This window comes from Pseudomonas sp. PS01298, from assembly GCF_029959745.1.
GTDB lineage: Bacteria > Pseudomonadota > Gammaproteobacteria > Pseudomonadales > Pseudomonadaceae > Aquipseudomonas > Aquipseudomonas aylmerensis.
Genome location: NZ_JASCPP010000013.1, coordinates 1 through 57,671, shown reverse-complemented (window position 1 = coordinate 57,671; position 57,671 = coordinate 1). Strand labels below are relative to the sequence as shown.

General features: G+C 62.5%; 46 protein-coding genes, 1 pseudogene and 1 riboswitch (1 of these 48 running past the window's edge). Of the genes and pseudogenes, 38 read left to right on the top strand and 9 right to left on the bottom strand.

The genetic code is table 11. The features are described from left to right. On the bottom strand, nt 1-2,530 hold the 5' portion of the coding sequence (gene aceE, locus QMX97_RS08010) for a pyruvate dehydrogenase (acetyl-transferring), homodimeric type (RefSeq protein WP_065900019.1). 116 nt of this gene lie to the left of the window's left edge; the window shows 2,530 of its 2,646 coding nt (coding positions 1-2,530); its start codon is at nt 2,528-2,530; the stop codon falls past the left edge of the window. A gap of 383 nt (nt 2,531-2,913) precedes the next feature. Here aceE and glnE point away from each other — a divergent pair, with 383 nt between their 5' ends. From glnE to QMX97_RS07950, 12 genes and pseudogenes are all read left to right on the top strand, one after another. Next, complete coding sequence (glnE, locus tag QMX97_RS08005; RefSeq protein ID WP_065900021.1) at nt 2,914-5,853, top strand: bifunctional [glutamate--ammonia ligase]-adenylyl-L-tyrosine phosphorylase/[glutamate--ammonia-ligase] adenylyltransferase; 2,940 nt, start codon at nt 2,914-2,916, stop codon at nt 5,851-5,853. A gap of 188 nt (nt 5,854-6,041) precedes the next feature. Beyond that, a complete protein-coding gene (gene waaF, locus QMX97_RS08000; protein WP_065900023.1) occupies nt 6,042-7,076 on the top strand; it encodes a lipopolysaccharide heptosyltransferase II in 1,035 nt (344 codons plus the stop codon). Between the two features lies 1 nt (nt 7,077). Continuing rightward, nucleotides 7,078-8,139 carry a lipopolysaccharide heptosyltransferase I gene (waaC, locus tag QMX97_RS07995; protein WP_065900026.1) on the top strand — a complete coding sequence of 354 codons (1,062 nt, stop codon included), beginning with the start codon at nt 7,078-7,080 and terminating at the stop codon, nt 8,137-8,139. Continuing rightward, entirely contained in the window at nt 8,139-9,263 is a 1,125-nt protein-coding gene (locus QMX97_RS07990) for a glycosyltransferase family 4 protein (RefSeq protein WP_065900028.1), read from the top strand. Before waaC ends, QMX97_RS07990 begins: the two co-directional genes overlap by 1 nt. Beyond that, on the top strand, nt 9,260-10,066 hold the full coding sequence (gene rfaP / locus QMX97_RS07985) for a lipopolysaccharide core heptose(I) kinase RfaP (RefSeq protein ID WP_065900029.1): 807 nt from the start codon (nt 9,260-9,262) through the stop codon (nt 10,064-10,066). Before QMX97_RS07990 ends, rfaP begins: the two co-directional genes overlap by 4 nt. Then, nucleotides 10,066-10,800: a lipopolysaccharide kinase InaA family protein gene (locus tag QMX97_RS07980; RefSeq protein WP_065900030.1), complete on the top strand. Its 735-nt coding sequence runs from the start codon at nt 10,066-10,068 to the stop codon at nt 10,798-10,800. Before rfaP ends, QMX97_RS07980 begins: the two co-directional genes overlap by 1 nt. After that, nucleotides 10,797-11,549, top strand: coding sequence for a lipopolysaccharide kinase InaA family protein (locus QMX97_RS07975; protein WP_282396678.1), 753 nt, complete (start codon nt 10,797-10,799; stop codon nt 11,547-11,549). The genes QMX97_RS07980 and QMX97_RS07975 overlap by 4 nt, the downstream gene beginning before the upstream one ends. Beyond that, a complete protein-coding gene (locus QMX97_RS07970; RefSeq protein WP_282396677.1) occupies nt 11,549-12,985 on the top strand; it encodes a lipopolysaccharide kinase InaA family protein in 1,437 nt (478 codons plus the stop codon). The genes QMX97_RS07975 and QMX97_RS07970 overlap by 1 nt, the downstream gene beginning before the upstream one ends. 587 nt (nt 12,986-13,572) lie before the next feature. Continuing rightward, on the top strand, nt 13,573-14,553 hold the full coding sequence (locus tag QMX97_RS07965; RefSeq protein ID WP_282396676.1) for a sugar ABC transporter substrate-binding protein: 981 nt from the start codon (nt 13,573-13,575) through the stop codon (nt 14,551-14,553). Beyond that, nucleotides 14,553-16,075 (top strand): annotated as a pseudogene (locus QMX97_RS07960) (sugar ABC transporter ATP-binding protein). Before QMX97_RS07965 ends, QMX97_RS07960 begins: the two are co-directional and overlap by 1 nt. Next, nucleotides 16,068-17,054 (top strand): ABC transporter permease, encoded by a 987-nt coding sequence (locus QMX97_RS07955; protein ID WP_213550348.1) that lies wholly within the window; start codon nt 16,068-16,070, stop codon nt 17,052-17,054. The pseudogene QMX97_RS07960 and the gene QMX97_RS07955 overlap by 8 nt, the downstream one beginning before the upstream one ends. Beyond that, nucleotides 17,051-17,977, top strand: coding sequence for an ABC transporter permease (locus QMX97_RS07950; RefSeq protein ID WP_282396675.1), 927 nt, complete (start codon nt 17,051-17,053; stop codon nt 17,975-17,977). The genes QMX97_RS07955 and QMX97_RS07950 overlap by 4 nt, the downstream gene beginning before the upstream one ends. Before the next feature lie 151 nt (nt 17,978-18,128). Here QMX97_RS07950 and QMX97_RS07945 read toward each other — a convergent pair whose 3' ends face one another. Continuing rightward, nucleotides 18,129-20,213 (bottom strand): TonB-dependent receptor, encoded by a 2,085-nt coding sequence (locus tag QMX97_RS07945; RefSeq protein ID WP_282396674.1) that lies wholly within the window; start codon nt 20,211-20,213, stop codon nt 18,129-18,131. A gap of 196 nt (nt 20,214-20,409) precedes the next feature. Between QMX97_RS07945 and QMX97_RS07940 the strand changes: the two genes are divergently transcribed. The 8 genes from QMX97_RS07940 to QMX97_RS07905 all read left to right on the top strand — a co-directional run bounded on the left by QMX97_RS07940 (nt 20,410) and on the right by QMX97_RS07905 (nt 28,983). Further along, nucleotides 20,410-20,766 carry a YceK/YidQ family lipoprotein gene (locus QMX97_RS07940; RefSeq protein ID WP_282396673.1) on the top strand — a complete coding sequence of 119 codons (357 nt, stop codon included), beginning with the start codon at nt 20,410-20,412 and terminating at the stop codon, nt 20,764-20,766. A gap of 142 nt (nt 20,767-20,908) precedes the next feature. Next, complete coding sequence (locus QMX97_RS07935; RefSeq protein WP_065900046.1) at nt 20,909-22,666, top strand: carbamoyltransferase; 1,758 nt, start codon at nt 20,909-20,911, stop codon at nt 22,664-22,666. Further along, nucleotides 22,650-23,780 carry a glycosyltransferase gene (locus tag QMX97_RS07930; protein WP_065900047.1) on the top strand — a complete coding sequence of 377 codons (1,131 nt, stop codon included), beginning with the start codon at nt 22,650-22,652 and terminating at the stop codon, nt 23,778-23,780. The genes QMX97_RS07935 and QMX97_RS07930 overlap by 17 nt, the downstream gene beginning before the upstream one ends. Beyond that, nucleotides 23,780-24,676: an antimicrobial resistance protein Mig-14 gene (locus tag QMX97_RS07925; protein ID WP_282396672.1), complete on the top strand. Its 897-nt coding sequence runs from the start codon at nt 23,780-23,782 to the stop codon at nt 24,674-24,676. Before QMX97_RS07930 ends, QMX97_RS07925 begins: the two co-directional genes overlap by 1 nt. Beyond that, a complete protein-coding gene (locus QMX97_RS07920; protein ID WP_282396671.1) occupies nt 24,673-26,070 on the top strand; it encodes a PIG-L family deacetylase in 1,398 nt (465 codons plus the stop codon). Before QMX97_RS07925 ends, QMX97_RS07920 begins: the two co-directional genes overlap by 4 nt. Before the next feature lie 11 nt (nt 26,071-26,081). Then, complete coding sequence (locus QMX97_RS07915; protein ID WP_201143414.1) at nt 26,082-27,038, top strand: glycosyltransferase; 957 nt, start codon at nt 26,082-26,084, stop codon at nt 27,036-27,038. A 51-nt stretch (nt 27,039-27,089) separates the two neighbouring features. After that, entirely contained in the window at nt 27,090-27,854 is a 765-nt protein-coding gene (locus QMX97_RS07910; protein ID WP_282396670.1) for a glycosyltransferase family 2 protein, read from the top strand. A 43-nt stretch (nt 27,855-27,897) separates the two neighbouring features. Then, nucleotides 27,898-28,983, top strand: coding sequence for a glycosyltransferase (locus QMX97_RS07905; protein ID WP_282396669.1), 1,086 nt, complete (start codon nt 27,898-27,900; stop codon nt 28,981-28,983). Here the strand turns inward: QMX97_RS07905 and QMX97_RS07900 are convergent. Beyond that, nucleotides 28,972-29,538, bottom strand: a complete 567-nt coding sequence (locus QMX97_RS07900) for a toluene tolerance protein (RefSeq protein ID WP_177343918.1) — start codon at nt 29,536-29,538, stop codon at nt 28,972-28,974. The genes QMX97_RS07905 and QMX97_RS07900 overlap by 12 nt on opposite strands. Nucleotides 29,539-29,687: 149 nt before the next feature. On the opposite strand from QMX97_RS07900, the gene QMX97_RS07895 reads away from it, so the two are divergent. The 6 genes from QMX97_RS07895 (at nt 29,688) to QMX97_RS07870 (ending at nt 36,598) form a co-directional block, all read left to right on the top strand. Next, complete coding sequence (locus QMX97_RS07895) at nt 29,688-30,866, top strand: O-antigen ligase family protein (RefSeq protein WP_282396668.1); 1,179 nt, start codon at nt 29,688-29,690, stop codon at nt 30,864-30,866. Nucleotides 30,867-30,875: 9 nt separating this feature from the next. Next, the gene (msbA, locus tag QMX97_RS07890) at nt 30,876-32,684 is read left to right on the top strand and encodes a lipid A export permease/ATP-binding protein MsbA (RefSeq protein WP_065900061.1); all 1,809 of its coding nucleotides are present in this window, start codon (nt 30,876-30,878) and stop codon (nt 32,682-32,684) included. Nucleotides 32,685-32,836: 152 nt separating this feature from the next. Continuing rightward, nucleotides 32,837-33,541, top strand: coding sequence for a sulfotransferase family 2 domain-containing protein (locus QMX97_RS07885; RefSeq protein ID WP_065900063.1), 705 nt, complete (start codon nt 32,837-32,839; stop codon nt 33,539-33,541). Beyond that, nucleotides 33,534-34,142, top strand: coding sequence for an adenylyl-sulfate kinase (gene cysC / locus QMX97_RS07880; protein WP_282396667.1), 609 nt, complete (start codon nt 33,534-33,536; stop codon nt 34,140-34,142). Before QMX97_RS07885 ends, cysC begins: the two co-directional genes overlap by 8 nt. A gap of 103 nt (nt 34,143-34,245) precedes the next feature. After that, nucleotides 34,246-35,670, top strand: a complete 1,425-nt coding sequence (gene hldE / locus QMX97_RS07875) for a bifunctional D-glycero-beta-D-manno-heptose-7-phosphate kinase/D-glycero-beta-D-manno-heptose 1-phosphate adenylyltransferase HldE (protein ID WP_065900067.1) — start codon at nt 34,246-34,248, stop codon at nt 35,668-35,670. After that, on the top strand, nt 35,663-36,598 hold the full coding sequence (locus QMX97_RS07870; protein WP_201143418.1) for an NAD-dependent epimerase/dehydratase family protein: 936 nt from the start codon (nt 35,663-35,665) through the stop codon (nt 36,596-36,598). The genes hldE and QMX97_RS07870 overlap by 8 nt, the downstream gene beginning before the upstream one ends. 108 nt (nt 36,599-36,706) lie before the next feature. Here the strand turns inward: QMX97_RS07870 and QMX97_RS07865 are convergent, their stop codons facing one another. The 4 genes from QMX97_RS07865 to QMX97_RS07850 all read right to left on the bottom strand — a co-directional run bounded on the left by QMX97_RS07865 (nt 36,707) and on the right by QMX97_RS07850 (nt 40,094). Beyond that, on the bottom strand, nt 36,707-37,666 hold the full coding sequence (locus QMX97_RS07865; protein ID WP_282396666.1) for a metal ABC transporter ATPase: 960 nt from the start codon (nt 37,664-37,666) through the stop codon (nt 36,707-36,709). Nucleotides 37,667-37,707: 41 nt separating this feature from the next. Further along, nucleotides 37,708-38,520, bottom strand: a complete 813-nt coding sequence (locus QMX97_RS07860; RefSeq protein ID WP_065900070.1) for an aldo/keto reductase — start codon at nt 38,518-38,520, stop codon at nt 37,708-37,710. Continuing rightward, nucleotides 38,517-39,692, bottom strand: coding sequence for an FAD-dependent oxidoreductase (locus QMX97_RS07855; RefSeq protein WP_065900072.1), 1,176 nt, complete (start codon nt 39,690-39,692; stop codon nt 38,517-38,519). Before QMX97_RS07855 ends, QMX97_RS07860 begins: the two co-directional genes overlap by 4 nt. A gap of 66 nt (nt 39,693-39,758) precedes the next feature. Further along, nucleotides 39,759-40,094 (bottom strand): multidrug efflux SMR transporter, encoded by a 336-nt coding sequence (locus tag QMX97_RS07850; protein ID WP_065900074.1) that lies wholly within the window; start codon nt 40,092-40,094, stop codon nt 39,759-39,761. A gap of 121 nt (nt 40,095-40,215) precedes the next feature. Here QMX97_RS07850 and QMX97_RS07845 point away from each other — a divergent pair, with 121 nt between their 5' ends. Both QMX97_RS07845 and waaA read left to right on the top strand, forming a co-directional pair. After that, nucleotides 40,216-41,106 (top strand): LysR family transcriptional regulator, encoded by an 891-nt coding sequence (locus QMX97_RS07845; RefSeq protein ID WP_065900076.1) that lies wholly within the window; start codon nt 40,216-40,218, stop codon nt 41,104-41,106. 23 nt (nt 41,107-41,129) lie between these two features. Then, on the top strand, nt 41,130-42,407 hold the full coding sequence (waaA, locus tag QMX97_RS07840; RefSeq protein WP_282396665.1) for a lipid IV(A) 3-deoxy-D-manno-octulosonic acid transferase: 1,278 nt from the start codon (nt 41,130-41,132) through the stop codon (nt 42,405-42,407). A 59-nt stretch (nt 42,408-42,466) separates the two neighbouring features. Here the strand turns inward: waaA and QMX97_RS07835 are convergent, their stop codons facing one another. Next, nucleotides 42,467-43,906: a TolC family outer membrane protein gene (locus QMX97_RS07835; RefSeq protein WP_065900078.1), complete on the bottom strand. Its 1,440-nt coding sequence runs from the start codon at nt 43,904-43,906 to the stop codon at nt 42,467-42,469. Between the two features lie 196 nt (nt 43,907-44,102). After that, a riboswitch (TPP riboswitch) is annotated at nt 44,103-44,208 on the top strand. Between the two features lie 148 nt (nt 44,209-44,356). Between QMX97_RS07835 and thiC the strand changes: the two genes are divergently transcribed. Further along, the gene (gene thiC / locus QMX97_RS07830) at nt 44,357-46,261 is read left to right on the top strand and encodes a phosphomethylpyrimidine synthase ThiC (protein ID WP_065900079.1); all 1,905 of its coding nucleotides are present in this window, start codon (nt 44,357-44,359) and stop codon (nt 46,259-46,261) included. A gap of 165 nt (nt 46,262-46,426) precedes the next feature. Continuing rightward, entirely contained in the window at nt 46,427-47,716 is a 1,290-nt protein-coding gene (gene cytX, locus QMX97_RS07825; protein ID WP_201143420.1) for a putative hydroxymethylpyrimidine transporter CytX, read from the top strand. Here the strand turns inward: cytX and QMX97_RS07820 are convergent. Then, a complete protein-coding gene (locus QMX97_RS07820) occupies nt 47,685-48,431 on the bottom strand; it encodes an RsiV family protein (RefSeq protein ID WP_065900081.1) in 747 nt (248 codons plus the stop codon). The genes cytX and QMX97_RS07820 overlap by 32 nt on opposite strands. Nucleotides 48,432-48,624: 193 nt before the next feature. On the opposite strand from QMX97_RS07820, the gene QMX97_RS07815 reads away from it, so the two are divergent. The 8 genes from QMX97_RS07815 (at nt 48,625) to QMX97_RS07780 (ending at nt 57,510) form a co-directional block, all read left to right on the top strand. Next, complete coding sequence (locus tag QMX97_RS07815) at nt 48,625-49,242, top strand: NUDIX domain-containing protein (protein WP_065900083.1); 618 nt, start codon at nt 48,625-48,627, stop codon at nt 49,240-49,242. Next, nucleotides 49,233-49,682 (top strand): DUF1249 domain-containing protein, encoded by a 450-nt coding sequence (locus tag QMX97_RS07810; RefSeq protein ID WP_282396664.1) that lies wholly within the window; start codon nt 49,233-49,235, stop codon nt 49,680-49,682. The genes QMX97_RS07815 and QMX97_RS07810 overlap by 10 nt, the downstream gene beginning before the upstream one ends. Nucleotides 49,683-49,780: 98 nt before the next feature. After that, nucleotides 49,781-50,596, top strand: a complete 816-nt coding sequence (gene cpdA / locus QMX97_RS07805) for a 3',5'-cyclic-AMP phosphodiesterase (RefSeq protein WP_282396663.1) — start codon at nt 49,781-49,783, stop codon at nt 50,594-50,596. A 135-nt stretch (nt 50,597-50,731) separates the two neighbouring features. Beyond that, the gene (locus tag QMX97_RS07800) at nt 50,732-51,340 is read left to right on the top strand and encodes a YqiA/YcfP family alpha/beta fold hydrolase (RefSeq protein ID WP_065900087.1); all 609 of its coding nucleotides are present in this window, start codon (nt 50,732-50,734) and stop codon (nt 51,338-51,340) included. 44 nt (nt 51,341-51,384) lie between these two features. Further along, nucleotides 51,385-53,292, top strand: a complete 1,908-nt coding sequence (gene parE, locus QMX97_RS07795; RefSeq protein ID WP_282396662.1) for a DNA topoisomerase IV subunit B — start codon at nt 51,385-51,387, stop codon at nt 53,290-53,292. Then, nucleotides 53,292-54,287 carry an esterase-like activity of phytase family protein gene (locus QMX97_RS07790; RefSeq protein ID WP_120447487.1) on the top strand — a complete coding sequence of 332 codons (996 nt, stop codon included), beginning with the start codon at nt 53,292-53,294 and terminating at the stop codon, nt 54,285-54,287. Before parE ends, QMX97_RS07790 begins: the two co-directional genes overlap by 1 nt. A gap of 73 nt (nt 54,288-54,360) precedes the next feature. Next, nucleotides 54,361-56,625: a DNA topoisomerase IV subunit A gene (gene parC / locus QMX97_RS07785; RefSeq protein WP_106805323.1), complete on the top strand. Its 2,265-nt coding sequence runs from the start codon at nt 54,361-54,363 to the stop codon at nt 56,623-56,625. A 177-nt stretch (nt 56,626-56,802) separates the two neighbouring features. Beyond that, on the top strand, nt 56,803-57,510 hold the full coding sequence (locus QMX97_RS07780) for an ABC-type transport auxiliary lipoprotein family protein (RefSeq protein WP_282396661.1): 708 nt from the start codon (nt 56,803-56,805) through the stop codon (nt 57,508-57,510). Nucleotides 57,511-57,671 lie beyond the last annotated feature (161 nt).

Below are 57,671 nucleotides of genomic sequence, written 5' to 3'. Positions count from 1 at the left end.
CCACGAAGTGACGGTCGACTTCGAAGAAGTGACGCAGCTTCTTGCGGCTGTCACTGCGGCCGAAACCGTCGGTGCCCAGGACTTTGAATTCCTTGGACGGGACCCACTGGCGAATTTGTTCAGCAAACAGTTTCATGTAGTCGGTCGAAGCGATCACCGGGCCTTTACGGCCGGTCAGGCACTCTTCCACGAAGGTGCGCTGTGGCTTCTGGCCAGGGTGCAGGCGGTTATGACGCTCTACGGCCAGGCCATCGCGACGCAGTTCGTTGAAGCTGGTAACGCTCCAGACGTCAGCGCCGACGTTGAACTCGTCACGCAAGATCTTAGCCGCTTCACGCACTTCACGCAGGATGGTGCCGGAGCCCATCAGCTGCACGTGGTGCGCCGCTTCTTTGGTGTCTTCTTCGAGCAGGTACATGCCCTTGATGATGCCTTCCTCGACACCGGCCGGCATGGCTGGCTGCTGGTAGGACTCGTTCATCACGGTGATGTAGTAGAAAACGTCCTGCTGCTCTTCGGTCATCTTCTTCATGCCGTCCTGGATGATCACCGCCAGCTCATAGCCGTAGGTTGGATCAAAGGTGCGGCAGTTCGGGATGGTGGCAGCCAGGATGTGGCTGTGACCGTCTTCGTGTTGCAGGCCTTCGCCGTTCAGCGTGGTACGGCCGGCGGTGCCGCCGATCAGGAAGCCACGGGTACGGCTGTCGCCTGCTGCCCAAGCCAGGTCGCCGATACGCTGGAAACCGAACATCGAGTAGAAGATGTAGAACGGCAGCATCGGCTGGTTGTGGCTGGAGTACGAAGTACCGGCAGCGATGAAGGAGCTCATGGCGCCCGCTTCGTTGATGCCTTCTTCGAGGATCTGGCCCTTCTTGTCTTCCTTGTAGAACATCACCTGGTCTTTATCGACTGGCTCGTAGAGCTGGCCGACGGAGGAGTAGATGCCCAACTGACGGAACATGCCTTCCATACCGAAGGTACGGGCTTCGTCCGGGATGATCGGGACGATGCGCGAACCGATTTCCTTGTCCTTGACCAGCTGCGCGAGGATCCGCACGAAGGCCATGGTGGTGGAGATTTCACGGTCGCCCGAGCCGTCCAGGATAGCCTTGAGGGTATCGAGTGGCGGTGTAGGGATGTCGAAGGACTTGGCGCGACGCTGTGGCACGAAACCGCCCAGTGCGGCACGGCGCTCGCTCAGGTAACGGGCTTCGGCGCTGTTCGGCTCCGGCTTGAAGAACGGCAGGTTCTCCAGCTCTTCGTCCTTGACCGGGATGTCGAAACGATCGCGGAACAACTTCAGGCTGTCGACATCGACTTTCTTGGTGTTGTGCGCAGTATTTTTCGCTTCGCCGGCACCGGTGCCGTAACCCTTGATGGTCTTGGCCAGGATGACGGTCGGTTGTTCTTTGTGGTTGACCGCTTCGTGGTACGCCGCGTAGACCTTGTACGGGTCGTGGCCGCCACGGTTGAGTTTCCAGATCTCGTCGTCGGACAGGTCGGCAACCATCGCCTTGAGTTCAGGCGTGTTGAAGAAGTGTTCACGTACGAACGCGCCGTCTTTGGCTTTGTAGTTCTGGTACTCGCCGTCGATGACTTCGTCCATCCGGCGTTGCAGGATACCGTCGACGTCCTTGGCCAGCAGTGGGTCCCAGAAACGGCCCCAGATGACTTTGGTCACGTTCCACTGAGCACCGCGGAACACACCTTCGAGTTCCTGGATGATCTTGCCGTTGCCGCGAACCGGGCCGTCGAGGCGCTGCAGGTTGCAGTTGATGACGAAGATCAGGTTGTCCAGCTTCTCGCGGCCAGCCAGGGAGATGGCGCCCAGGGATTCCGGCTCGTCGCACTCGCCGTCGCCCAGGAAGCACCAGACTTTCTGCTTGCCTTCCGGGATGAAGCCGCGCGCTTCCAGGTACTTCATGAAGCGTGCCTGGTAGATCGCCTGGATCGGGCCAAGGCCCATGGATACAGTCGGGAACTGCCAGAAATCAGGCATCAGCCAAGGGTGCGGGTACGACGACAGGCCGTTACCGTCCACTTCCTGGCGGAAGTTGTTCATGTGTTCTTCGGTGATGCGGCCTTCCATGAACGCACGGGCGTAGACGCCTGGCGAGGTGTGGCCCTGGAAGTAGATCAGGTCGCCGCCGTGTTCGTCGGTCGGGGCCTGGAAGAAGTAGTTGAAGCCGATGTCGTACAGGGTTGCGCTGGAAGCGAAGCTGGAGATGTGACCGCCCAGGTCAGAATCTTTCAAGTTCGTGCGCATTACCATCGCCATGGCGTTCCAACGTACCAGCGAGCGAATGCGGCGTTCCATGAACAGGTCGCCAGGCATGCGTGCTTCGTGGGTAACGGGGATGGTGTTGCGGTACGGCGTGGTGATGGCGTAGGGCAGTTGCGAGCCGCTGCGGGTCGCGAGTTCGCCCATACGGGTCATCAGGTAGTGAGCACGGTCTTCGCCTTCTTTGTCGAGAACCGATTCCAGGGCGTCCAGCCATTCCTGGGTTTCGACGGGATCGAGGTCTTGCATGGCTTGCTCCAGGGCGGAAAGGCTACCAGAATCGGTTGCCTGAAGTTTGCGACTGGCCTTGTGGGCAGACGACATAAATTCTTGGATGGCCGAAGGTTGCTTCGGCGTCCTGTAGTTTTACTACAAATCGTCGGCCATTTCAGCCTTTCGAATGTATATACGAGTAGTAAAACTACACAAGACTGAGCGGATTGCTCGGTCTGGCTGGTGAGCATAATCGTTATTGTTGATCTTTTGCGAACAAGAAAAGGTAGAAGTTTAATGTTGCCTGCCAAAATTAATGATTTTTCAGCTATTTCTAACTTTTGTTCGACAGTCCTTCATCGAGCGTGGTTCTTGCGTTCACAGCTACAAGCCATTTACGCGCCGATCAAGGATAGACCATGAGCCTGCCAACACTGGCCGAATTACCCGCCATTCTCTTGCCTTACGCCAGCCGGGCCGAGCAGTCATTTCGTGACGCAGTGGCCGCGCTGGACGACGATCATGGCCTTTCTGCGTGGACGCCGCAACGGTGGGCCGACTTCGCCCGCGTGTGCGCCGCCAGTGATTTCGTGATTGAACAGAGTGTTCGTGACCCTTTGATGTTGCTCGAACTGGTGGCCTGGGGCGAGTTGGACCGCGGCTTTGCACCGGGGGAGCTGTGCGGCCAGATCGCCGGCGCCGTGCAACAGGCCGAAACAGAAGATGAGCTGGGCCGCGTGCTGCGCCGCCAGCGCACGCGCCAGCAAGTGCGCATCATCTGGCGCGACCTGACCCGCCAGGCGGACCTGGTGCAAACCTGCCGCGACCTCTCCGACATGGCCGACGCCAGCATCGACCAGGCCTACCAGTGGCTGTACCAGCGCCATTGCGTGCAGTTCGGCACGCCGACTGGCCGGCGCAGCGGCGAAGCCCAGCACATGGTGATCCTCGGCATGGGCAAGCTCGGTGCGGTGGAGCTGAACCTGTCGTCGGATATCGACCTGATCTTCGCCTACCCCGAGGGCGGGGAGACGGTGGGCGTCAAGCGTTCCCTGGATAATCAGGAATTCTTCATCCGCCTTGGTCAAAAATTGATCAAGGCCCTCGATCCGATGACCGTCGACGGCTTTGTGTTCCGTGTCGACATGCGCCTGCGCCCCTACGGCTCGGCTGGCGCGCTGGTGCTCAGCTTCAACGCGCTGGAGCAGTACTACCAGGACCAGGGTCGCGACTGGGAACGCTACGCCATGATCAAGGCGCGTGTGGTCGCCGGCGACCAGGTCGCCGGTGCGCAGTTGCTCGATATGCTGCGCCCCTTCGTGTACCGCCGTTACCTGGACTTTTCAGCCATCGAAGCGCTGCGCACCATGAAGCAGCTGATCCAGCAGGAAGTGCGGCGCAAGGGCATGGCCGAAAACATCAAGCTGGGCTCGGGTGGCATCCGCGAGGTGGAGTTCATCGCCCAGGCCTTCCAGTTGATCCACGGTGGTCGCGACCTCAGCCTGCAGCAGCGGCCGCTGCTCAAAGTGCTCGGCACCCTCGAAGGCCAGGGCTACCTGCCGCCGGCGGTGATCGCCGAGTTGCGCAACGGCTATGAATTCCTGCGCTACACCGAGCACGCGATCCAAGCGATTGCCGATCGCCAGACGCAAATGCTCCCGGACAGCCCGGAGGACCAGGCGCGCATTGCCTTTATGCTCGGTTTCGCCGACTGGTCCGCGTTCCATGAGCGCCTGATGTACTGGCGTGGCCGGGTGGATTGGCATTTCCGCCAGGTCATCGCGGATCCGGATGAAGAGGAAGGCGAAGAGGGCGAACTGGTCGTGGGCGGAGAGTGGTTGCCGCTGTGGGAAGAGTCCCAGGACGAAGAGGCTGCGTGTCGTCAGCTCGCGGAAGGCGGCTTCACTGATGCGCCCAAGGCCCTCAAGGCCCTGGCCGGCCTGCGCAGCAGCCCGCAATTGCGCGCCATGCAGCGCCTCGGTCGCGAGCGATTGGACGCGTTTATCCCGCGCCTGCTGGCCCAGGCCGTCGAACACGCCAACCCGGACCTGGTGCTCGAACGTGTATTGCCGCTGGTGGAGGCCGTCGCGCGGCGCTCTGCCTATCTGGTGCTGCTCACGGAAAACCCCGACGCCCTGCGCCGCCTGCTGACCCTGTGCGCCGCCAGCCCGTGGATTGCCGAGCAGATCACGCGTTTCCCGCTGCTGCTCGACGAGTTGCTCAACGAAGGCCGCCTGTTCAAGCCACCATTGGCGCCGGAACTTGCCGCCGAGTTGCGCGAGCGGCTCACGCGCATCCCCGAGGATGACCTGGAGCAGCAGATGGAGGCCTTGCGGCACTTCAAGCTGGCTCACCGCCTGCGCGTGGCGGCCTCGGAAATCGCCGGCAGCCTGCCGTTGATGAAAGTCAGCGACTACTTGACCTGGCTCGCCGAAGCCATCCTCGAACAGGTGCTGGCCCTGGCCTGGCGCCAGACCGTGGCGCGCCACGGCTCGCCGCAACGGCTGGACGGCACCTTGTGCGATCCCGGGTTCATCATTGTCGGTTATGGGAAAGTCGGCGGCATCGAACTGGGGCATGGTTCGGACCTGGACCTGGTGTTTATCCACGATGGCGACCCGCAGGCCGAGACCGACGGCGCCAAGCCGATTGATGGCGCGCAGTTCTTCACGCGCCTGGGCCAGCGGATCATCCATCTGCTGACCACCCAGACCAACTCCGGCCAGCTGTATGAAGTGGACATGCGCCTGCGACCTTCGGGCGCGTCCGGGCTGTTGGTCAGTTCGCTCGGCGCGTTTGATCGCTATCAACAAAATGAAGCCTGGACCTGGGAGCATCAGGCCCTGATCCGCGCGCGCGTGCTGGTCGGCAGCCAGGATGTGGGCCAGGCGTTCGAGCAGGTCCGGGCCAAGGTACTGGGGCGTGAGCGCGATCTGGCGAAGCTGCGCCAGGAGGTCAGCGAGATGCGCGCCAAGATGCGTGACAACCTGGGCACCAAGGGCACGGCGGCCGGCACCGGCGCCAATGCCTTCGAAGCCACGGCGCTGTTCGACCTCAAGCAGGACGCCGGAGGTATCGTCGATATTGAATTTATGGTGCAATACGCGGCTTTGGCGTGGTCTGCGCAGCATCCATCGTTGCTGCGCTATACCGACAATATCCGCATTCTGGAAGGCCTGGAGCAGGTGGGGTTGATGCCCGCCGCCGATGCTCATCTGCTGCGCGAGGTGTATAAAGCCTACCGCTCCGCCGCGCACCGCCAGGCCCTGCAGAATGAGGCTGGTACGGTAGCCGGGGATCAGTTCGCCGACGAACGGCGCCAGGTGATGCGAATCTGGCAGGAACTGGGGTTAAGCTGAAGCTCGAATAAAGGTGGGAGCGGGCTTGCTTGCGAAAGCGCTATTTCAGTCACTCGATGGGGCGGCTGACAGATCGCTTTTGCGAGCAAGCCCGCTCCCGCACAAAGCTGTTACCGGGCCAACCGTGACCTACAGTAATTTTCGAGGCGGGGAGGCATAAGCCTCCCCGCATCGTTTGTGGAAACTACATGAATATTCTGATCGTTGGGCCCAGTTGGGTCGGTGACATGGTGATGGCACAGACACTGTTCCAGTGCCTGCGCCAGCGCTATCCGGACTGCCAGATCGACGTGCTTGCCCCTGAGTGGAGCCGGCCGATCCTCGAGCGCATGCCCGAAGTGCGCAAGGCCTTGAGCTTTCCGCTCGGCCACGGTGCCCTGGAACTGGCGACCCGCCGGCGTATCGGCAAATCCCTGGCCGGCCAGTACGACCAGGCGATCCTGCTGCCCAACTCGATGAAGTCGGCGCTGGTGCCGTTTTTCGCCGGTATCCCCAAGCGCACCGGCTGGCGTGGCGAGTTTCGCTACGGCCTGCTCAATGACGTGCGCAAGCTCGACAAGGCGCGTTACCCGCTGATGATCGAGCGTTTCATGGCGTTGGCCTACGCCCCCGGCGCCGAACTGCCGACGCCGTACCCGCGCCCGAGCCTGCAAATCGATCCAGTCACCCGCGATGCAGCGCTGGCCAAGTTCGGCCTGCAACTCGATCGCCCGGTGCTGGCGCTGTGCCCGGGTGCCGAGTTTGGCGAGTCCAAGCGCTGGCCGTCGGAGCATTACGCCAAAGTCGCCGAGACCAAGATCCGCGAAGGTTGGCAGGTGTGGCTGTTTGGATCGAAAAAGGATCACCCGGTCGGCGAGGACATTCGCCAGCGCCTGATTCCCGGCCTGCGCGAAGAAGCCGTGAACCTCAGTGGCGATACGTCACTGGCCGAGGCCATCGACTTGCTGTCCTGCGCCGACTCGGTGGTGTCCAACGACTCCGGCCTGATGCACGTGGCGGCTGCGCTGAATCGCCCGCTGGTGGCGGTCTATGGCTCCACCTCGCCGGGCTTCACTCCGCCGTTGGCCGATCAGGTCGAAGTGGTGCGCCTGGGACTCGATTGCAGCCCCTGTTTTGATCGCACCTGCCGTTTCGGCCATTACAACTGCATGCGCCAGTTGCTGCCGCAGCCGGTGAACGAAGCCTTGCAGCGGTTGCAGGGCTCTGCGGTCGAGGTCCGATAGTTTGCGCGTACTGGTAATCAAGACCTCATCCCTGGGCGACGTGATCCACGCGTTGCCGGCACTTACCGACGCCGCGCGGGCGATCCCGGGCATTCAATTCGACTGGGTGGTGGAAGAAGGCTTTGCCGAAATCCCCACCTGGCACCCGGCGGTGGACAAGGTGATCCCGGTGGCGATCCGCCGCTGGCGCAAGAACCTTTGGCAGACCTTCAAGAGTGGCGAGTGGCGACGCTTCAAGCAGCGCATTCAGTCGACCAAATATGATCTGGTAATCGATGCCCAGGGCCTGCTCAAAAGTGCCTGGTTGACCCGTTACGTGCGGGCCCCGGTGGCGGGTTTTGACCAGCAGTCGGCCCGTGAGCCAATCGCTGCGCGCTTCTATTCGCGCCGCCTGGCCGTGGCCCGTGGGCAGCATGCGGTGGAGCGTTTGCGCCAGCTGTTTGCCGTGGCCCTCGGTTATGACTTGCCCAAAGGCCTGGGCGACTATGGCCTGAGCGTCGACAAGTTGCTCGGCCTGCCGCCGAAAAAGCCCTTCGTGCTGCTGCTGCACGGCACCACCTGGGACACCAAGCACTGGCCCGAAGCCTACTGGCGCGAGCTGGCCGAACGCATGGGCCGCCTGGGGGTGGACGTGAAATTGCCGTGGGGCAACCCGGTCGAAAAGGCTCGGGCCGAGCGCCTGGCCCAGGGCCTGCCGAATGCCGAGGTCCTGCCCAAGTTGAACCTCGCCGGTGTCGCCCGCGTATTGGCCGGTGCCCGCGCCTGTGTGGCGGTGGACACCGGCCTGGGCCACCTGGCGGCGGCGCTGGATGTGCCGACCATTTCCCTGTTCGGCCCGACCAACCCCGGCCTGACCGGCGCCTACGGCAAGGGCCAGATTCACCTGGCCAGCGATTGGTCGTGTGCGCCGTGCCTGCAAAAAAACTGTACCTATCAACCGACGGCGGATGACCTGCGTCGGTTCGACATCAAGCGTGAGTCGCCCCTGTGCTTCACGCGCCTGAACCCTGAGCGTGTGGCGAGCCGGCTGAGCACGTTGTTACTGGCTGAGGAACTGCACTGATGCAACTGGCTTTTGTTCTGTACAAATACTTCCCCTTCGGCGGCCTGCAGCGCGACTTCATGCGCATCGCCCTGGAGTGCCAGCAGCGCGGCCATCAGATTCGTGTCTACACGCTGATCTGGGAAGGTGACATCCCGCCGGGCTTCGAAGTGCTGGTGGCGCCGGTCAAGGCGTTCTTCAACCATCGGCGCAACGAGAAGCTCAGCGCCTGGATGGCCGAGGACCTGGCCAAGCGCCCGGTCGACCGCCTGATCGGATTCAACAAGATGCCTGGCCTGGACGTGTACTACGCCGCCGATGGCTGCTTCGAAGACAAGGCGCAAAACCTGCGCCATTCGCTGTACCGCAATTTTGGTCGCTATCGCCACTTTGCCGAGTACGAGCGCGCGGTGTTCGCCAAGGATGCCAAGACCGAGATCCTGATGATCTCCGAAGTGCAGCAGCCGTTGTTCATCAAGCATTACGACACGCCGCTGCAACGCTTCCACCTGCTGCCGCCAGGCATTGCCCAGGACCGTCGCGCGCCGCCGAATGCGGCCGAGATTCGCCAGGGTTTCCGCCAGGAATTCAACCTGGCCGACGACGATTTGCTGCTGGTGCAAATCGGCTCCGGCTTCAAGACCAAAGGCGTCGATCGCAGCTTGAAAGCCGTGGCCGCGCTGCCGACGGAACTGAAAAAACGCACGCGCCTGTTTGTAATCGGCCAGGACGACCCCAAGGTATTCCAGCTGCAAAGCGCGACCCTGGGCCTGGGCGACAATGTGCAGTTCCTCAAGGGCCGCAGTGATATCCCGCGTTTCCTGCTGGGCGCCGATGTGTTGATCCACCCGGCGTACAACGAAAACACCGGCACCGTATTGCTCGAAGCCCTGGTGGCCGGGTTGCCGGTGCTGGTCTCGGCCGTGTGTGGTTACGCCCACTACATCGCCGAAGCCGACAGTGGCCTGGTGCTGGATGAGCCGTTCGAACAGAGCCAGCTCAACCAGTACCTGGCTCGCATGCTCACCGACACTGCACAGCGCGCGGCCTGGGGCCGCAATGGGTTGGCCTTCGCCGAGACGGCCGACCTCTACAGCATGCCGCAGCACGCTGCGGATGTGATTCTGGCGGAGCCAAAACGATGAAGTTGATTCTTGCCGAACCGTTCAAGACTTTATGGGCCGGGCGCGATGCCTTCGCCGAAGTCGAGCAACTGCAAGGCCAGGTATTCCGTGAACTGGCGGCACGTCGCACCTTGCGCACAGAGGTGGAGGGCCGTCCGTATTTCGTCAAAATCCACCGGGGTATCGGCTGGGGTGAAATCTTCAAGAACCTGATCACCGCCAAGCTGCCGGTGCTCGGCGCCGGCCTTGAGTGGGCGGCGATTCATCGCTTGCAGGAACTCGGCGTGCCGACCATGACCGGCGTGGCCTTCGGTGAAAAGGGCAGCAACCCGGCGGACCAGCACTCGTTCATCATCACCGAAGAACTGGCGCCGACCCTCAGCCTCGAAGACCTCAGCATCAACTGGGTCGCCGAACCGCCTGCCCCCGCGCTGCGCCATGCGCTCACACACGAACTGGCACGCATGGTGGGCGACATGCACCGTGGTGGCGTCAATCACCGTGACTGCTACCTCTGCCACTTCTTGCTGGACACTTCCAGGCCCATCGACGCGAACAACATCAAGCTCTCGGTGATCGACCTGCACCGCGCCCAGTTGCGTGCCCATCTGCCGCTGCGCTGGCGCGACAAGGACTTGTCCGCGCTGTACTACTCGGCGCTGGACATCGGCCTGACGCGCCGCGACAAACTGCGCTTCCTCAAGGGCTACTTCCGCCAGCCGCTGCGCCAGATCCTGGCGGAGCAATCGGCATCGTTGAGCCTGATGCAGCGTAAGGCCGACAAGCTGTACGCGCGCAAGCAACGTTATGGGGATGCGATCTGATGGCGGGTTGGAACCTGGAACCTGCCTACGCCCACCTGGCGGATGATTTTGGAAGCCTCGACGCGGTGTTCGCCCTGCAAGGCGAACGCCTGACCCGCGATCCCTTGTCGGAAGTGATCCGCGTGGAGCGCGGCGGGGTCAATTACTACGTCAAGCGCTACACCGGCGCCGGCAAGGGGTTGCGGCGCTACCTGGGCAAGCCGCGCGTGAAGTCCGAATGGCAAAACCTCAAGCGCTTCGCCAAGTGGGGTATCCCCACCGCCGACGTGGTCGCCTGGGGCCTGGCGCGCAAGGGCCTGGCCTACGACCGTGGGGCGATGATCACCCGCGAATTACCGAGGACCGAAGACCTCTCGGTGCTGGCCGAGCGTAACGATGCGCGCCTGCGCGACCCCAAATGGGTCGACGCGGTCAGCCGCCAGCTCGCCGAATACACGCGAACCATGCACGACCATCGGTTTACCCATAACGATTTGAAGTGGCGCAACCTGCTGATCGACGACCAGTCGACCCTGTACCTGATCGACTGCCCCAATGGCGATTTCTGGCGCGGCTTCTGGCTCAAGTACCGCATCACCAAGGACCTGGCGTGCCTGGACAAGGTGGCCAAGTATCACCTGTCAGCCACCCAGCGCCTGCGTTTCTACATGCAGTACCGTCAGCGCCGGCACCTGAGTGCATCGGACAAACAGCGTATTCGCCACGTGGTGAAGTTTTTCGAGGGACGCGAATGAGTGATTTCCTGGCGGCCGAAGACCGCGCCCTGTTGGAGCGCCACGGCCTCGCGACATTCGACGCGCTGTGGGCCAAGCAACTGGACGCGGTGGACGAGCCGAACACCAGCCGTGGCGGCTGGAGCAGTGTGTTTCGCCTGGAGCTGGACGGCCACGGCTATTACCTCAAGCGCCAGAGCAACTACCTCACGCGCAGCTTGCACCGCCCGTTGGGCGAGCCCAGTTTCTCGCGCGAATTTCGCAATATCAGCCGCTACCGCAAGCTCGGTATCCCGGCGTTGCAGGCGGCATTCTATGGCGAGCGCAAGGTCGCCGGCGAGCACCGCGCGATGCTGCTGACCCGCGCCCTGGACGGCTGGAATGACCTGGACTCGCTGCTGGAGCAGTGGGCGCACCTGAGCGACGCCCAGCATCACGCGATCCTGTTGGCCTGCGGCCTGTTGGCGCGCCGGCTGCACAGCGTTGGCCAGGTGCATGGCTGTTTCTACCCCAAGCATATTTTCCTGCAGGCCACCGGTGACGGTTACGCCGCGCAGTTGATCGACCTGGAGAAAACCCGCCCGCTGCTGTTCGGCTGGCGTGACCGGGTCAAGGACCTGGAGCCGTTGTTGCGCCGTGCGCCGCAATGGTCGGATGCGCAGGTGCGCCAGTTGCTGGCGGCCTACCTCGATCAGCCTGAGGGCAGTACATTGGTCGGCACCTGGCTGCAGCGCCTGACGAAACGGCGTAGCCACAAGGAGAACCGCTGATGCGTCTGTCCGAGCTGAAAAACGCCGGCCGCACACCGAGCCTGCCCCTCACTCTGGATCTCGCCGATGCCGCAGGCGCCGGTCAGTTGCAACTGCTGAGCCTGTTGCGGGTGTTGCCGGGCGAGCGCTACGTGGGCGCGGCGGTGTGGCGCGGGCGTCCGGTGCTGGCCAAGTTGTTGGTGGGCAGCAAGGCGGCGCGGCATTTTCAGCGTGAGCTGCGCGGCGTGCGGCTGCTCGCCGAGCAAGGCCTGACCACCCCGTTGCTGCTCGCCGATGGCTTGCAGGAAGGCGAGGGCGGTTGGCTGCTGTTCGAATTTATCGAGGGCGCCGAGAGCCTGGCTGATGCCTGGCACGCCGTCGAAGGCCTGCCGCCGTTGGCCGACGAGCAGACAGCGGTGCTGGCCGAGGCGCTGGGTGCGGTCGCGCAGATGCACGCCAAAGGGCTGTGGCAGGAAGACCTGCACCTGGACAACCTGCTGCGCCAGGACGGCAAGCTGTACCTGATCGATGGCGCCGGGATTCGCGTCGAAGAAGCCGGTAAGCCGCTGTCACGTAACCGTGTGCTGGAAAACCTCGGGGTATTTTTCGCCCAGTTGCCAAAAAATCTCGAGCCGTTTACCGAAGAACTGCTGGTGTACTACCTGCTGGGCAACAGCGAGCACGCCCTGCCGCTGGAAGCCTTGGAGAAACAGGTGCGCAAGGTCAGTGCCTGGCGCCTGAAAGACTTTCTGCACAAGGTCGGCCGCGAATGCACGCTGTTCAGCGTGGTGCGAGGGGCCTTTGCCTTGCGCGCGATTCGTCGCGAGGAAGAGCCGGCGATGCTCGCGGTGCTGGAGCAGGCGGATGCATTGCTCGACCAGGGCCACCTGTACAAGACCGGCGGTGCCGCCAGCGTGGCCAAGGTCGAGGTGGCCGGTCGGCCGCTGGTGATCAAGCGCTACAACATCAAGGGTTTTGCCCACTGGCTCAAGCGCTTCTGGCGCCCCAGTCGCGCCTGGCATTCCTGGCGCGAAGGCAACCGCCTGGCCTTCCTCGGCATCGCCACGCCCAAGCCGCTGGCCGTGCTGGAAAAGCGTTTTCTCTGGCTGCGCAGCCGCGCGTACCTGGTCACCGAATACCTATCGGGTCCGGACATCATCGAACGCTTCGCGCCGTACGTTGAAAACGGCGAGGCGCCGGAAAACGAACTGCAGGCGCTGGATCAGCTGTTCGCCGAGCTGATCCGCGAACGCATCAGCCATGGTGACTTCAAGGGCCATAACCTGTTCTGGGACAAGGACCGCTGGTCGCTGATCGACCTCGACGCCATGTGCCAACACAGCTCAATCGCGAGCTTCACCCCGGCGTATGCCAGGGACCGCGCGCGGTTCATGCGCAACTGGCCGCAGAGCAGCGCGTTGTACCAACTGATCGATCAGCGACTGCCCAAACTGTAGGAGCCGGCTTGCCGGCGATGGTGGCCCGCCAAATCCATGTCGGATTACGGGCACACCGAGCGTAGGGGCGAGAGCGCTTTGGTTGCTTTCGCGCTTTTCGAAAGTGACCCGCTGCAAGAGCGGAACCCGTAGCCGCGGTTGCCGCAGAAAGGGATAGGTACTCAGTCTGATCCAACATCCTGGTCGACTGTCAGGTCGCCTTCGCGGGCAAGCCCGCTCCCACATTCGCATGGGGGGGCAGATAAAATTCGTTTCAGGCAATTCCGCATTCCAGCAAGCGAAAAGCCCCGATGAAACTCACCGAGGCTAGAGCGCCGACCGGGATCCCCCAGTCCCTTTGCGCCAGGTTCTATGCTTGCGATTCCAGCGTGTCAACGCAGGCGCTTTAGTCGAAATGCGCAAGCTAGGGTGCGAACACTCAGTGACAGGTGTTGCGTGGGCAACAGCGATTGGGCAGTTGTGTTCAAGAACGACATCACGCTTTCGCTTTGGGTTTTTATCTTGCTGATTTAACTCATTAAAAATCCTGGCACGGGCTCTGCAATAGCACCTGGTGAACCCTTTCACCGTTTGCAGCGGAGCCCTGTATGCCTTCCAGCCTTTCCTCGCTTTCCCGTTTGATCTGCCTTGGCGCCGTCCTGCTGCTGAGTGGCGTGGCTCATGCTGCAGAAGGTGATGATGCCGTGCCGTCCCTGGCCGGCAAGCGCATTGCGGTGAGCATGACCGGCACCAGTCACTATTTCGATATCAAGGCGTTCCAGGCGCAGGTCGATGAGATCAAGCGCCTGGGCGGTACACCGATCACCCTGGATGCCGGGCGTAACGACAAAAACCTGGTGACCCAGCTGCAGACCGTGGTCACCCAGAAGCCGGATGCGGTGATCCAGACCCTCGGTACCCTCAGCGTGATCGACCCCTGGCTCAAGCGCATCAGCAAGGCCGGCATCCCGCTGTTCACCATCGATGCGCCCTCGCAATACAGCCTCAACAACACCACCTCGGACAACGTCGCCACCGGCAAGGCGCTGGCCGATCAGTTGATCAAGGACGCTGGCGGCAAGGGCAAGATCCTGGTGTTCAATGGTTTCTACGGCGTGCCGGTGTGCGCGATCCGTTATGACCAGTTGAAGCTGGCGCTCAAGGATTACCCACAGCTGGAGATTATCCAGCCGGAACTGCGCGATGTGATCCCCAATACCGTGCAGGACGCCTACTCCCAAGTGTCGGCATTGCTCAACAAATACCCGGCGGGCAGCGTCTCGGCGATCTGGTCGGCGTGGGACATCCCGCAACTGGGCGCGAGCAAGGCATTGATCGATGCCAAGCGCACCGAGATCAAGACCTACGGCGTCGATGGCACCCCCGAAGTGCTGGCGCTGCTCGGCCAGGCGAAATCGCCGGTGGGCGCGGTGGTGGCGCAGCAGCCGGCGCTGATCGGCAAGACCGCCGTGCAGAACGTGGCGCGTTACCTGGCCGGCCAACGTGACCTGCCCAAGGAAACCCATGTGCCCACGCTGCTGACCACCGCCGCCAACCTGGCGCAGGTCCAGCAATTGCGGGGTGACTGATGGCGGCATTGCACCTGCAGCACTTGCGCAAACGCTTCGGTGCCACCCAGGCGCTGGAGGATGCGAGCCTGAAGGTCGAGCGTGGCAGCATTCACGGGCTGGTGGGCGAGAACGGCGCGGGCAAGTCGACCTTGATCAAGATCCTTGCCGGCCTTCACAAGGCTGATGCGGGACAGGTCAGTATCGACGGCCAATCCTATGCCTCCTTGTCGCCGCGCCAGGTGGATGCGCTGGGCGTGCAGTTCATCCATCAGGAGCGCCTGTTGCCGGCGAGTTTCACTGTCGGCGAGGCGCTGTTTTTCGGCCATGAATTGCGTCGCGGACCGTTCGTGGATCGGCGCCGACAGCAGCGTGAAGCCGAGCGCTTGCTGGCCGAATATTTTGATCTGCAACTGCCGGCAGGCGCCTTGGTCGGCGAGCTGAACAGCGCCGAGCGCCAAGTGCTGCAAATTACCCGGGCATTGATCCGCCAGCCGAAAATCCTCGTATTCGACGAGCCCAGCGTGGCGTTGGTCAAGCGTGAAGTCGACCAACTGCTGCGCATCGTCAAGCGCCTGCGTGACCGGGGTTGTCGATTCTGTACATCTCCCATTACCTGCAGGAAATCGACAGCCTGTGCGATGAAGTCACGGTGTTGCGCAATGGCCGCGACGTGGCGGTGGTGCAGCCACGACACACCTCCAGCGCCGAGATTGCGCGGCTGATGGTCAACCGCGAGGTGCAGGAGATGTACCCCAAGGCCAAGGTCGAATTGGGCCCGCCGTTGTTGCAGGTGCGCGGGCTGAGCCTGGCGCGGCGTTATCGGCAGATTGACCTGCAGGTGCGCCGCGGAGAAATCCTCGGCCTGACCGGGCTGGTCGGCTCAGGTGCCAAAGAGTTGTTCAAGACCTTGTTCGGCGTGGAGCGCGCCGACAGCGGCAGCGTGCACCTGGACGGGCGCCTGTTGCGCCTGCGCTCGCCGGGCCAGGCGATTGCCGCGGGCATCGCCCTGGTGCCGGAAGAGCGGCGGAGCCAGGGCATTTCGCCGCTGCTGTCGGTGCTGGAAAACCTCACGCTGGCGGGGCTGGGAAGGTTCAGTCGCTGGGGGCTGTTGAGCCGGCGCCAGGAGCACGCGGAGAGCGTGCGCTTGATCGATGAACTGGCGATCAAGGCGCCCGGCCCTCACGCGGCGGTCAGTCAACTGAGCGGCGGCAACCAGCAAAAAGTCGCGTTGGGCAAATGGCTGAGTCGGCGCTCGGCCGTGTACCTGCTGGATGAGCCCTGCGTGGGTGTGGATGTGGGCGCCAAAGTGGAGATCTATCGCTTGATCGGACGCCTGGTGGAAGCGGGCGCGGCGGTGCTGGTGCTGTCTTCGGACTTGCCGGAGTTGCTCGGGATCAGTGATCGAATTGTGGTGCTGCATCGCGGCGAGATCGCCGGTGAATTCCATGCCGGCGAGGCTGACAGCGATCAGTTGCTGGCCTGTGCGACGGGGGCCGTGCCCGCTGCAGCGCTGCCGGCGCGGGAGGTCGAACATGCTTGATGTCGCGACGCCCCGGTTCTCGCAACGCGTGTGGGTGCTGGTGCTGCGCCGGGGTTCGGTGGGGGTGTTCCTGGCGATCCTGGTGGGGTTTGCCGTGGCCGCACCGAATTTTCTGTCGGTGGGTAACCTGGCCAATGTGTTCAGCCAGTCGGCGATCCTCGGCGTGCTGGCCTTCGGGCTGACCTGCGTGATTATCGGCGGCGGCTCGAATGTGGTGGCCGGCGGGCTCGACCTGTCGTTGGCGGCCAATCTCGGGCTGTGCGCGGCGGTGTTCAGCCGGCTCAACAATGCCGGCCTGGAGCTTTGGCTCAGCGTGCTGTTGACCCTGGGCTGTGGCCTGGCGGTCGGCGTGCTGAACGGCCTGGCGGTGGTGCTGCTGCGCTTGCCACCGTTGCTGGCGACGCTGGCGAGCATGAACGTACTGGCCGGGTTGGAGCTGGTGCTGACGGAAAACACCGTGGTCTCTACCGACTCGCCGCTGCTCGACCTGCTCAGCGGCGGCACCTGGCTGGCGGTGCCGGCACTGGCGTGGGTGCTGCTGGTGACGGCGGGCGTGCTGACCTTGCTGATCCAGCATTCGGCCTACGGGCTGCGCCTGCATGCGGTCGGCGAATACCCACAGGCGGCGCAGGCAGCCGGGATCCGGGTGCCGGCCTACGTGCTCTCGAGCTACCTGCTGTCGGGGTTGTGCGCCGCGGTGGCCGCGCTGTGTTCGGCGGCATTTTTCAGCGGCAGTACCACCGGTTCCGGCGACATGTTGCTGTCGGTGGTGGCGATCGCTTTTCTTGGCGTGGTGTTTTCCAGGCGACTGGTGGCGAGTATCCCGGGCACCTTGCTCGCTGCGCTGTTGATCGGTTTTCTGATCAATGGCTTCCAGTTGCTCAACGTGTCGAGCTTCTGGGTCAATGGCGTGCAAGGCGTGTTGATCTTGCTGGTGGTCGCCGCCTCCAGCGCCTTGAACCGAGGAGCCCACCCATGAACCTGCGCGCCTTGTTGCCGCTGACCTTGCCGCTGGTGTTTGCGCTGATCGTCGCGGTGTTCGCCGTGCAGGCGCCAGGGTTCCTGAGCGCCGGCAACCTGCACAGCCTGCTGCTGAACAACTTCGTGTTGCTGGCGATTGTCGCCATCGGCATGACTTACGCCGTTGCCGCCGGCGGTATCGACCTGTCGGTGGGCACCGCGCTGGATTTCGCCAGTTTCAGCTTCGTCGTGCTGCTCAATGGTGGGCATGGCTGGGTGGTAGCTGCCACGGGGGCGCTGGTCGCTGCGTTGCTGGTCGGGGTGTTCAATGCCGGCTTGATCGCCGGGCTGCGCATCAGCCCTTTCCTGGCGACCCTGGGGACGTTGTTTATCGGCACCAGCGCCCAGCAGTTGCTGTCGGACGGCGGTCAGCCGATCTATATCGCCCAGGACGTGAAGCCTGAACTGACCGGCCTGACCCCGCTGCTGATCGTCCTTGGGCTGGCACTGTTCTACGGCCTGGCACTTGCGCGCGGGCGCCTGGGTCGTGAGTTGTTGGCCCAGGGCACCCAGCCGCTGCTGGCGTATTATTCGGGGTTGTCGGTGCGGCGCATCGTGACCGTCGTGGCGCTGGCCACCGCGTTGGCCTGCGGGGTGGCGGGGGTGTTGCTCAGCTCGACGGTCAGCGCCTACGTGCCGCTGTCCGGCAATGCGTTTTTGCTCAATGCGATTGGCGCGGTGTTCATCGGCACGACGTTGAGCCGACAGGGTCGGGCAAATATCCCCGGCACCTTGCTGGGGGTGCTGTTTATCAACGTGATCGCCAACGGCCTGCTGCTGATCGGCTGGAATTTCTACTGGCAGCAGGTGGCGACCGGCGTGCTGATTTTTGTGGTGCTGACCTTCAGCTTTGCCAGTCGCCGTGTGCTGGAGCGCAACTAGCCGGGTTTATTCAGCCTTGACCCGGATGATGCGGGGTTTGTAGGTGCCGTTTTCCACACGTGACGCGATGCGCTTCATGGGCATTGCTTGCTGAAAGAGGCGTGCAAACGCTTTTGGCTCAGCGGCAGGCTGCTTGAGTTCGGTGGGCGCATCAGAACTGGTACTGCGCGCCGGCTCCCGCATACCAGGAGCGTCCGGGCGCTGCTTCGTAGTAGCGGCCGTTGCCGTCGCCGACGATCACCGAGCCGACGTACTGGCGGTCGAGCAGGTTATCCAGGCGCAGGGTCTGGTGGAAGGTCCAGTGCTCGACTTTCTGCTCGAAACGGGCGCGCCAGTTGAACACGCTGTAGCCGGGTGCGACGTGTTGCTGGTTGGTGTCTTCGACGTAGACCTTGCTGCGGTACATGCCTTCGATGGCGGTGCTGACCCAGTCCCGTGGCTTCCAGTTCAGTTCGGCGAACAGGGTGGTTTGCGGCACGCCGGGGAGGTAGTTGCCTTTGTCGACGGGCTTGCCGCCGCCGATGAAGTCGCTGTCATAGGTGGCTTGCAGGCGGGTGTAGGCGAGGCTGGTGCTCCAGTGTTCGGCCAACCGGCTCTCGATGCCCAGTTCGAAACCGCGCCGCAGGGTGCGGCCGGCGTTCTGGTAGCTGGTGCGCCCGCCCAGGGACTGGTCGACTACCAGTTCGTCCTCGGTGGTGATCTGGAACACCGCCGCGTTGATCCGCGTGTCGTTCAGCTGGGCCTTCAGGCCCACTTCATATTGGGTACTTTCGGACGGTTTCAGGCCGAAGTTGAAGCCCTCGACATTACCTGGCGCGTAGGCCAATTCTGCCTGGGTAGGGGTTTCGAAACCTTTGCCTGCACTGACGTAGCCGTGCAACTCGGGCGTGAACGCGTACATCACGCTCATCGACGGGGTGTTTTTCTGGTAGGTCTTGCTGCCGCTGGCGTCGCCATTGCTCAGGAATTGATCGTCGACGTCCAACTGCATGCTGCTGTGGCGGATGCCGGCTTGCAGGGTCCAGCGGTCGAGGGCCCAGTTGGCCTGGAGGTAGGGATCGAGGCTGCGCGCCGTGTCGATTTCATCGCGGCGTAGCTGGCCCTTTACGCCAAGGGTGGTGCCGCTGTAGTTCTGGTAGCCGTGGCGGCTGTCTTCGCTCTGGTCGAAGTCCAAGCCGGTGATGATCGTCAGCTCACCCGGCGCGCTGTCGATGGGCTGCATCCAGCGTACGCTGCCGCCGTAGAACTTGCGGTCGAATTGCACCACGCCGCCGCCGCGTTCGTTGGGCGGGGTGCCTTTGGGGATCGATAGGTACTGAATCACACTCCTGCGCCCCGTATACGCATTCACCTGTAACGTCGCATCGCCGATGTAGCGCTCGTAATTCATCCCCAATTGCTGATGATCGATGCTTTTGCGCGTGTTGTACTGCAACGCGGCGGGGTCCACGGAGCGAGGGTCTGCCTTATACGCCTGCCATTTCTGCCCCAGCGGGTCCTGCGTCCCGTTCTGCTCCAGGCTGCTGTAGATCAGCGCCAGCTTGCTGTCGTCATCGGGCTGGAAATTGAGCTTGGCGAAGGTCTGGTCGCGGCGCGCGCTGCTGTGGTCGCGATAGCCGTTGGTGTCCATGCGCGAGGCGTCGAGGACGAAGCCCGCACCATTGGCGGCGCCTTCGGCGCTCAAGTGGTTTTTGTTCAGGCCGTCGCTGCCCACCAGGGTTTCGGCGCCGATGCGCGGCGGGCCTTCACCGTCGCGGGAAAACATCTGGATCACGCCGCCGGCGTTGCTGCCATACAGCGTGGCGGCAGGCCCGCGCAGCACTTCGATGCGTTCGGCGGTGTCGAGATTGAAGGTTGCGGCCTGGCCCTGGCCGTCCGGGGTGCTGGCGGGAATGCCGTCGGCAAGCAGCTTGATGCCACGCACGCCGAACGCCGAGCGCGCGCCGAAGCCGCGGGAAGAAATCTGCAGGTCCTGCGCATAGTTCTGGCGGTTTTGCACCACCAGGCCTGGCACGCGGGACAGGGCTTCAGAGGCATTGATGCCCAATTGCCCGTCGCTGATCTGCTCGCGGCTGATGCCGTCCACCGAGTACGGCAGGTCGAACGTCGGGCTGGCGCTGCGTGAGCCGGTGACGACGCTGGGGTCGAGGATCAGGGCGGTGTCGTCTGCACGGGCGGTGTCGCACAGGGCGAGCAGGCCGGGCAGCAACAGGGTGAAGCGAGTGAGCGGGGTCATGGTTCAGCCGGAATCCGTGGCGCTTAGGGTGTAAACGCGCAAAAGGGCGCGAGTTTAGTGACTCGGGCGATTTATTTCATTTAGGAATCGGCCTACGGAACCCGTCGGCGCGTTGGCGCTGGGCGCACACACGGCCCGATGTTAGCGTGGTCAGCCCCGCCCATGACAATGGCCGATGGGTCAAAAGGAGTTGTACGTGAGGAGTACGTCGATAGTCGCGTGCCTGGCAGCAGTGCTGGCGCTGGCCGGTTGCGGGACGATCAATACCGTGTTCCGCCCGGACGCCGTGGCCAGCCAGAACCTCAAGGATTCGCGCAGCCACTGCGAGAGCGTGCCGCGCATCTATAGCGGGGTGATCTACGGGTTTTGTTCGCTCAATGGCGAGCCCAGGCCTGAAAAAAGCCTCAAGGACCAAAGCGTGTCCGACGCCGCCGGCAATGCCTTCCCGGTCATCGCCATCGAATTCGCCGCCTCCGGCGTACTGGACACGTTGGTACTGCCCTATACGATCTACCGCCAGAACAAGGACGGCAGCATCGAGATCTTCCGCTAGTCCCTCTTGCCGCTCGCCGCTAACAGCTTCCCACTGCTTTTGAGCTATAATCCCGCCCTTTAGCTGTTTCCTGCCCAGGTGGGAAGCACACTTTTTTCAGGCGCAACCCGCCTGCATGCAGACTAAAAGAGGCTAGACCCCTGTGGCATTGACGATTCTTGGCCTGTCCGGCGCCCTTAGCCATGATCCTTCCGCAGCCTTGTATATCGACGGCAAGCTGATCGCGGCCGCCGAAGAAGAGCGCTTCGTACGCGACAAACATGCAAAGAACCGCATGCCCTACGAATCGGCGAAGTTCTGCCTGGAACAGGCCGGCATCAAGCCTTCCGACGTTGATGTGGTGGCGATCCCGTTCGCCCCGATCAGCCTGTTCGGCGAGGCGCGCTGGCACTACGCCAAGCGTTACTGGTATGCCCCGGATCGCGCGCTCGACGCGATCCTGATGGGCAACCGTCGCTACAAGCGCTATCGCAACAAGATCGTCTGGTGCCTGGAGCAACTGGGCTTCGATCCGAAGAAAATCAAGATCGAACCGGTTGAACACCACCTGGCCCACGCTTCCAGCGCCTACCACTGCTCGGGCTTCCAGGAGAAGACCGCGATCCTCGGGATCGATGGCAAGGGCGAGTACGCCACCACCTTCTTCGGCTACGGCGAAAACGGCAAGATCCACAAGATCAAGGAATTCTACGATCCGGACTCTCTCGGCGGCCTGTACGGCGCGATCACCGAGTTCCTTGGTTTCGAGATGCTCGACGGCGAGTTCAAGGTCATGGGCATGGCGCCATATGGCGACGCCAGCAAGTACGATTTCTCGCGCCTGGCCTCCTTCGAGAACGGCGAGCTGGTGATCAACACCGACTACGCCAACGTCATCGGCCTGCGCCGCTATAAAGAGAAGGGCAAGGGCTTCTACTTCTCGCCGAAACTGATCGAGTGGCTGGGTCCCAAGCGCGAAGGCGACATCGCCGACGAGCCGTACATCCACTACGCCGCCAGCATGCAGGCACTCTTCGAGAAGCTGGCCCTGCAGATGATCGACCACTACCTGGGCGACATCCTCAAAGACACCGGCAAGCTGGCTTTCGCCGGCGGCTGTGCGCTGAACGTCAAGCTGAACCAGAAGATCATTGCCCGTGACGACGTCAAGGAGCTGTTCGTGCAGCCGGCGTCGGGCGATGCCGGCACTGCCGTCGGTGCGGCGGCCTACGTGTCCCACGCCCGTGGTGTACCGGTGGAGAAGATGGAACACGTCTACCTCGGCCCGTCCTACAGCAACGAAGACGTGATCGCTGCGTGCGCCAGGCACGAGAGCAAGCCGAACTGGCGCAAGATCGAGAACATGCCGCAGCGCATCGCCAAGATCATGGTCGACGGCAACCCGGTGGCCTGGTTCCAGGGCCGCATGGAGTTTGGCCCGCGTGCCCTCGGTGGTCGTTCGATCATCGGCTGCCCAAGCGCCACCGGCGTGGCGGACCGCATCAACCACCAGATCAAGTTCCGCGAGCGCTGGAGGCCTTTCTGCCCGTCGATGCTCGACACCGTGGCTCCGCAGATGATCAAGGTCGATCACCCTGCGCCGTTCATGACCTTCACCTTTGAAGTGGCGGAAGAGTGGAAGACCCGCGTGCCGGAAGTGGTCCATGAAGATGGCACCTCCCGCGCCCAGGTGCTCAAGCGCGAGTACAACCCGCGCTACTACGACATGATGAAAGAGCTGGAAGTATTGACCGGTAACGGCGTATCGCTGAACACCTCGCTCAACCGTCGTGGCGAAGCGATGATCTGCTCGCCGACCGACGCGTTGAACATGTTCTTCGGCTCGGACCTGCAGTACCTGATCATGGAAGACATCCTGGTCGTCAAAGACGGCGTGGACCCTTATGACGCGCTCGGCTGAACGCCACGTCCTGCAGTTCTGCCACGGCTATGACGGGCCGTTCCTGGACTGCGCCCGGCAGTACGCCAGTCTGTTCGCAGGCTCTGGCTACAAGGTGACCACGGTGTTCCTCACCGGGGTCGCCGATCCCGAGGTGGCCGCCGGGTGTGCCAGCGATGAAGTGTTGTTCATGGAGTTCAGCTCCAAGGCCGTGCGCGGCCTGAAGCTGGCGGCCATTGCGCAGTTGCGCAAGATTGCCGCCTCGCGCAGTTTCAGTTTCTGTATTGCCCACCGTTTCAAGCCGATCTACGTGGCCTTGCTGGCGACGCGGCTGCCGGTGATTGGCGTGCATCACGCCTTTGGTGACTACCAGCGTCGCAGCCGCAAGCTGTTTGCCGGGTTTTTCCGCAAGCGCCTGAGCCTGCTCGGGGTGTCCGATGCCGTGCGTGACGACATGCGCCGCTGCCTGCCAGCCTGGCCTGCCGCACGTATCCAGACTTTGTACAACCGTATCGATGTCGACGCCTTGCAGGCTATTCAGGTGCCGGTGCATGAGGCCCGTGATGCGCTGGGGTTGTCGCCGGACGAATGGGTGATCGGCAATGTCGGTCGCCTGCACCCGGACAAGGACCAGGCCACGCTGCTCAAGGGCTTTGCCCTGGCACTGGCGCACTTGCCCGGCGAAAGCCGCCTGGCGATCCTCGGCAGCGGGCGCCTGGAGCAAGACCTCAAGGAACTCGCCCGGGAACTGGGGATTGCCGACAAGGTGCTGTTCCTCGGCCAGGTGCCGGATGCGCGCCGGTATTTCCGCGCATTCGATGTGTTTGCGCTGAGTTCCGATCATGAACCCTTCGGGATGGTACTGCTGGAGGCCATGGCGGCCGGCGTACCGTTGCTGGCCACGGCCTGTGGCGGGGCGAAGGAAGTGGTCGAGGGGGTCGGGATCCTGTTTCCCTTCGGCGATGCCGAACACCTCGCGCAGGGGCTGCGGCACCTGGCGGCGATGGATCAACACCAGCAACGGCAGTGCGCCGAGATGATGCTGGAGCGTCTGCGCGAGCGTTTTTCGGATCAGGCGGTACGCGCTACCTTCTGGCAACTGCCGCACGTTATTGAACTGACCGCGGGGGCCTGATGCTCAATCGATTCCAAGGCTGGCGCGAGCGGGGCTGGTCCGTCGTCGACGCGCCCGTCTACAGCGACGCCTGGCAGCGTTTTGGCGGCAGTGTCGCCACTCATCCGCAGGTGATCGAACGCCTGGCCGGCCTGGCTGACATCCCGGTGCGCTATTTGGCCTGGGAGCAGGGCGGCAAAATGCAGGCGTGCATCGCCACGTGGGGGCGCGACCTGGCCTTGTCCAAGGACGTGCTCAAGCAGCGCGGCAAAAAGGGCCTGTTCGACCTCGGCAACGCCGAGCTGATCCTGCCTGCCGCGCCTGACACCCAGGCCCCCTTGCGCCACCGCGCGCGCTACCTGTCGGCGCTGAACGAAGGCCGCTTTAGTGGGCTCAAGCCACAGGCCGAGCAATTGGCCATGGCCCGCACGCCCGAGGAACTGTCGAAGAAATTTCGCTACAACCAGCGCCGCGAGCTGCGCCTGCTGGAAGAGGCCGGTGGTGTCGTGCGGCCGGTGAGCGAGTTTTCCAGCCAGGAACTGGCCGCGATCTACTGCGATTTGTTTCTGCGGCGCTGGGGCTTTGCCGCCACGGGTGCCGAGCGCATGGCCGAGGTGATCGAGCTGCTGCGCGAATGGCTGATCGGCTCGGTGATTTTCCTCAACGACGCGCCAATTGCGGTCCAGCTGGTGTACCGGGTCGAGTCGCCCGAGTGGATCAGCGTGGAGTACGTCAACGGCGGTGTCGATCCGCAAACCCGCGCTTTCAGCCCGGGCAGTGTGCTCAGTTTCCTCAACACCCAGAGTGCCTGGGAGCACGCCCGTGAAGCCGGCAAGCCGCTGCGGTTTTCGTTCGGGCGGGCCGACCGGGAATACAAGGATCGTTGGTGCAACCCCGTGCCGGTGCTGACCGTATGAGCCGCAAACAGCAATTGCTCAAGCGCCATCGGCGCAACAAACGCATCGGCGTGCTGATCGGCCTGATGCTGCTGGTGGCGATCGGCGTCGGCGTCGCCTGGTGGCTGCCGCTGGTACTGGGCGTGCTGGCCTGGGCGGCTCATGAAGCCTGGTTTGCCGACCATTTGTTCTATGCGCCCAACGAAGATTACCAGTACCGTTTTTCGGCGGATGCCGAGGTGGCGGGAGTTAGTTTCGAAGGTGGCCGGCTGCGGGTGGATGGGCCGCTGGAAGCTGATGCGACGCTGGTGTTGGCCATCAAGCTCAAGAGCGGCTGGCTGGGGCGTTTTCTCGACCCGGCGATTGAGATTTACGGCGCTGACAGCGTCGACCGGCAAACCTTCGAACGCGGTGTGAATGGCCTGCGTTATCTGAATCTGAGTGGTTTGGCCCCGGCCCTGATGGCCGGTGAGCTGCGCCTGCGCGGGCGCTTTTGCACGCTGCAGGGCGCCCCCCGCCTGTGGGCCTGGGCTACGCCGGACTACTCGGCGCAACGCGTGATGGTCATCGCGCCGCATGCCGACGATGCCGAGCTGGCCGCCTTCGGGCTGTACAGCCAGGCCGAGAACCCATGGATCGTGACCCTCACAGCGGGTGAAATCGAAGCCGAGCACTATCAGCAGATGGGCCTGGACCCGGCTGAAGCTGCACGGATCAAGGGGCGTTTGCGCGCCTGGGACAGCATCGCCGTGCCGCGTTGGGCCGGTGTGCCAGAGGCGCATTGCGTGCAGTTGGGCTATTTCTGCCTGCAATTGCCGGCGATGCGCGCCACGCCCGATCAGCCTGTCGCTTCGCGCGAGGCCGAACTGGACGATATCCGCCTGTTTCGCCAGTTCAACGCGTTCCCGCTGCCGGCGGACCACGACGGCTTGCCGACCTGGAATAATTTGCTGGCTGATCTGCGCCAGTTGCTGCTGACCGCACGTCCGCAAGTGATCGTGCTGCCTCACCCTGTCCTCGACCCGCACCCGGATCACATCTGCGCGCAGCAAGCGGTGCTCGAGGTCCTGCAAGGCCTGGAGTGGCAGCCGACCACCGTGCTGGGCTACGCCAATCACCTGCACGATAACGACCGCTGGCCCATGGGTGACGCGGGTGCCGGGATTGCACTGCCGCCGCTGTTCGATGACGCGCTGCAGTTGTGGCCGTGCAGCCTGTCGCTGTCGCTGGCGCAGCAGCGCGACAAGGCCATGGCACTGGGCATGATGCATGACCTGCAGCCCGCGCCGCCGTTCAAGCGCCGGGTGCGACGCTGGTTGCAACGTGTGTTGGCGGGCCGTGCGCGGTCGCCGTATGGTGAGAACGAATTTTTCCGCAAGGCCGTACGACGGCATGAGTTGTTCTGGCGTTTGTGAAAGGGAAAGTCATGAAAGTTTTGTTTCTGGTGCAGAAAGAGCAGCGCGCTATCCTCGACCGTCTTTACGAGGGCGTGGCCGAGCACTGCGAGTGTGATATCCGTTGGCTGAGCAGCGATGAGCAGCGCAACCTGCGTGGTTATTTCCGCCGCGAAGTCGATGTGACCCGTTACGATCGCATCGTGTTCTTCCTGCGCTTCAAGCAGGAAATCCGCCAGGCCGGGTTTATCCGCACGATCCCCAACCTGGTGATCCTTGAGCACGACGCCTACCAGAACTACATTCCCTGCAAATATACCGGCAAGTTCAGCGCCCACTACCGCCGCCTGCCGTGGGCGCGGGTGATCAGTTCCGGGCATATGGTCACTGAGCGCCTGCGCGCGGAAGGCTTTGACGCCGTGTTCGTGCCAAAGGGCTATGATCAGGCGCTGTTGCAGGCGCAAGGGCGCGAACGCGACATCGAGCTGGCGTTTGTCGGCAGTACCAACAGTGTGGCCTACAGCGGCCGCAAGGCATTGCTGGATGAACTGGCGCGGGTTGAACCTTTGGTGGTGACGCGCACCAAATCTGGTGAGGAATACTGCGCGACCCTCAACCGCATTCGTTTTTTCGTCAGTGCCGACGTCGGCATGGGCGAGTACATGATCAAGAATTTCGAGGCCATGGCCTGCGGTTGTGTACTGCTTGCATTTGATCAGGGCGCCGAGGAAAACCAGGCGCTTGGTTTCAAGGACATGGTCAATGTGGTGTTCTACAAGGACATCCCGCAGTTGCAGGAAAAACTCGCCGTCTTGCGGGCCGACCCGCAGCTGGCGGCAGACATTGCGCGCAACGGGCAGGACCTGGCTGTCAGTCAGTTCAGTTTCGCCCGGATTGGCCAGCGCATTGTCGAAGTGCTCCAGCCACCCCTGCGGCCACGTGCGCCGCTGAGCTTACTGGAGAGGTTGCGTCTGACACTGGGCGTTTGAGAGTGGCCAAATAGCCATAAATGATGGCTATATGATACTATCGAGGCTTGAATGCAATTCTCCGATCAAAGCGACATAACGCTTGTAGTGACCAGTTGCGGTCGCTTCGATTTGTTGAGGCGCACGCTGGAGAGCTTCGATCTGTTCAATACGGCGGCAATACGTGAAGTCTTCATCACCGAAGACTCCGGTGATGAAGCCGTACGCCAGGCAATTCCTGAACATTGGCGCAGTCGTTGCACATTCTTGATCAATCGTCCGAAGCTTGGGCAGTTGGCATCCATCGACCTGGCCTACGCGTCGGTCAAGACCCCCTACATATTCCATTGCGAAGATGATTGGGCGTTTTATCGACCCGGGTTTGTCGAGGATTCCAAGGTAGTACTGGAGCAGCGCCCGGACATTCTTCAAGTCTGGTTGCGCAACTATGTTTACGACTTGCAGGTGCACAGCCCCTATATCCACCTGGGGTCGCGCGAAGTGATTGGCGGGGTGCCGTGTTATCCCCTGGTGTCCGATAAGCCCGAGTGGCAAGGATTTTCGCTGAACCCGGGCCTGCGGCGACTCAATGAGTACCAGTTGTGCGCACCCTTTGCAGGGTTCGAAGGCGAGAAGGGGCTTTCCAGGCGTTATGCAGAATTGAATCTGCCGGCGGTTACCCTCGAGGGCGATGCGGTCCTGCACACCGGTTTCGGTTTGCACGTGGCAACGGCGGGAGAGCGCTCGACCAAGGCGAAGCGCAAGCGGCGAGAGCGGATCAAGCTGGCTCTCATGCTGATACTGGGTGTCGGTATCGGTTGGTTGATCAATAGTTAAGTGCAACAAGCCACCACAACGCCGCATAAGGTCTTTTTTTTCGATGAGTATCCTCAACATCATGTGGGCCGGTGGCTCTGCATTTGCCTCAGTGCAGAAGGTTCATCAACAGATTTTGTCGCACGCGCTCAGCCGTGCACCGATTGACACCTGGCTGCTTCAAGGCAGTGCGGACGGCGGTGAACCGGCCCGCGAGTGGAAGCTTTCCTCCGCCCGGCTCAAGGGGCGGCATGTGTGGAAGCTCATGATGCCCTGGATGCGCGCGCGCTTTGAGAAGGCCCTGCCCGACGGGGTAGAGGTGGTGCTGCTGGATGGGATTGGCGTGGCCCGGGTGATATTGCCTGTGCTCAAGCGTCTGCCGCAGGTGCGTGCAGTCGTGGTGTTTCATGGCGCCACGCGCCTGCGACGGGCTGACCAGCAACTGTTCGAGCAATTCCCGGCCACGCAATTGACGCTGGCGGCGGTGTCGCAAACCCTGGCGGACTCACTTGAGCGCTATCTGCAGCGGCCGGTGGCGGTGTTGCGCAGTGCTTTTGACCCGGTTGCTTTCCGCGCTGCCGCGCTTTCCCGGGAAGAGGCGCGGTCGCGCCTGGGCCTGCCGTTGGAAGACGCGCCGGTGCTGGGTGCGGTAGGCCGGCTGGTGGACGGCAAAGGCTTTGGCTGTTTGCTGGAGGCATTTGCCAACGTGTCGGCCACGCTGCCTGGCGGGCGCCTGGTGATTCTCGGCGAGGGCCCGGCCCGGCCTGCCCTCGAAGCCCGTATCGAGCAGCTTGGCTTGCAGGGCAAAGTGTCACTGCCAGGACATCTGCCTGACGCGGCGACGCTTTACCGTGCGTTCGACTGGGTGGCTATTCCCTCCACCCAGGAAGGCCTCGGGTTGATCCTGCAAGAGGCGGTGATGGCCGGCGTGCCGGTGTTGACCAGCGAGCTGGCGGTGTTCCGCGAGCAGGTGGCGGATGCCGGCTGGTATGCACCTTCGGAAGATGCAGAGGCCTGGGCCGGCCTGATGGCGCGGGCATTCGCGGCCTCTGCCACGGCGGTGGTCGAGGCTCAGTCGCAGGCGTTGGCGCCGGAGCAAGCCTGGAAAGACTTCAGTGAAACCTCCCGGCGGCTGTTCTCATGCCGCTAGCAGCGCTTGCTCCAGTGCATGCATTGGAAAGCAATCGTTCAGCTTCTCGCGTGCAATATAGCGCGCGAAGTGCTGCAAGTTGCGTCGTGCGAGTTCCGGGTTCAGCGGGGCGCGCAAGAAGCGCATGTCGGCCACGTCGATAAGCCCCATTTCATTCTCCGGCGTCACCACGATATTGCCCAGGTGCAGGGAGCGGAAGTAAATGCCGGCAGCGTGCAGGCGGCGGATCAGTGCCACCAGCGGATCGAGATTCGATTGCCAGTCAAAACCTTCTTTATTGGAAATCTGCCGCAGTGTTTCCCCTGGCAACGGGCGATACAGCACGGCGGTCATGCCGGGCGCGGCCAGTTGGAAGTACGCCAGCACAGTCAAGGTCGGGATGCCGCGCTGCTGCAATTGCGCCACGTTGTCGATGAAACGCTTGGAGTACGGACGAAACAGTGCAGATGAAAACAAGCGTTTACGACGAAACAGTTTAAGGATATTTCCGTCAGACAGCAGGTAGACTTTGGGCCCGTAGCTGTCCTTCTCCAGGACTCTGGCGCCTTCAATCATCGTGTTTAAATCGGCTTGGGCAAGCCTTGAACATTGCATCGTTGGAAAGCCTTGTGGGGAGTCGCGGGCACAGTGATCGGTAATAATGCCGAAAGTTTTGGGTTTTAACCATGCCGGGTTGGCAGGTTGAACGTATTCAGGAGCGGGTGATGCAAGCAAGTCGTTGGGCGCAGGTATGGATGATTTTCGGGTTGCTTTGGTTTCTGCTGGCGATTGCCTTTGCGCCAACCAACAAGATTTACCAACAAGGATTGACGCTGTTTCTCTGGTTGCCGGCCATGGTGTTCGCCTGGTCGGCGCGTGAGCGTCTCAAGGAGGTCTGGCGCGAGCAGCGCTGGATGTGCCTGATGATCGCGGCGCTGGCCATCTGGGGCGCGATCAGCCTGACGTGGACCAATGCCGAGGACCCTTCGCGCGAGGCCAAGCGCCTGCTGTATATCGGCGTGTTCCTGCTGTTTTTCCCGGTGCTGGCCTGGGGTCAGAGCGATCACATCATTCGCGTGATGCAGTGGGGCGGTTTCGGGCTGGCGGTGTCGTCGCTGGTGGCGATCATCAAGTTTTATGGGGTCGAGCATAACGCCTGGTCTGCCCGCCTCGAAGGGCTGGGGCAATTGGCTCACCCGATCCTGGGTGCCTACGTGATCGGCCTGGCGGCGATCTGGTTGCTGCATTGGCTGCCGCGTGGCCGCTGGATGCAAGTGGCGTGGGTGCTGTCCATCGGATTGCTGGGGCTCTTCGTGGTGTTGAGCCAGAGCCGTGGCGCGGCATTGGCGCTGTTGCTGACCGTGGTCGCCATGCCGGCCTGGTGCCGGGACCGACGGAGCACCGTGATTGCTATCGCTGCGGTCGTGGCGGCGGTCGCGGTGTTCTTCGCCATGGAGTCGCTGATGCTGGCCCGTGGTGTTTCCTATCGGCCGCAGATCTTCATGGCCTCTTTGCACATGATCGGCGAGCATCCGTGGACCGGCCTGGGCCTGGGTGGGGACTACAAGGTCTTTGCCGATAATCTCTATTTCGATCACGCCCACAACCTGTTCACGCATGTCACCATCGAACTGGGCCTGCCGGGCCTGCTGCTCTGGTGCGGGCTGTGGTTCGGCGTGTTGTGGCAAGCCTGGAAGGCCCGCGACACGCTCTACGGCAAGGGCATCATCGGCATGTGGGTGTTTTCGTTCCTGGCCATGCAGTTCGATGCTGCGAGCCTGACGGGCACGCCCCGCGCCGAGTGGTTCATCTCGTGGCTGCCGATTGCGCTGGCCAGTGTATTGGTCTGGGCTCGGGCCAAACCCGACGCTTGTGATAAAGTTCGCGTCCTACCCAATCAGTGAGCTCGACACATGAGTGACGCACCGCCCAAAGCGGACCAGGAATCCAGCCTGAAAATTTATTTCAGGCTGCTGGGCTATGTGAAACCGTACCTGGGCATGTTCCTGCTGAGTATCGTGGGCTTCGTGATCTTTGCGTCCACCCAGCCCATGCTCGCCGGGATCCTCAAGTACTTCGTGGATGGCCTGAGCAACCCCGACGTGGTGTTCCTGCCCAAGATCCCGTTGTTCAAGGACTTGAAGCTGCTGATGGCCGTGCCGCTGCTGATCATTCTGATCGCGGCGTGGCAGGGCCTCGGCTCGTTCCTGGGCAACTACTACCTGGCCAAGGTTTCCCTGGGGCTGGTGCATGACTTGCGCGTCCAGCTGTTCAACAAGCTGCTGGTGCTGCCCAACCGTTATTTCGACACGCACAACTCCGGGCACCTGATTTCGCGCATCACCTTCAACGTGACCATGGTCACCGGGGCTGCCACGGATGCGATCAAAGTCGTGATCCGCGAAGGCCTGACGGTGGTGTTCCTGTTCGGTTACCTGCTGTGGATGAACTGGAAGCTGACCCTGGTGATGCTGGCGATCCTGCCGCTGATTGCCGTCATGGTCGGCAGCACCAGCAAGAAATTCCGCAAGCAGAGCAAGAAGATCCAGGTGGCGATGGGCGACGTGACGCACGTGGCCTCCGAAACCATCCAGGGCTACCGCGTGGTGCGCAGCTTCGGTGGCGAAAGCTACGAGGAGCGCCGCTTTGCCGCCGCCAGCCAGGGCAACACCGACAAGCAACTGCGCATGAACAAGACCGGCGCGGTCTATACGCCGATGCTGCAATTGGTGATCTACACCGCCATGGCTGCGCTGATGTTCCTGGTCCTGTTGCTGCGCGGTGACGCCACGGCAGGTGACCTGGTGGCCTACATTACCGCCGCGGGCCTGCTGCCCAAGCCGATCCGCCAGCTGTCGGAAGTCAGCTCGACGATCCAGAAAGGCGTGGCAGGTGCCGAGAGCATCTTCGAGCAACTGGATGAAGTGCCTGAAGTCGACAGCGGCACCGTGGAGCGTGACCGCGTCAGCGGTCGCCTGGACGTGCGCAACCTGAGCTTTACGTACCCCGGTACCGATCGCGAAGTGCTGAAGAACATCAGCTTCAGTGCCGCGCCGGGGCAGATGATTGCACTGGTCGGGCGCTCGGGCAGTGGCAAGTCGACCCTGGCGAGCCTGATCCCGCGCTTCTACCATCACGAGACCGGCGAGATCCTGCTGGACGAGGTGGAGATCGAAGATTACCGCCTGCGCAACCTGCGCCGACATGTTGCCCAGGTGACCCAGCACGTCACGCTGTTCAACGACACCGTGGCCAATAACATTGCCTACGGCGACCTGGCGGATGCGCCGCGCGAAGACATTGAAAAAGCAGCGGCGGATGCCTACGCCATGGACTTCATCTCCGAGTTGCCGAAAGGCCTGGACACCGAAGTCGGGGAAAACGGCGTGTTGCTTTCCGGTGGCCAGCGTCAACGCCTGGCAATCGCTCGGGCCCTGCTGAAAAACGCCCCGTTGCTGATTCTGGATGAAGCGACATCGGCGCTGGATACCGAGTCGGAGCGCCATATCCAGGCGGCGCTGGACAAGGTCATGAAAGGCCGCACCACCCTGGTCATCGCGCACCGCTTGTCCACCATCGAGAAAGCCGACCTGATTCTGGTGATGGACCACGGTGAAATTGTCGAGCGTGGTACGCATGTCGAACTGCTGGCCATGGGCGGCTATTACTCGCGCCTGCACGCCATGGGCCTGGACGAGCCGGCGACGGCGAACATCACCTGACACACCGGGGCGCGCAATGCGCCCCGTTTTTTGTATCAAGCCCCATACACGCTTGACCAAAGCCAAATAATTCGCTGCCTATCGTTTGTTATGTTGGCCTTCTCGATTCGAATGACGAACGAGAGGGCTAACCTTCTTGCGTGGGTAATGGAATGTTGCAACGTCTGTTGTGGAAACTGCTTCCCAAGCCCCAGCGGGCGTTTCTGCTGGGGCGTTTGTCGGTGGTGGATCGCCAGGCAGTGAACAAATCCCTGTCGGCGGTGACCGTCCTTCCCCCTGCCTTCGAGCGACACAACTGCGTGTTTATCCACGTGCCCAAATGCGCCGGCAGCAGCGTCTGTTCGGCGCTGCTGGATGGGCGCTGGCCGGGGCATTTGCCGTATTACTGGTACCAGCAGCAATTTCCCGAGCACTGCGAGCGCAGTTTCAAGTTCGCCTTCGTGCGTGACCCGTTGGAGCGCGCCTACTCGGCCTATACCTATTTGCGCAGCAATCACATGGGCGCGCGTGATCTGCAGGCCCAGGCGCTGGTGTCCAGCTACCGCGACTTCGACCATTTCATTGCCGGCTGGCTGCACCCGGACAACCTGCGTCGCCAACTGCATTTCGCGCCCCAGACCGACTTCCTGGTCGATCACATGGGGCAAATGGCGATGGACTTTCTCGGGCGCCAGGAGTCACTGGAGCAAGACTTCCAGCACCTGTGCGAACACCTCGGCGTGGCGACCTCGCTGCCCCATCTGAATGTTTCACTCGGGCGGCGCAGCGAGCCGGTCAGGGAGTTCTGTTCCTTGCGCACGCGCCGCCTGGTCCGGCGCGCCTATCAACGTGATTACGAGGTCCTGGGTTATGAATAGCCAGTCGCTGTCCCATGGTTCTGCATCGATCCGCCCCTTTGCCTTGTCGCTGTCGGTGGCCGCACGGGCGGCGCTCAAGCACCAGCAGCCTTGTTGCGTATGGCTGACCGGGTTGTCCGGCTCGGGCAAGTCGACCCTGGCGAATGCTTTGGAGGTCCAACTCAACGAGCAGGGACGACACACCTTTGTGCTCGATGGCGATAATTTGCGCACTGGCCTGTGCAACGACCTGGGCATGAGTGATGCGGCCCGCAAGGAAAACATCCGGCGCATCGGTGAAGTGGCGCGGTTGATGGTGGACGCGGGGTTGATCGTGATCGTCTCGGCGATATCGCCGTTCAGCGCCGACCGGGCCGCTGCCAAGGCACTGTTCGGGCAGGGGCAGTTTTTTGAGGTGTATATCAGCACGCCATTCGCTGTGTGCGCGCGGCGCGATCCCAAAGGCCTCTACCGCGCGGCGCTGGAAGGGCGGATCAAGGCGTTCACCGGCCTGGACAGCCCTTATGAAGCGCCGCGTGCCGCCGACTGCGAAATCAATACCGATGAGGTCGAGTTGGCTGACGCCGTGGAGCAGGTTCTCGCGGCCTTGTTCAAAAAATGATCAGTTTTCGCGCATGATGCATTGCCGATAAAGCTCTCGAACTAGGCGGCGCTCACCCTGTGCTAATATCGCGCCCCTGTTCATTTTGTATGTGGGTTGCTCCATGAAGTTGTCCATGCCGCGATTCGATCAAGCCCCTGTCTTGGTGGTCGGCGATGTCATGCTCGACCGTTACTGGCATGGCGGTACCTCACGGATTTCCCCTGAGGCGCCGGTACCGGTAGTCAAGGTCGAGCAAATCGAAGACCGCCCGGGTGGCGCTGCCAACGTTGCCCTTAACATTGCCGCGCTCGGCGCCCCGGCCTCCCTGGTGGGTGTGACCGGCGACGACGAAGCCGCCGACAGCCTGGCCAACAGCCTGCGCGGTGCCGGCGTGCGCGCGCAGTTCCAGCGCATTGCCCACCAGCCGACCATCGTCAAGCTGCGGGTCATGAGCCGGCACCAGCAATTGCTGCGTATCGATTTCGAAGAACCCTTCGCCACCGACGCCCTGGCCTTGAGTGGCCAGGTCGACGAGTTGCTCGAAGGCATCAAGGTGCTGGTGTTGTCCGACTACGGCAAAGGTGCGTTGAAGAACCACCAGATGCTGATCCAGGCCGCCAAGGCGCGCAATATCCCGGTACTGGCTGATCCCAAGGGCAAGGACTTCTCGATTTATCGCGGAGCCAGCCTGATCACGCCGAACCTCAGCGAGTTCGAAGCCATCGTCGGCGGTTGCGTCGATGAGCACGACCTCGTGACCAAGGGCGCGGCGCTGATGGCTGATCTCGACCTCGGCGCCTTGCTGGTGACCCGTGGCGAGCACGGCATGACCTTGCTGCGTCCTGGCCACCCGGCGATGCACCTGCCGGCGCGGGCCCGTGAAGTGTTCGACGTCACCGGCGCCGGTGACACCGTGATTTCCACCCTGGCCGCCTCCATCGCCGCCGGCGAAGAGCTGCCCCACGCGGTGGCACTTGCCAACCTGGCGGCGGGCATCGTGGTCGGCAAGCTGGGTACGGCTGCCATCAGCGCGCCCGAGCTGCGCCGCGCGATCCAGCGTTCCGAAGGTTCCGAACGTGGCGTGCTGACCATCGAGCAATTGCTGCTGGCAATTGACGATGCACGTGCCCACAACGAAAGCATTGTGTTCACCAACGGTTGCTTCGACATCCTCCACGCTGGCCATGTGACCTACCTGGAGCAGGCTCGCGCCCAGGGTGATCGCCTGATTGTCGCGGTCAACGATGACGCGTCGGTCAGCCGCCTCAAGGGCCCGGGCCGTCCGATCAACAGTGTCGACCGACGCATGGCGGTATTGGCCGGCCTGGGCGCGGTGGACTGGGTGATCAGCTTCCCTGAAGGCACCCCGGAAAACCTGCTGGCCCAGGTCAAGCCGGACGTGCTGGTCAAGGGCGGCGATTACTCCGTCGACCAGGTTGTGGGCGCCGATATCGTCAGTGCCTACGGCGGCAAGGTCAAAGTGCTTGGCTTGGTTGAGAACAGCTCGACCACGGCCATTGTCGAGAAGATCCGCAACAATGAGTAACGCTGATAAGCGGGTCCTGATCACCGGCGGCGCCGGTTTCATTGGCTCGCATCTGGTCGATGCGCTGCTTGCCAAAGGCTATGCAGTGCGGGTGCTGGATGACCTGTCCACCGGCAAGCGCAGCAACCTGCCGCTGGACAACCCGCGCGTCGAGCTGCTGGAAGGCGACGTCGCCGATGCTGCGCTGGTGGCGCGTGCCGCCATCGGCACCACGGCGGTGGTGCACCTGGCCGCGGTAGCGTCGGTGCAGGCTTCGGTGGATGACCCGGTCAGCACGCACCAGAGCAATTTTGTCGGCAGCCTGAATGTCTGCGAAGCGATGCGCCAGGCGGGCGTGAAGCGTGTGGTCTTCGCTTCCAGCGCGGCGGTGTATGGCAACAACGGCGAGGGTGCTTCGATCGACGAAGAGACCACCAAGGCGCCGTTGACGCCCTATGCGTCCGACAAGTTGGCCGGCGAGCATTACTTTGATTTCTACCGTCGCCAGCATGGCCTGGAGCCGGTGATTTTCCGCTTCTTCAATATCTTCGGGCCGCGCCAGGACCCATCGTCGCCGTACTCCGGCGTCATCAGTATCTTCAGCGAGCGTGTCCAGCAGGGCTTGCCGATAGCCGTGTTCGGCGATGGCGAGCAAACCCGCGATTTCATGTACGTGGAAGACCTGGTGGACGTGCTGGTGCAGGCCATCGAAGCCCCGGGCGCGCCCTTGGGTGCGATCAACGTGGGCTGGAATCGCACCACCACCCTCAAGCAAGTGCTGCAGGCGCTGGAAGAAGCGGTGGGCAAGCTGCCTGTCGTGACTTACGGGCCGGCGCGATCAGGCGACATTCGGCATTCGCGGGCAAATAACCAGCGCTTGCTGGCCAGTTTCAAACTGCCCGAGCCGACCCCGTTGAAGGTTGGGTTGGAGCGCTTGCTCCACGGCTGAATGCACTCAATGTGGGCGCAGGCAAGCCGGCGATGCGGGCGCCTGGGTACATCATATGACCCGAGGTGATGCCATCGCAGGCAAGCCGGCGCCTACATTGGGTTTGCGTTAGCCCTTGGCTTTTTTCTTTGGCACGATCTTGCGCAGCACGCGCCGTGCCAGGCGCTTCAATTTCGACTCCTTCTCCGGCTCCGCCAGGCCCTGCTGCCTGAGCCAATCCTTCCAGCGAATCCGTTCCTCGCGCACCAGCCAGCCTTCCTGCTGGGCGAAGCTTTCGGCCAGGTACAAACCACGGGTGCTGGCGGGGTACAGCTGATCTTTCTTGACGGTGTAGAGCTCGGCGAGCGGCTGGCCGTCCTTTAAAGGCATCAGGTACAAATCCGGGCGCTGGCGGTCCAGGCGTGCCACCAGTTGGTCGCCTTCGAGGCGCTCATCCACATGGAACAGGCTCAGGGACTTGGCTTCTTTGGGCACTTCCAGGCGCAAGTCGTAAATCAACTGCAGCGACGCGGTCGGCAAGTGCACATAGGCCCGTGGCCGCTCGATCAGTTGGGTTGTCGCACACCGCACCGGGCGCGCGGCGCCGGACAGGGGGCTCAAGCGAAACGGCAGCGCCTCGCGATAATGCAGCGCGGCAGAGTAGGGCGCCGGCAGCCAGGTGTCGTTGAAGCGCCCGCTGAGCCAGCCTTCGGGTGTTTCCAGCAGGCACTCTTCGGCAATTTCCTGGATGGCGGTGTGCAGCGGCAGGTTCAGTTCATGGGCGGGGACATAGCCGGAGATCAGCTTGAGCACGACGTCGCCCCGGTCCTGGCGGCGCTGGCGCACCAGCACCCAGTAATCCTTGTTTTGCCAGTGCAGGGTCAGGCGCACCGACACGCCGAGGTTGGCCAGCTCAAGGGCGAAACGCTCTGCGTCCGGAACGTCTGCCGGCTTGCGGCGTTGCAGGGTCTGGGCAAAGTTGAGCGGCATGCCCACGCTCTGGTAGCTCAGGCCTTCGGGTGTGGCTTCGACGTGCAGCGGCAGTGTTTTGAAGTTGCTGGGGTTTTTTCTTATGAGCGTTCGCGGCATGTCGGCTCCTTCTTGCGACGGGGTCGGCCGCGTCGGCGGCATCAGAGTTGACGAATGACTTGGGCAGCGGTCGCCACGTTATGGGCCAGGTGCAGCGGATTGATGGTCCCGACAATAGCACTGGCGACGCCCGTTTGCGCAAACAACAACGTGAAACTCGCCCGAATTGGATCCACTCCAGGTTCCAGGCACACGTGGCCGCTGGCCAGGGCTTTTTTCACCAGGATGCCTTTGCCATGGGCCGCCGCATAATCAATGACGGCTTTCTCGGCCTGTTCGTTCAGATTGTAGGTGACCATCGCGCAGTCACCTTGCTCCAGAGCCTTTACGCCGCCTTCGACGGTTTTGCCGGAGAACCCGAAACCGCGGATCTTGCCTTCTTTTTTCAACGCCGCCAGGGTCTGGTAGACCTCGCAGTCATTGAGGATATGCAGGTCATTGCCGTCGGAATGCACCAGCACCAGGTCGATAAAATCCGTTTCAAGTCTTTTCAAGCTGCGCTCGATCGACATCCGGGTATGGGCGGCGCTGAAGTCGTGATGGGACACGCCCTCGGCAAACTCTTCACCGACCTTGCTGACGATCACCCAGTCCTTGCGCTGGCCGCGCAGCAGCGGACCCAGGCGTTCTTCGCTGCGTCCGTAGGCCGGCGCGGTATCGATGAGGTTGATGCCCAGCTGGCGGGCCTGGCGCAGCAGCATCCGCGCTGCGTCATCATCGGGAATCGTGAACCCGCTGGGGTACTTCACCCCTTGATCGCGGCCGAGCTTGACGGTGCCCAGGCCCAGTGGCGAAACCAACAGGCCGGTGCTGCCCAGAGGGCGATGCAGGTCGTGCAGGGTCGGCAGGCTCATGGCAACAGTTGCTCCCAGGCGGGTACGCCGATGGCGGGTTTAGGCAGCTCAGGCAGGGGTTCGGAGGCGCTTGGGTGGATGCCGTCGCGTTCGAGGCTGTTGATCACCCGATCGGCGAAGTCCGGCGCCAGCGCCAGCTTGGTCGGCCACCCCACCAGCAGGCGGCCCTGTTCGGCGACGAAGGCATTGTCGGGGCGTGTGAGGCCTGATTGCAGCGGCTCGGCACGGTCGACACGCAGGGTCGCCCAGCGGGTCTGGTGCATGTCGATCCATGGCAGCAATTGCGCGAGTTCTTTTTGCGCAGTGGCGATCTGCTCTTCAGGTGTGCGCGCCACTCCATCGGCTTCGGCAATATCGCCGCCCATGTACCACACCCAGTTGCCGTCGGCAGCGGGGTGAGTGGTGACGGTGATGCGCGGCTTGGTGCCGCCGCCTAGGCAGTGGGCATACAGCGGCTTCAAGCCGGGGCCTTTGGCGATGATCATGTGCAGTGGACGTGTTTGCATGGCCGGCTGGCTCAGGCCGAGGGCGGCCAGCAGGTCGGCAGTGCCTTTGCCTGCGCTCAGCACGATGCGCTGGGCGCGGATCTCGCGGCCATCGACCTTCAGGCCCACCAGGGTGTCGCCTTCCAGCAATGGCTCGATGTGTTGCCCGGCGAGCAAGCCGTCACCGGCCAGTTGCGCCAGGCGTTCGATCAGGCTCGGTACGTCGATGACCAACTCGGCCAGGCGATAGACCTTGCCCTTGAAGCGGCGGTCCTGCAGGGCTGGCGGCAGCTCATCACCCTTGACCTGGTCGACACGGCCGCGCACGGCCTTGCTGGCGAAGAAGCTGGTGAGGTTGCCGGCGATCGTGCCGGGGGACCACAGATAATGCGCTTCGGACAGCAGGCGCACGCCGGACAGGTCCAGCTCACCGCTGCCGGCCAAGGCCTCGCGCCAGCGGCGCGGCATATCGGCAATCGCTTCGGATGCGCCGGTGAGGGCGCCGTGCAGGGCGTATTTAGCCCCGCCGTGGATGATTCCCTGGGACTTCACGCTTTGTCCGCCACCCAAGGTGGCGCTTTCCACCAGCACCGTGGAAAACCCCTGGCGGCGCAGGCGCGCATTCAGCCAGAGGCCGGCAACTCCGGCGCCGACAATCAGCACGTCGGTGGAAATAACGGATGGCATGGGCGACCTCAGTGTTCAAGACAAGAGGCGCAGTATACAGGGATCGAAATGCAGCGATGATGGGTGTCAGTGCCCGGCGGTTTTCGAGAACAGCTGAATCACCACCACGCCCAGCACAATCAGGCCCATCCCCAGCATGGCCGGAACGTCGAGCTTCTGCCCGTAGATAAACAGCGCCGCGACACTGACCATCACGATGCCCATGCCTGCCCACACCGCATACGCCACGCCCACCGGCACGGTGCGCACCACCAAAGTCAGCATCCAGAATGCGATGCCGTAGCCGACGATCACCAGTGCCAGCGGCAGGGGGGTGCTCCAACCCTTGACGGCTTTCATGGAGACGGTCGCGATCACTTCCGAGCAGATGGCAATAGCCAGGTAGAGGTAGGCGGCATTCATGGGGTATTCCTCGGAGATGAGTTCTGATGTGTAGGAGTCCGGCTTCTACAGTGCTGGCATTCTAGACGCCTGGCAGATGGGGTAAAGTCATTACCTATCCGAAAAAAAGATGGGTTGAGCCATGAGCGTGCAGTGGAATCTGGAGCAGATGCGCCTGTTTGTCAGTGTCGCCGAACAGCGCTCGTTTTCGGCCGTGGCGCGCGACCAGCGCAAGGCGCAATCGGCGGTGAGCAATGCGATTGCCTTGCTGGAGGCGGACCTGGGCCTGAGCCTGTTTGAGCGTAGCAGTGGCCGTCAGCCACGCCTGACCGAGGCGGGCAGTGTGTTGCTGGAGGAAGCGCGTGAAGTCTTGCGCCAGTGTGAGCGGCTCAACGGCCGTGCGCTGTCGTTGACCCGCGGGGAAGAAGCCTGCCTGCGCCTGGCCCAGGACGAAGCCATGTTGTTTCAGCCGATACTCGATAGCCTCGAGGCGCTGGCGGGGCAGTACCCGCTGCTGGAGGTGCAACTGTCCAGCGCCGCCCAGGGCGATGTGGCGCGCAAGTTGGTAGAGCGCAAGGCCGACCTGGGCCTGTTGTTCTATCACGACCAGATCCCCGAGGCGCTGGAGCGGCGCGTGGTCGGCAGTGTGGAAATGGTCACCGTGTGCGGCGTGAACCACCCGCTGGCTGCGGAAAACTACGTGACATGCCAGCGCCTGGCGCAGTTTCGCCAGTTGCTGATGTCGACCCAGACCAGCGTCTACCCCGGCAGCGAAGCCGCCAGCCCGCTGGTGTGGCGCGCCGACAGCTTCTACGTATTGGCCGAGTGGCTGATGAGTGGCCTGGGCTGGGCCTGGCTGCCCCGACATATCGTGCAATACCCGACCTACCAGCAGCAGATGGTGGAACTGCACAGCGAATGGACGCCGCCGGCGCTGGTGGTGGAGCTGGTATGGCGTCGCGATGAGCACCTGGGGCCCGCTGCGCGCTTCCTTGCCGAACGTTTTGCCGAGCGCTTGCAGGCGATCGACTGAAAAAGCCGATAAACTCCGCCGCCATGAATAGAACTCTCTACAGCTGTCTGTTTTACCTGGCGCTGCCATTGGTGGCTTTACGTCTGTGGCTGCGTGCGCGCAAGGCGCCTGCCTATGCCAAGCGCATCGGCGAGCGGTTTTCCTATGGCTTGCCGGTGCTGCAGCCGGGCGGAATCTGGGTGCATGCCGTGTCGGTGGGCGAAAGTATTGCCGCCGCGCCGATGGTGCGCGGGCTGCTGGCGCGTTATCCGACCCTGCCGATCACCGTCACCTGCATGACGCCGACCGGTTCCGAGCGTATCCAGGCGCTGTTCGCCAATGAGCGGCGTGTGCAGCACTGCTACCTGCCCTATGACTTGCCGTGCGCGGCCAAGCGTTTCCTTGACCGGGTGCAGCCGAAGCTGGCGGTGATCATGGAAACCGAGCTGTGGCCCAATCATATTCATGCCTGCGCCCAGCGCGGGATCCCGGTGGCGTTGGCCAATGCGCGGTTGTCGGCACGTTCGGCCAAGGGCTATGCAAAGTTCGCCAAGCTGACGGCGCCGATGCTGTCGCAAATGAGCTTGTTTGCGGTCCAGACCGAGACCGAGGCCCAGCGTTTCCTGAGCCTCGGCGCGCGGCCGGACACCGTCGAAGTCACCGGCTCGATCAAGTTCGACCTGACCATCGACCCCCAGCTGCCGCTGCGTGCTGCTGCGCTGCGCGAGCAATGGGGCGCCAGCGAGCGGCCGGTGTGGATCGCGGCCAGCACCCATGAAGGCGAAGATGAAGTGGTGCTGGCTGCCCATCGCCAGTTGCTCGACAGCTATCCGAATGCGCTGCTGATCCTGGTGCCGCGCCATCAGGAGCGCTTCGGACCGATGTTCGAGCTGTGTGAGCAGCAAGGCTTCGTCACGGTGCGCCGTTCCAGCGGCGCGCCGGTGACCGCGCAAACCTCGGTATTGCTTGGCGATACCATGGGTGAGTTGTTGTTCCTCTATGCCCTGGCCGACAGTGCGTTTGTTGGCGGTAGCCTGGTCGCGACCGGTGGACACAACCCGCTGGAGCCGGCGGCATTGGCCAAGCCGGTGATCATGGGGCCACATGTGTTCAACTTCCTCGAAATCACCGCAATGATGCGCGAAGCCGGGGCGTTGCGAGAGGTGGATGACGCCGAAGGCCTGGCCGAAGCCGTGCGCCAGTTGTTCGAACTGCCGCAGGATGCCCGCAAGATGGCGCAGGCGGGACTCAAGGTGATGCAGGCCAACCAGGGCGCGCTGCAGCGCTTGCTGGATGGCTTGGGCAAACTCCTGAACCGCTGACCACACAACTCAAATGCAGGCGCAGCCAAGCCAGCGCCTGCATGGGTTATGCGGGGTGCTTAATAGCCAGGGCGGGCCTTGAGCTGTTCGGCTGCGGCCTTGGCCAGGTCCGGTGGCAGGAAGTCGCGATCGGGGTTGTAGTCAGCCTTGAGGTAGCGCGCCAGGTCCTGCAGATCCCCGGGGTTCAAGGTGCCCGCCGCCTGCTTCAGGCGCAGGTTGTCGAGGATGTAGTCGTAGCGGCTGTTGTTGTAGTTGCGCACCGACGAATACAGCTGGCGCTGTGAATCCAGCACATCGACGATGTTGCGCGTGCCCACCTGGTAACCGATTTCCGTGGCTTCCACCGCGCTCTGGTTGGAGATGATCGACTGGCGGCGCGCCTGCACCTGTTCGACATCGGTATTCACCGCGCGATGCAGGTTGCGCGTGTTTTCCACCACCTGGCGGCGCAGGCCTTCGCGTTGCTGCTCGGTCTGGCCCAGGCGCGAGTAGGACTCACGCACTTGCGAGCTGGTCAGGCCGCCGCTGTAGATCGGGATGTTCAGGCGCAGGCCGATGGTGCGCTGCTCCACATCGCCACGGTACGGCGTGCCAAAGGCATTCGGGTTGCTGAAGCCGAGGGCGTCGTTGTCGCCTTTCTCGTACTGGGCCACGGCATCCAGGGTCGGCGCATGCCCGGCCTTGCGCTGCTTGAGGGTTTCTTCGGCGGCGGTGACCGCGTAGTTGCTGGCCAGCAGGTTCAGGTTCTGGCGACCGGCCGTTTCCACCCACGACTTGGCGTCATTCGGCAGCGGCGGCAGCACGGGCAAGGTGTGGACAATGCCCTGGATCGAGTTGTACTGGCGATTGGTCAGGGTGATCAGTGCTTCGAATGCATCGTCCACCTGGCGCTGCGCCACAATCCGGTTGGCCCGTGCAGTGTCGTAGCTGGCCTGGGATTGCAGCACGTCGGTCTTGTCCGAGAGGCCGACATCGAAGCGTTCGTTGGATTGATCCAGCTGGCGCTTGAAGGCGTTTTCCTCGGCTTTGGTCGAGGCCAGGTTGTCCTGGGCGCGCAGCACCGCGAAATAACTTTCGGCACTTTGCAGGATCAGGTTCTGTTCGGTGGCCGACAGTTGCAGGGCGGCCTGTTCATTCGTGGCCTCGGCCGCTTGCAGCTGGAACCAGCGGTCGGCGCGGAACAGCGGCTGGCTCAGGGTCGCGCGCCAGGAGTGCGCGTCGCGGTTGGCGGTGGCGGCGGGCGTGTCGATCTGGGTGCGCACGTTATTGATATCGGCACCGCCCGACAGGTTCGGCAGCAAGCCTGCGCGTGCCTGGGGCACGACTTCTTTTTGCGCGCCGTATTGGGCGCGGGCGGCGGCCAGGTCGGCGTTGTTATCCACGGCTTCCTGGTAGACGCTGACCAGATCGGTTTTGGCGGACAAGGGCGCTTCAGCTGCCCAGACCATTCCGTTGGTCGCACAAGACACGGCGAGAGCCAGTGAGAGTTTGCGCAGCATGAGGCGATCCCTAGAATAAATATTACGGTGATAATTTAGCGCCCAAGGCTAAGGCTGGCCATTCCTGGCGTCAAGCACTGTGGCGGCAATCGAGTGTAGTGGGGGTGACACGGCGCAACAATCCCGCAATCACGCCATTCATCACGCTGAATGCACCGCTATTGGCAATTTGCCCACGGCATGGTCTAGACTGGCCGCGTTCTTGTCGGGGTGCCTTGTTGGAAGGCTGAGATCGGTAAATACCGGATCCCGTTGAACCTGATCAGGTTAACGCCTGCGTAGGGAACAAGATTTCTCGTCACCCGGCGAGTCCTCTTGTGCTTCGTCCGGGATGTTGTTCGACAATCGAACAGCTCTTGTGCGCCAAGCACAGCACTGGTTTCAGTGCGTCCATCCGTCACAGGTTCGCTCCGACAAAAATCCACCACCTGGATAGTTGGAGAGCCCGTGATGAGCACAGAAATAAAAAGTACAAAACTGAAAAATACCGTGCACTTGAGTGAATCGGCCAAGGTCGACTCCGGCTCCGTGCAGCCGTTTACCCGCTCGAAGAAAATCTACGTGCAAGGCACCCGCCCGGACATTCGTGTGCCGATGCGTGAAATCAGCCTGGACGTGACCCCCACCGATTTCGGCGGTGAAATCAACGCGCCCGTGGTGGTGTACGATACGTCCGGCCCCTACACCGACCCCAACGTCATCATCGACGTGCGCAAAGGCCTGGGCGATGTGCGTTCGCCCTGGATCGAAGTGCGTGGCGACACCGAGCGCCTGTCTGGTCTCAGCTCGCACTTCGGCCAACAGCGCCTCAGCGATGCCGAACTGACCGCGCTGCGCTTTGCCCACGTGAAGAACCCGCGCCGCGCCAAGGCCGGCGCCAACGTCACCCAGATGCACTACGCGCGCAAAGGCATCATCACCGCCGAGATGGAATACGTCGCCATCCGCGAAAACATGAAGCTCGAAGAGGCCCGCGCCAGCGGCCTGCTCGACCAGCAACACGCCGGCCACAGCTTCGGCGCCAGCGTGCCGAAAATCATTACCCCGGAATTTGTCCGCGAAGAAATCGCCCGTGGCCGCGCGATCATCCCGGCCAACATCAACCACACCGAACTGGAACCGATGATCATCGGCCGTAACTTCCTGGTGAAGATCAACGGCAACATCGGCAACAGCGCGCTGGGTTCGTCCATCGAAGAAGAAGTGGCGAAACTCACCTGGGGCATTCGCTGGGGCTCGGACACGGTGATGGACTTGTCCACCGGCAAGCACATCCACGAAACCCGCGAGTGGATCATCCGCAACTCGCCGGTGCCGATCGGTACCGTGCCGATCTACCAGGCCCTGGAGAAAGTCGGCGGCGCCGCCGAAGACCTGACCTGGGAGCTGTTCCGCGACACCTTGATCGAACAGGCCGAGCAGGGCGTGGACTACTTCACCATCCACGCCGGCGTACTGCTGCGCTATGTGCCGCTGACCGCCAAGCGCGTCACCGGGATTGTCTCGCGTGGCGGCTCGATCATGGCCAAGTGGTGCCTGGCGCACCACAAAGAGAACTTCACCTACACGCATTTCGACGAAATCTGCGAAATCATGAAGGCCTATGACGTCAGCTTCTCCCTCGGCGATGGCCTGCGCCCCGGTTCTATTGCCGACGCCAACGACGCCGCGCAATTCGGCGAGCTGGAAACCCTCGGCGAGCTGACCAAGACCGCCTGGAAGCACGACGTGCAAACCATGATCGAAGGCCCCGGCCACGTGCCGATGCAACTGATCAAGGAGAACATGGACAAGCAGCTGGAGTGCTGCGACGAGGCGCCGTTCTACACCCTCGGCCCGCTGACCACCGATATTGCGCCCGGCTATGACCACATCACCTCGGGCATCGGTGCGGCGATGATCGGTTGGTTCGGCTGCGCCATGCTCTGCTACGTCACGCCCAAGGAGCACCTGGGCCTGCCGAACAAGGACGACGTGAAAACCGGGATCATCACCTACAAGATCGCTGCGCATGCGGCCGACCTCGCAAAAGGCCACCCCGGCGCGCAGATCCGCGACAACGCCTTGAGCAAGGCGCGCTTCGAGTTCCGTTGGGAAGACCAGTTCAACCTCGGCCTCGACCCGGACACCGCGCGTTCGTATCACGATGAAACCCTGCCGAAGGACTCGGCCAAGGTCGCGCATTTCTGCTCGATGTGCGGGCCGAAGTTCTGCTCGATGAAAATCACCCAGGAAGTGCGTGAGTACGCGGCCAACCAGCGCATCGAAGCGGTGGATGTGGACGTGGCCAAAGGCTTGGCCGAGCAGGCGGAGCGGTTCAAGCAGGAAGGCAGTCAGCTTTACAAAAAGGTCTGATCCGAGGCGGCGGTGCCTGCACCGCCGTCATCGCGGGCAAGCCCGGCTCCCATAGTTGATCGCGTTGTACACAGCTTTTGTGTCCACAGCCGGTCCCCTGTGGGAGCCGGGCTTGCCCGCGATAGCGATCCCCCAAACAACAAATACTCCTCAGAGATAACCCCCTTGAGTATTCAACCCAGCACCTACTCCCCCGACATTGCAGTGCCTGCTGACAAACGCGTCTTCGGCGCCCGCGACCTGTTCTCCCTGTGGTTCTCCCTCGGCATCGGCCTGATGGTCCTGCAGACCGGCGCGTTGCTCGCACCCGGCCTGGGCTTGTCCGGCTCGTTGCTGGCGATTTTCCTCGGTACCCTGGTCGGCGTGCTGTTGCTGGCCGCCGTCGGCGTGATCGGCAGCGACACCGGCCTGTCGGCAATGGCGGCGCTAAAGCTCAGCCTGGGGGCCAAGGGCGCCAGCCTGCCCGCGCTGCTTAACCTGCTGCAGTTGATCGGCTGGGGTTCGTTCGAAATCATTGTGATGCGCGATGCCGCCAGCCTGTTGGGCGCGCGGGCGTTCAGCGACGGCAGCCTGTTGGCCAGCCCTTTGCTGTGGACGCTGTTTTTCGGTGGTTTGGCGACTTTGCTTGCGGTCAGCGGGCCGCTGACGTTCGTACGGCAGATCCTGCGCAAGTGGGGCATCTGGCTGCTGCTCGCCGCCTGCCTGTGGCTGACCTGGAACCTGTTTGCCAAGGCCGACCTCGCCACACTCTGGGCCCAGGCTGGCGACGGGTCGATGCCGTTTGCAGTAGGTTTTGATATTGCGATCGCCATGCCGTTGTCATGGTTGCCGCTGATTGCCGACTACTCGCGATTCGGCAAGCGTGCAAAAAGCGTATTCGGCGGCACGGCCCTGGGTTTCTTTATCGGCAATTTCTGGCTGATGAGCCTGGGCGTGGCCTACACCCTGGCGTTTGCGCCGAGCGGCGAAGTGAATGCGCTGTTGCTGGCATTGGCCGGTGCTGGGCTGGGGATTCCGCTGCTGCTGATCCTGTTGGACGAGTCGGAAAACGCCTTCGCCGATATCCATTCGGCGGCGGTGTCCAGCGGGATGCTGCTGCGTGTGAAGGTCGAGCACCTGGCGCTGGCCATCGGTGTGATCTGCACCCTGATCGCCTGTTTTGCGCCGTTGGCCCAGTACCAGAACTTCCTGTTGCTGATCGGCTCGGTGTTCGCGCCGCTGTTCGGCGTGGTGCTGGTGGATCACTTCATCCTGCGCCGTCGTCGCCAGGGTGCGCTGGCCAACCTGCGTTGGCCGGCGTTGTTGGCCTGGCTTGGCGGCATTGCGACCTACCACGTGCTGGCCAACCTTTACCCGGACATCGGCGCGACCCTGCCGGCACTGGTGCTGGCAGGGCTGTTGCAGTTTATTTTGGGCCGGGCCTTCAGTGGCGCACAGGCACCAGCTCAGGCTTGATGATGCCGTCCAGGCGCGAGTACGGAATCTGTAACTCGACGTGGCCCAGGGCATACGGCGCAATGGTGTTGGTCGGGTACTTGAGGATCACGCCGCCGTAGGTCAGCGCCACGTTCGGGGTTTTCTGGAAGGGGTAGGTTTTCACATACTCCGGCTCCAGGCTCAGGCGGGTGCTGATCAGCCAGCTGTTGTGCGCGACCTGGGCGGCTTTCCAGAAAGCCTCTTCCTTGCCGGGCAGCAGCATGTCGGTCAGCGCCAGCGCTTTTTGCTGCTGGCGCGAGTAGTTGATGAACGCGCGGCCGGGCTCGCCGTGAGTCGCGCCCTGATCCAGGTAGCTGGACAGTTCGATGATCACCAAGCCGTCATGCTGTTCGCGTACCTTGGCCTGCAAGTACATGCTGTTACGTGGCGCGGCGGTCTTGAGGAACTGCTCGCGATACGTTTCCAGGCTGGTCGGCAGCGGGTCGCTCGGGGTGGTGCGGGTCATTTCCAGCAGGCGTTGTTCGATCAACGCGTCCAGCTTGGGTTCCTTGGCAAAGTGCACGGTGTCGATATTCACCAGCGGGCAGTCGGTGCTGGCGCAGCCTGGCTTGCTTTGCTCGGTGGCGTCGCGAGTGGCTTCCAGGGGTGCACGATAGCTGGGTTGGAACAGGCTTTGGCAGGCACCAAGGGTCAATGCGATGCAGGCCACGGAGGCGATTTTTAAAAGCGACATGGATGTCCTTCGTCTATCGATAAGAGCGAAATTTGTGGAGCTTCGACTACCGGCAGGGCAGTCAGTTCGCCACTAAGCTGATTAGAGTGTGTTTGACGCTCGCCGTCTATCCCGGCAACCGGAAAGGGGCTGCACCAAGGGGCATGAGCGCGTTAGGATGGCGCCAAATGCGCAGGCTTAACGAGGATGGGACATGACGGACTTTGCAAAATCGAAGCCGAGCAAAATCGAAATTGTTCAGCACGATAATCTCCACAAGGGCTTCTACAAGCTCGATCACATGCAACTGCGCCACGAGAAGTTCGACGGCAGCATGAGCCGGGTGATCAACCGCGAAGTCTTCGTTCGCCACGACGCCGTGTGTGTGCTGCCCTACGATCCACAGCGCGACGAAGTGGTGCTGAACGAGCAGTTTCGCGTCGGCGCCCTGGGCCGTACCGACAACCCGTGGCTGATCGAGATGGTCGCCGGCCTGATCGACAAGGACGAGCAACCCGAGGAGGTTGCGCACCGCGAGGGCGAGGAGGAAGCTGGGCTGACATTCTCGGCGCTGTGGCCGATCACGCGATATTTCCCGTCGCCCGGCGGCAGTACTGAATATGTGCACTTGTACCTGGGCCGCTGCAACAGCGCCGGTGTAGGTGGCGTCCATGGATTGGAAGAAGAAGCTGAAGACATCCGCGTCACCACCTGGGCCTTCGAAGATGCCCTGCAGGCGGTGCGCGACGGCAGAATTTCCAATGCAGCCAGCATCATTGCCCTGCAGTGGCTTGCGCTTAATCGCGCGGAAGTGAGGGGGTTATGGCAGTAAAGGCACGTGAACGCTATCGAGTCGACCTGATCGGGTTGCAAGCCGCCTGCGAGGCTAATTACGCGCGGCTGATGCGCCTGCTTCCCGACATGCGCCACACGCCAGAGGCGCGGCGCATCGGTGTCACCCATGGGGACCAGATGCTCGGCGTGCTGGCGCTGGAAGTCATCGTCAACTGTCCGTACACCACCACCCTGCGGGTGCGCCAGGAGCACAGCCTGCCCTGGCTGCCGGTGCCACAGCTGGAAGTGCAGGTGTACCACGACGCGCGAATGGCCGAAGTGATCAGCGCGGAACATGCACGACGCTTTCGCAGCATCTATCCTTACCCCAACGTGTTCATGCACCAGCCCGATGAGAAAGCACAACTGAATGTGTTCCTCGGCGAATGGTTGAACCACTGCCTGGCCCTGGGGCATGAGTTTGAAGTTGTGCGGTAGATGTGAACTGCGTCAGCTTCCTTAGGTTTCCTCTTTGCGTCCTGCCCCAGCATAATCACGCCAACCCTCCATTCCTGTGATTGCCTTGGGAGAGCGCCTTGCCGAGCGTATCCACCTTGAACCCTGATGCGCCGGCGTTGCTGGTGCAACTGTCCGACAGCCACCTGTTTGCCGAGGCCGACGGTACGCTGCTGGGCATGAACACCCGTGAAAGCCTGCAACGGGTGATCGAGTTGGTGCGCCAGCAGCAGCCGCAGATCGATTTGCTGCTGGCCACCGGTGACCTGTCCCAGGACGGCACATTGGAGTCTTACCAGCAGTTTCGCGACCTCAGCGAGCAGATCAGCGCTCCGGCGCGCTGGATTCCGGGCAATCACGATGAGCCGCAGATCATGGCTCAGGCGACCACGGGCAGCGCGCTGCTGGAGCCGGTAGTGGATGTCGGCCATTGGCGCATTACCTTGCTGGACTCCGCGGTACCTGGCTCTGTGCCGGGTTACCTGCAGGACCAGCAGCTGCAACTGCTGGCTCAGGCCTTGAGCGAAGCCCCGAACCGCCATCACCTGGTGTGCTTTCACCATCACCCGGTGTCCATCGGTTGCGCGTGGATGGAGCCCATCGGCTTGCGCAACCCCGAGGCTTTGTTTGCCGTGCTCGACCGTTTCCCGCAGGTCAGGGCGGTGCTCTGGGGTCACGTGCACCAGGAGATCGACCGCGAGCGCAATGGCGTACGCCTGCTGGCCTCACCGTCGACCTGCATCCAGTTCGCGCCGGGCAGTGAGGATTTCCAGGTCAGCGAGCAAGCGCCGGGCTACCGCTGGCTGCGCCTGCATGCCGACGGACGGTTGGAGACCGGCGTAGAGCGCGTCGAAGGCTTCGCCTTTACCATCGATTACGGCAGCAACGGCTATTAACGGCGGTAAACACCGCCATCACTGGCAAGCCAGCGCCCGAAGTGGATCTTCTGTGTCCTTCAGATAGAGGGACTCACATGCCACCCCGATCCCTGTAAACTGCGCCTTTTTTGGCGCAAGCATGGAGAGCCCGGCATGTCCGCTTCGATCCTGTATATCCACGGCTTCAATAGCGCGCCCGCATCCAACAAGGCCCGCCAGTTAGTGACCGTGATGGACAACCTCGGCCTGGGCGACCAGCTGCGTGTGCCGGCCCTGCATCACCATCCCCGTCAGGCAATTCCTCAATTGGAGGAAGCCATTGCCCTGCTGGGGCGGCCACTGCTGGTCGGCAGCTCACTCGGCGGCTACTATGCAACCCATCTTGCCGAACGCCATGGCCTGAAGGCGCTGCTGGTCAACCCGGCGGTCAGCCCCCACCGGATGTTCGACGGTTACCTGGGCACCCAGAAGAACCTCTACACCGATGAAACCTGGGAACTGACCCATGACCATGTCGCGGCGCTGGCCGAGCTGGAAGTACCGGCGCCCCAGGATGCCGCGCGGTATCAGGTGTGGTTGCAGACCGGCGATGAAACACTGGATTATCGCCTCGCCCAGCAGTATTACCGAGCCTGTGCCTTGCGCATCCAGGCCGGTGGCGACCATGGTTACCAGGGCTTCGCCCAGCAATTGCCGGCGCTGCTCAGCTTTGCCGGCATTGGCGCAGATCAGTATCAATCCTTCGACTTTGCAGCACTATAAAGTCGCAGGTCACTTTTTAATCGAACGACTCACGACGAGACCCCATGGCCACTCCCAGCGCTAGCTCTTATAACGCCGACGCCATCGAAGTCCTCTCGGGCCTCGACCCGGTGCGCAAACGCCCCGGCATGTACACCGACACCAGTCGGCCGAACCACCTTGCCCAGGAAGTCATCGACAACAGCGTCGACGAAGCCTTGGCCGGCCACGCCAAGTCGGTGCATGTCATTCTCCATGCTGACCACTCCCTAGAAGTGTCCGACGATGGTCGCGGCATGCCCGTGGATATTCACCCGGAAGAGGGCGTCTCGGGCGTCGAGCTGATCCTCACCAAGCTGCACGCCGGCGGCAAGTTCTCCAACAAGAACTACCAGTTCTCCGGTGGCTTGCACGGTGTGGGTATTTCGGTGGTCAACGCCCTGTCGACCCTGGTGCGGGTCAAGGTCAAGCGCGACGGCAACGAATACGAAATGACCTTCGCCGATGGCTATAAAGCCACCGACCTGGCTGTGATCGGCACCGTGGGCAAGCGCAACACCGGTACCAGCGTATACTTCGCCCCGGACCCGAAATACTTCGATTCGCCAAAATTCTCCATCAGCCGCCTCAAGCACGTGCTCAAGGCCAAGGCCGTGCTGTGCCCGGGCCTGCTGGTCACCTTTGAAGACAAAGGCACCGGCGAGAAGGTCGAGTGGCACTACGAAGACGGTCTGCGCTCCTACCTGGAAGATTCCGTCAGCGAGTTCGAACGCCTGCCCAACGAGCCGTTCTGCGGCAGCCTGGCCGGTAATAAAGAAGCCGTCGACTGGGCGCTGCTGTGGTTGCCGGAAGGCGGCGACAGTGTGCAGGAAAGCTATGTCAACCTGATCCCGACCGCCCAGGGCGGTACCCACGTCAATGGTTTGCGCCAGGGCCTGCTGGATGCCATGCGCGAGTTCTGCGAATACCGCAGCCTGTTGTCGCGCGGCGTGAAGCTGGCTCCGGAAGACGTGTGGGAGCGCATCGCGTTCGTGCTGTCGATGAAGATGCAGGAGCCGCAGTTCTCCGGCCAGACCAAAGAGCGCCTGTCGTCCCGCGAGGCGGCGGCGTTTGTCTCCGGCGTGGTCAAGGACGCATTCAGCCTGTGGCTCAACGAACACCCGGAACTGGGCCTGGCCCTGGCCGAACTGGCGATCAACAACGCCGGCCGTCGTCTGAAGGCCAGCAAGAAGGTCGAGCGCAAGCGCATTACCCAAGGCCCGGCGCTGCCTGGCAAGCTCGCCGATTGCGCCGGGCAAGACCCGATGCGGTCCGAACTGTTCCTGGTCGAAGGTGACTCCGCCGGTGGTTCCGCCAAGCAAGCGCGGGACAAGGAGTTCCAAGCGATCCTGCCGTTGCGCGGCAAGATCCTCAACACCTGGGAAGTCGATGGCAGCGAAGTACTGGCGAGCCAGGAAGTGCACAACATTGCCGTCGCCATCGGCGTCGATCCGGGCGCTGCAGACATGAGCCAGCTGCGCTACGGCAAGATCTGCATCCTCGCCGACGCCGACTCCGACGGCCTGCACATCGCGACCTTGCTGTGCGCGCTGTTCGTGCAGCACTTCCGCCCGTTGGTCGACGCCGGTCACGTCTACGTCGCCATGCCGCCGCTGTACCGTATCGACCTGGGCAAGGAAATCTACTACGCCCTCGATGAGGCCGAGCGCGATGGCATTCTCGACCGCCTGGTCGCCGAGAAAAAACGCGGCAAGCCACAGGTCACGCGATTCAAAGGCCTGGGTGAAATGAACCCACCGCAACTGCGCGAAACCACCATGGACCCGAACACTCGGCGCCTGGTGCAGTTGACGCTGGGCGAAGACTTCGCCGAAACCTCGGAAATGATGGACATGCTGTTGGCGAAGAAACGTGCGCCGGACCGCAAGTCCTGGCTGGAATCCAAAGGCAACCTGGCCGAGGTTCTGGGCTGATGCGCACAGGTTTCGCCCTGGCGAGCCTGATGTTGAGCGGGTTGGCGGCCACTCCGGTGATCGCCGCGCCCGTGGCAGAGCTGAAACTGGTGTCTGAACACGCGGTGGACGGCATGCGCGGCGGTAACCTGTCGGGGTTGGCGCTGTGTGGCAAGGCGCTGTGGACGGTTTCCGACCGCGACGACGACCAGATCTATCGCCTGGACATCAGCGCGCCGACCTGGCAGGCCGAAACCGTCAAGATCGAGGTGCCGCCGGTGCCGGAGTCCGGGTTGCCCTGGGGCTTGCGTTCGCGCACCAAGGCTGCCTCGTTCATTCGCGGTGGCGACCTGGATTTTGAGGGCATCAGCTGCGATGCCGCGGGCAACCGCTACATTGTCAGCGAAGCCCATGCCGCTGTGCTGCAAGTGCCGGTGGACGGTGCGCCTGAGTGGCTGAAAATTGCCCCGGGCATGGTCCGTGAAGCCCGCGCCAGTGGCATGTTGCTGCACTTCAATGCCTTGTTTGAAGGCTTGGCGGTGAACCCCGAGGGCAACCAGATCTGGCTGGCTGCAGAGCGTGAGCGGCGCGGCCTGATTTCCATCAAGCGCCCGCAAAGCCTGTGGGACTGTGATGGCCCTTGTGTGCTGTTGAGCGAGGCCGGGCAGGAAGTGCAGCCGGCGCAGTTCACCAATGCCAAGGCCGTCTCGAAGGATTTTGCCGACCTGGCCCTGTTCAACGGCAAGCTGTTTACCCTGGAGCGCAACGCGTTCCAGATTTGCCGGCGCGATGCGGTCACGGCCAAAGTCGAGCTGTGCTGGTCGTTCGCCGACGAGACCCTGACGCCCGAGCGCCGCTATGCCCAGCCTTACGGCCTGGCCGAAGCCCTGGTGGTGGACGCGGACGGTGCGTGGATCGGCATCGACAACAATTTCGGCCCTCGCGCCGATGGTGAAAAGCGCCCGGTGGTCTATCGTTTTGCCGCCCCGGCCGGTGGCTGGAGCGCCCAGCCATGAGCCACGCCCTTTTTGAATCGAATCAGCGCAGCGGCAGTTCCGCTGCGCCTTACCCAATAATGATGAGGCCCGCATGAGTGACATCCTCGCAGACAGCTTAGATGGCGTAGAACGCCGGTCGCTGGCTGACTTCACCGAAAATGCCTACCTCAACTACTCCATGTACGTGATCATGGACCGTGCCTTGCCGCATATCGGCGACGGCCTGAAGCCAGTACAGCGGCGCATCATCTACGCCATGAGTGAGTTGGGCCTGGACGCCGATTCCAAGCACAAGAAGTCGGCGCGTACCGTCGGTGACGTGCTCGGTAAATTCCACCCCCACGGCGACTCGGCGTGCTACGAAGCCATGGTGCTGATGGCCCAGCCGTTCAGCTATCGCTACACGCTGGTGGACGGCCAGGGTAACTGGGGTGCGCCGGATGATCCGAAATCCTTTGCGGCCATGCGTTACACCGAAGCGCGCCTGTCGCGTTATTCGGAAGTGCTGCTCAGCGAGCTGGGCCAGGGTACCGCGAACTGGGGCCCGAACTTCGACGGTACACTCGACGAGCCACTGGTGTTGCCGGCACGTTTGCCGAACATCCTGCTCAATGGCACCACCGGTATTGCGGTCGGCATGGCCACCGACGTACCGCCGCATAACCTGCGCGAAGTTGCCACCGCCTGCGTCCGCTTGCTGGATGAGCCCAAGGCCACCGTGGAGCAGCTCTGCGAGCATATCCAGGGGCCGGACTACCCGACCGAAGCGGAAATCATCACCCCGCGCGCCGACTTGCTGAAGATGTACGAGACCGGCAAGGGCTCGGTGCGCATGCGCGCGGTGTACCACATCGAAGATGGCGACATTATTGTTACCGCGCTGCCGCACCAGGTGTCCGGTGCCAAGGTGCTGGAGCAGATCGCCGCGCTGATGCAGGCAAAGCCGTCGAAATTGCCGCAGGTCGCCGACCTGCGTGACGAGTCCGACCACGAAAACCCCTGCCGCATTGTGATCATCCCGACCAACAGCCGGGTCGACCACGAAGTGCTGATGCAGCACCTGTTCGCCAGTACTGACCTGGAGTCCAGCTACCGGGTCAACGTCAACATCATTGGCCTGGACGGCAAGCCGCAGCTGAAAAACCTGCGCAACCTGCTGGTGGAGTGGCTGGAATTCCGTATCCAGACGGTGCGTCGCCGCCTGCAATTCCGCCTGGACAAGGTCGAGCGCCGCCTGCACCTGTTGGACGGTTTGCTGATTGCCTACCTCAACCTGGATGAAGTGATCCACATCATCCGCACCGCCGAGCACCCGAAAGCCGAGCTGATCGCGCGTTTCGAGCTGAGTGAGATCCAGGCTGACTACATCCTCGATACCCGCCTGCGTCAGTTGGCGCGGCTGGAAGAAATGAAGCTGCGCGACGAACAGGACGCGCTACTCAAGGAGCAAGCCAAGCTGCAGGCCCTGCTGGGCAGCGAAGCCAAGCTCAAGAAACTGGTGCGCAGCGAGCTGATCAAGGACGCCGAAACCTATGGCGACGACCGCCGCTCGCCGATTGTCGAGCGCGCTGAAGCCAAGGCCCTGACCGAAACAGAGCTGCTGCCGAACGAGAAAATTACCGTCGTTCTGTCGGAAAAGGGTTGGGTTCGCTCCGCCAAAGGGCATGATATTGACGCCACTGGTTTGTCGTACAAGGCCGGCGATGGCTTCAAGACCGCCGCTGCCGGGCGTTCCAACCAGTTTGCGGTGTTTATCGACTCCACCGGGCGCAGTTACTCGGTGCCGGCCCACACCTTGCCATCGGCGCGCGGACAGGGCGAGCCGTTGACCGGCCGGCTGACGCCGCCGCCAGGGGCGAATTTCGAGTGTGTGCTGCTGCCGGACGACGATGCGCTGTACGTGATCGCCTCCGACGCGGGTTATGGCTTCGTGGTCAAGGGTGAAGACCTGCAGGCCAAGAACAAGGCGGGCAAGGCGCTGTTGAGCCTTCCGAACAACGCCAAGGTGATCCTGCCGCGGCCGGTGGACGATCGCGAGAGCAATTGGCTGGCGTCGGTGACCACCGAAGGGCGCCTGCTGGTGTTCAAGATCAGCGATCTGCCGCAGTTGGGCAAAGGCAAGGGCAACAAGATCATTGGTATTCCCGGTGAGCGGGTGGCCAGTCGCGAAGAGTACGTGACCGACATCGCGGTGATCCCGGAAGGTGCCACCCTGGTCCTCCAGGCCGGCAAGCGCACATTGTCATTGCGCCCAGACGACCTGGAGCACTACAAGGGCGAGCGTGGCCGTCGTGGCAACAAACTGCCGCGTGGCTTCCAGCGGGTGGATGCTTTGTTGGTGGAAACACCTGTTTAAGGTGGTTTAGAGCCCTCGATCTACGATTTAACGCGTAGATCGACGCTTTGGCGCTGGAGTCATGGCGCATATTCACGGATGATATGGCCTTTCCAGCGCCGGCGTGGCCGAGCGTGTTTAGGTTATTTTTAAGTATTACATTGTGGTTCGCCTTGTGGCAGCCACCTGGATGGGATGATGACTGCTCCACGCCTTCCTTTTATTTTCATGCTCGCTGGCCTTTTGGGGCTGGCGGGTTGCAGCACACACCAGCCGGTGTCGCTGTACCAGCTGGACAGCGGAAGTCCGGCGCAGCCAGCGCAAACCGCTGGCATGGCGGTTTTGCTGGGTCCGGTGGTCGTGGCTGACTACCTGCAACGTGAAACCCTGCTGCAACGTCAGAACGACGGCAGCCTGCAAGGTTCCACCGATGGTCGTTGGGCGGGCAGTTTGTCCTCCGATATCAACCAGCTGATGTTGCGCCAGGTCGCGGGTCACCTGGACAGCCAGCGTGTGGTGCTCGCGCCCGCGCCAACCGGCTTTACCCCGGATGTGCAGGTCCTGCTGACCATCACCCGGCTCGACTCCGGCGCTTCGCAGCCGGCGATCCTCGATGCGCAATGGCGCTTGATCGACCGTCGCGGCCAGGTGCGCGATAACCGCATCGTGCACCTGCAGGAAGAGCACACCGGCACCACCGCATCCCAGGTCCAGGCCCAGGGCGTGTTGCTGCAGCATCTGGCACAGCAGTTGTCGGTGGCCCTCAAGCCATTGGCCAACCAGCCGCCGATTGCCGAGGCCCCGCGTAAGCAAGCCCCGGTACAGACCAAGCCGGCAGCGCCGGAAAAACCGAAGATGCCGATGGCTACGCCGATTCGTACGGATATGGAAGTGTTCAGGTTCTGATCTGAACCGCAGACAAAAAAAGGCCCGCTGATTCAGCGGGCCTTTTTTTGTCTGCGATTTGAGTCACGCCGTGGACTCAATGTGGGAGCGGGCTTGCTCGCGAAAGCGGTGTGTCAGTCAACGAATTGATTGGCTGATCCTTTGCATTCGCGAGCAAGCCC

Excerpts from the sequence above, each read along its gene's own strand:
- glnE (WP_065900021.1), top strand. The coding sequence starts at position 2,914 with ATGAGCCTGCCAACACTGGCCGAATTACCCGCCATTCTCTTGCCTTAC.
- waaF (WP_065900023.1), top strand. The coding sequence starts at position 6,042 with ATGAATATTCTGATCGTTGGGCCCAGTTGGGTCGGTGACATGGTGATG.
- QMX97_RS07990 (WP_065900028.1), top strand. The coding sequence starts at position 8,139 with ATGCAACTGGCTTTTGTTCTGTACAAATACTTCCCCTTCGGCGGCCTG.
- rfaP (WP_065900029.1), top strand. The coding sequence starts at position 9,260 with ATGAAGTTGATTCTTGCCGAACCGTTCAAGACTTTATGGGCCGGGCGC.
- QMX97_RS07980 (WP_065900030.1), top strand. The coding sequence starts at position 10,066 with ATGGCGGGTTGGAACCTGGAACCTGCCTACGCCCACCTGGCGGATGAT.
- QMX97_RS07975 (WP_282396678.1), top strand. The coding sequence starts at position 10,797 with ATGAGTGATTTCCTGGCGGCCGAAGACCGCGCCCTGTTGGAGCGCCAC.
- QMX97_RS07970 (WP_282396677.1), top strand. The coding sequence starts at position 11,549 with ATGCGTCTGTCCGAGCTGAAAAACGCCGGCCGCACACCGAGCCTGCCC.
- QMX97_RS07965 (WP_282396676.1), top strand. The coding sequence starts at position 13,573 with ATGCCTTCCAGCCTTTCCTCGCTTTCCCGTTTGATCTGCCTTGGCGCC.
- QMX97_RS07955 (WP_213550348.1), top strand. The coding sequence starts at position 16,068 with ATGCTTGATGTCGCGACGCCCCGGTTCTCGCAACGCGTGTGGGTGCTG.
- QMX97_RS07950 (WP_282396675.1), top strand. The coding sequence starts at position 17,051 with ATGAACCTGCGCGCCTTGTTGCCGCTGACCTTGCCGCTGGTGTTTGCG.
- QMX97_RS07945 (WP_282396674.1), bottom strand. The coding sequence starts at position 20,213 with ATGACCCCGCTCACTCGCTTCACCCTGTTGCTGCCCGGCCTGCTCGCC.
- QMX97_RS07930 (WP_065900047.1), top strand. The coding sequence starts at position 22,650 with ATGACGCGCTCGGCTGAACGCCACGTCCTGCAGTTCTGCCACGGCTAT.
- QMX97_RS07925 (WP_282396672.1), top strand. The coding sequence starts at position 23,780 with ATGCTCAATCGATTCCAAGGCTGGCGCGAGCGGGGCTGGTCCGTCGTC.
- QMX97_RS07920 (WP_282396671.1), top strand. The coding sequence starts at position 24,673 with ATGAGCCGCAAACAGCAATTGCTCAAGCGCCATCGGCGCAACAAACGC.
- QMX97_RS07915 (WP_201143414.1), top strand. The coding sequence starts at position 26,082 with ATGAAAGTTTTGTTTCTGGTGCAGAAAGAGCAGCGCGCTATCCTCGAC.
- QMX97_RS07910 (WP_282396670.1), top strand. The coding sequence starts at position 27,090 with ATGCAATTCTCCGATCAAAGCGACATAACGCTTGTAGTGACCAGTTGC.
- QMX97_RS07905 (WP_282396669.1), top strand. The coding sequence starts at position 27,898 with ATGAGTATCCTCAACATCATGTGGGCCGGTGGCTCTGCATTTGCCTCA.
- QMX97_RS07900 (WP_177343918.1), bottom strand. The coding sequence starts at position 29,538 with ATGATTGAAGGCGCCAGAGTCCTGGAGAAGGACAGCTACGGGCCCAAA.
- QMX97_RS07895 (WP_282396668.1), top strand. The coding sequence starts at position 29,688 with ATGCAAGCAAGTCGTTGGGCGCAGGTATGGATGATTTTCGGGTTGCTT.
- msbA (WP_065900061.1), top strand. The coding sequence starts at position 30,876 with ATGAGTGACGCACCGCCCAAAGCGGACCAGGAATCCAGCCTGAAAATT.
- QMX97_RS07885 (WP_065900063.1), top strand. The coding sequence starts at position 32,837 with ATGTTGCAACGTCTGTTGTGGAAACTGCTTCCCAAGCCCCAGCGGGCG.
- cysC (WP_282396667.1), top strand. The coding sequence starts at position 33,534 with ATGAATAGCCAGTCGCTGTCCCATGGTTCTGCATCGATCCGCCCCTTT.
- hldE (WP_065900067.1), top strand. The coding sequence starts at position 34,246 with ATGAAGTTGTCCATGCCGCGATTCGATCAAGCCCCTGTCTTGGTGGTC.
- QMX97_RS07870 (WP_201143418.1), top strand. The coding sequence starts at position 35,663 with ATGAGTAACGCTGATAAGCGGGTCCTGATCACCGGCGGCGCCGGTTTC.
- QMX97_RS07865 (WP_282396666.1), bottom strand. The coding sequence starts at position 37,666 with ATGCCGCGAACGCTCATAAGAAAAAACCCCAGCAACTTCAAAACACTG.
- QMX97_RS07860 (WP_065900070.1), bottom strand. The coding sequence starts at position 38,520 with ATGAGCCTGCCGACCCTGCACGACCTGCATCGCCCTCTGGGCAGCACC.
- QMX97_RS07855 (WP_065900072.1), bottom strand. The coding sequence starts at position 39,692 with ATGCCATCCGTTATTTCCACCGACGTGCTGATTGTCGGCGCCGGAGTT.
- QMX97_RS07850 (WP_065900074.1), bottom strand. The coding sequence starts at position 40,094 with ATGAATGCCGCCTACCTCTACCTGGCTATTGCCATCTGCTCGGAAGTG.
- QMX97_RS07845 (WP_065900076.1), top strand. The coding sequence starts at position 40,216 with ATGAGCGTGCAGTGGAATCTGGAGCAGATGCGCCTGTTTGTCAGTGTC.
- waaA (WP_282396665.1), top strand. The coding sequence starts at position 41,130 with ATGAATAGAACTCTCTACAGCTGTCTGTTTTACCTGGCGCTGCCATTG.
- QMX97_RS07835 (WP_065900078.1), bottom strand. The coding sequence starts at position 43,906 with ATGCTGCGCAAACTCTCACTGGCTCTCGCCGTGTCTTGTGCGACCAAC.
- thiC (WP_065900079.1), top strand. The coding sequence starts at position 44,357 with ATGAGCACAGAAATAAAAAGTACAAAACTGAAAAATACCGTGCACTTG.
- QMX97_RS07820 (WP_065900081.1), bottom strand. The coding sequence starts at position 48,431 with ATGTCGCTTTTAAAAATCGCCTCCGTGGCCTGCATCGCATTGACCCTT.
- QMX97_RS07815 (WP_065900083.1), top strand. The coding sequence starts at position 48,625 with ATGACGGACTTTGCAAAATCGAAGCCGAGCAAAATCGAAATTGTTCAG.
- QMX97_RS07810 (WP_282396664.1), top strand. The coding sequence starts at position 49,233 with ATGGCAGTAAAGGCACGTGAACGCTATCGAGTCGACCTGATCGGGTTG.
- QMX97_RS07800 (WP_065900087.1), top strand. The coding sequence starts at position 50,732 with ATGTCCGCTTCGATCCTGTATATCCACGGCTTCAATAGCGCGCCCGCA.
- parE (WP_282396662.1), top strand. The coding sequence starts at position 51,385 with ATGGCCACTCCCAGCGCTAGCTCTTATAACGCCGACGCCATCGAAGTC.
- QMX97_RS07790 (WP_120447487.1), top strand. The coding sequence starts at position 53,292 with ATGCGCACAGGTTTCGCCCTGGCGAGCCTGATGTTGAGCGGGTTGGCG.
- parC (WP_106805323.1), top strand. The coding sequence starts at position 54,361 with ATGAGTGACATCCTCGCAGACAGCTTAGATGGCGTAGAACGCCGGTCG.
- QMX97_RS07780 (WP_282396661.1), top strand. The coding sequence starts at position 56,803 with ATGACTGCTCCACGCCTTCCTTTTATTTTCATGCTCGCTGGCCTTTTG.